At 71.4% G+C, this 57,671-nt stretch carries 50 protein-coding genes and 1 pseudogene (1 of these 51 cut by a window edge); 46 read left to right on the plus strand and 5 right to left on the minus strand.

Annotated features, from left to right (window positions below; all coding sequences use genetic code 11):
* Positions 1 to 287: 287 nt before the first annotated feature.
* On the minus strand, positions 288 to 2,774 hold the full coding sequence (locus tag ACIA8L_RS07140; protein WP_395901304.1) for an FAD-dependent oxidoreductase: 2,487 nt from the start codon (positions 2,772 to 2,774) through the stop codon (positions 288 to 290).
* Between the two features lie 212 nt (positions 2,775 to 2,986).
* Between ACIA8L_RS07140 and ACIA8L_RS07145 the strand changes: the two genes are divergently transcribed.
* The 10 genes from ACIA8L_RS07145 to ACIA8L_RS07190 all read left to right on the plus strand — a co-directional run bounded on the left by ACIA8L_RS07145 (position 2,987) and on the right by ACIA8L_RS07190 (position 13,078).
* Positions 2,987 to 3,943 (plus strand): choline/ethanolamine kinase family protein, encoded by a 957-nt coding sequence (locus ACIA8L_RS07145; protein ID WP_395901306.1) that lies wholly within the window; start codon positions 2,987 to 2,989, stop codon positions 3,941 to 3,943.
* A 21-nt stretch (positions 3,944 to 3,964) separates the two neighbouring features.
* A complete protein-coding gene (locus ACIA8L_RS07150) occupies positions 3,965 to 5,542 on the plus strand; it encodes an amino acid permease (RefSeq protein ID WP_395901308.1) in 1,578 nt (525 codons plus the stop codon).
* 70 nt (positions 5,543 to 5,612) lie between these two features.
* Entirely contained in the window at positions 5,613 to 6,356 is a 744-nt protein-coding gene (locus ACIA8L_RS07155) for a FadR/GntR family transcriptional regulator (protein WP_395901310.1), read from the plus strand.
* 96 nt (positions 6,357 to 6,452) lie between these two features.
* Positions 6,453 to 7,802: a glutamine synthetase family protein gene (locus ACIA8L_RS07160; RefSeq protein WP_395901312.1), complete on the plus strand. Its 1,350-nt coding sequence runs from the start codon at positions 6,453 to 6,455 to the stop codon at positions 7,800 to 7,802.
* 23 nt (positions 7,803 to 7,825) lie between these two features.
* Positions 7,826 to 9,181: an aldehyde dehydrogenase family protein gene (locus ACIA8L_RS07165; protein ID WP_395901314.1), complete on the plus strand. Its 1,356-nt coding sequence runs from the start codon at positions 7,826 to 7,828 to the stop codon at positions 9,179 to 9,181.
* Positions 9,182 to 9,949, plus strand: coding sequence for a 3-oxoacyl-ACP reductase (locus ACIA8L_RS07170; RefSeq protein ID WP_395901316.1), 768 nt, complete (start codon positions 9,182 to 9,184; stop codon positions 9,947 to 9,949).
* A gap of 64 nt (positions 9,950 to 10,013) precedes the next feature.
* Complete coding sequence (locus ACIA8L_RS07175; protein ID WP_395901318.1) at positions 10,014 to 10,739, plus strand: gamma-glutamyl-gamma-aminobutyrate hydrolase family protein; 726 nt, start codon at positions 10,014 to 10,016, stop codon at positions 10,737 to 10,739.
* 111 nt (positions 10,740 to 10,850) lie between these two features.
* Positions 10,851 to 11,753, plus strand: coding sequence for an LLM class flavin-dependent oxidoreductase (locus ACIA8L_RS07180; protein WP_395901320.1), 903 nt, complete (start codon positions 10,851 to 10,853; stop codon positions 11,751 to 11,753).
* Positions 11,754 to 11,757: 4 nt separating this feature from the next.
* The gene (locus tag ACIA8L_RS07185; RefSeq protein ID WP_395901322.1) at positions 11,758 to 12,477 is read left to right on the plus strand and encodes a gamma-glutamyl-gamma-aminobutyrate hydrolase family protein; all 720 of its coding nucleotides are present in this window, start codon (positions 11,758 to 11,760) and stop codon (positions 12,475 to 12,477) included.
* Between the two features lie 88 nt (positions 12,478 to 12,565).
* Entirely contained in the window at positions 12,566 to 13,078 is a 513-nt protein-coding gene (locus ACIA8L_RS07190) for a Uma2 family endonuclease (RefSeq protein WP_395901324.1), read from the plus strand.
* Here the strand turns inward: ACIA8L_RS07190 and ACIA8L_RS07195 are convergent.
* Entirely contained in the window at positions 13,075 to 13,263 is a 189-nt protein-coding gene (locus ACIA8L_RS07195; protein WP_395901325.1) for a hypothetical protein, read from the minus strand. The two genes, ACIA8L_RS07190 and ACIA8L_RS07195, sit on opposite strands and share 4 nt — an antisense overlap.
* A 53-nt stretch (positions 13,264 to 13,316) precedes the next feature.
* On the opposite strand from ACIA8L_RS07195, the gene map reads away from it, so the two are divergent.
* The gene (map, locus tag ACIA8L_RS07200; RefSeq protein ID WP_395901327.1) at positions 13,317 to 14,174 is read left to right on the plus strand and encodes a type I methionyl aminopeptidase; all 858 of its coding nucleotides are present in this window, start codon (positions 13,317 to 13,319) and stop codon (positions 14,172 to 14,174) included.
* A gap of 241 nt (positions 14,175 to 14,415) precedes the next feature.
* On the opposite strand, the gene ACIA8L_RS07205 is transcribed toward map, so the two are convergent.
* Together ACIA8L_RS07205 and ACIA8L_RS07210 are read right to left on the minus strand one after the other, a co-directional pair.
* Positions 14,416 to 14,847: a ferritin-like domain-containing protein gene (locus tag ACIA8L_RS07205; protein WP_395901329.1), complete on the minus strand. Its 432-nt coding sequence runs from the start codon at positions 14,845 to 14,847 to the stop codon at positions 14,416 to 14,418.
* Positions 14,844 to 15,335 (minus strand): hypothetical protein, encoded by a 492-nt coding sequence (locus ACIA8L_RS07210; RefSeq protein WP_395901331.1) that lies wholly within the window; start codon positions 15,333 to 15,335, stop codon positions 14,844 to 14,846. Before ACIA8L_RS07210 ends, ACIA8L_RS07205 begins: the two co-directional genes overlap by 4 nt.
* A gap of 208 nt (positions 15,336 to 15,543) precedes the next feature.
* Between ACIA8L_RS07210 and rimP the strand changes: the two genes are divergently transcribed.
* From rimP to dapB, 17 genes are all read left to right on the plus strand, one after another.
* Positions 15,544 to 16,086 (plus strand): ribosome maturation factor RimP, encoded by a 543-nt coding sequence (rimP, locus tag ACIA8L_RS07215; RefSeq protein WP_395901333.1) that lies wholly within the window; start codon positions 15,544 to 15,546, stop codon positions 16,084 to 16,086.
* Positions 16,083 to 17,117, plus strand: a complete 1,035-nt coding sequence (gene nusA / locus ACIA8L_RS07220) for a transcription termination factor NusA (protein WP_395901335.1) — start codon at positions 16,083 to 16,085, stop codon at positions 17,115 to 17,117. The genes rimP and nusA overlap by 4 nt, the downstream gene beginning before the upstream one ends.
* A gap of 35 nt (positions 17,118 to 17,152) precedes the next feature.
* Positions 17,153 to 17,458 (plus strand): YlxR family protein, encoded by a 306-nt coding sequence (locus tag ACIA8L_RS07225; protein WP_395901776.1) that lies wholly within the window; start codon positions 17,153 to 17,155, stop codon positions 17,456 to 17,458.
* 158 nt (positions 17,459 to 17,616) lie between these two features.
* Positions 17,617 to 20,703 (plus strand): translation initiation factor IF-2, encoded by a 3,087-nt coding sequence (gene infB, locus ACIA8L_RS07230; protein WP_395901337.1) that lies wholly within the window; start codon positions 17,617 to 17,619, stop codon positions 20,701 to 20,703.
* Between the two features lie 177 nt (positions 20,704 to 20,880).
* Positions 20,881 to 21,285: a hypothetical protein gene (locus ACIA8L_RS07235; RefSeq protein WP_395901339.1), complete on the plus strand. Its 405-nt coding sequence runs from the start codon at positions 20,881 to 20,883 to the stop codon at positions 21,283 to 21,285.
* Between the two features lie 776 nt (positions 21,286 to 22,061).
* Positions 22,062 to 22,358, plus strand: a complete 297-nt coding sequence (locus tag ACIA8L_RS07240; protein WP_395901341.1) for a DUF503 domain-containing protein — start codon at positions 22,062 to 22,064, stop codon at positions 22,356 to 22,358.
* Positions 22,359 to 22,540: 182 nt separating this feature from the next.
* Positions 22,541 to 23,026 carry a 30S ribosome-binding factor RbfA gene (rbfA, locus tag ACIA8L_RS07245; RefSeq protein ID WP_395901343.1) on the plus strand — a complete coding sequence of 162 codons (486 nt, stop codon included), beginning with the start codon at positions 22,541 to 22,543 and terminating at the stop codon, positions 23,024 to 23,026.
* Positions 23,023 to 24,093, plus strand: coding sequence for a bifunctional oligoribonuclease/PAP phosphatase NrnA (locus ACIA8L_RS07250; protein WP_395901345.1), 1,071 nt, complete (start codon positions 23,023 to 23,025; stop codon positions 24,091 to 24,093). Before rbfA ends, ACIA8L_RS07250 begins: the two co-directional genes overlap by 4 nt.
* A 40-nt stretch (positions 24,094 to 24,133) precedes the next feature.
* Positions 24,134 to 24,535: a hypothetical protein gene (locus tag ACIA8L_RS07255; protein ID WP_395901347.1), complete on the plus strand. Its 402-nt coding sequence runs from the start codon at positions 24,134 to 24,136 to the stop codon at positions 24,533 to 24,535.
* Positions 24,532 to 24,750, plus strand: a complete 219-nt coding sequence (locus tag ACIA8L_RS07260) for a DUF6186 family protein (protein ID WP_395901349.1) — start codon at positions 24,532 to 24,534, stop codon at positions 24,748 to 24,750. The genes ACIA8L_RS07255 and ACIA8L_RS07260 overlap by 4 nt, the downstream gene beginning before the upstream one ends.
* A gap of 968 nt (positions 24,751 to 25,718) precedes the next feature.
* Positions 25,719 to 27,005 (plus strand): MATE family efflux transporter, encoded by a 1,287-nt coding sequence (locus ACIA8L_RS07265; protein WP_395901778.1) that lies wholly within the window; start codon positions 25,719 to 25,721, stop codon positions 27,003 to 27,005.
* A 413-nt stretch (positions 27,006 to 27,418) separates the two neighbouring features.
* The gene (gene truB, locus ACIA8L_RS07270; RefSeq protein ID WP_395901351.1) at positions 27,419 to 28,309 is read left to right on the plus strand and encodes a tRNA pseudouridine(55) synthase TruB; all 891 of its coding nucleotides are present in this window, start codon (positions 27,419 to 27,421) and stop codon (positions 28,307 to 28,309) included.
* A gap of 325 nt (positions 28,310 to 28,634) precedes the next feature.
* Positions 28,635 to 29,567: a bifunctional riboflavin kinase/FAD synthetase gene (locus ACIA8L_RS07275; RefSeq protein ID WP_395901353.1), complete on the plus strand. Its 933-nt coding sequence runs from the start codon at positions 28,635 to 28,637 to the stop codon at positions 29,565 to 29,567.
* Positions 29,568 to 29,961: 394 nt separating this feature from the next.
* Positions 29,962 to 30,231: a 30S ribosomal protein S15 gene (gene rpsO, locus ACIA8L_RS07280; RefSeq protein ID WP_223101882.1), complete on the plus strand. Its 270-nt coding sequence runs from the start codon at positions 29,962 to 29,964 to the stop codon at positions 30,229 to 30,231.
* A 215-nt stretch (positions 30,232 to 30,446) separates the two neighbouring features.
* Positions 30,447 to 32,876, plus strand: coding sequence for a polyribonucleotide nucleotidyltransferase (locus tag ACIA8L_RS07285; protein WP_395901355.1), 2,430 nt, complete (start codon positions 30,447 to 30,449; stop codon positions 32,874 to 32,876).
* A gap of 3 nt (positions 32,877 to 32,879) precedes the next feature.
* Positions 32,880 to 34,199 (plus strand): M16 family metallopeptidase, encoded by a 1,320-nt coding sequence (locus tag ACIA8L_RS07290; RefSeq protein WP_395901357.1) that lies wholly within the window; start codon positions 32,880 to 32,882, stop codon positions 34,197 to 34,199.
* 113 nt (positions 34,200 to 34,312) lie between these two features.
* Entirely contained in the window at positions 34,313 to 35,059 is a 747-nt protein-coding gene (gene dapB / locus ACIA8L_RS07295; protein WP_395901359.1) for a 4-hydroxy-tetrahydrodipicolinate reductase, read from the plus strand.
* Positions 35,060 to 35,161: 102 nt separating this feature from the next.
* Here dapB and ACIA8L_RS07300 read toward each other — a convergent pair whose 3' ends face one another.
* Positions 35,162 to 35,773, minus strand: a complete 612-nt coding sequence (locus ACIA8L_RS07300) for a GNAT family N-acetyltransferase (protein WP_395901361.1) — start codon at positions 35,771 to 35,773, stop codon at positions 35,162 to 35,164.
* Between the two features lie 239 nt (positions 35,774 to 36,012).
* Between ACIA8L_RS07300 and ACIA8L_RS07305 the strand changes: the two genes are divergently transcribed.
* From ACIA8L_RS07305 to ACIA8L_RS07390, 18 genes and pseudogenes are all read left to right on the plus strand, one after another.
* Complete coding sequence (locus ACIA8L_RS07305) at positions 36,013 to 37,323, plus strand: glycosyltransferase 87 family protein (protein WP_395901363.1); 1,311 nt, start codon at positions 36,013 to 36,015, stop codon at positions 37,321 to 37,323.
* Positions 37,324 to 37,643: 320 nt separating this feature from the next.
* Positions 37,644 to 38,879, plus strand: a complete 1,236-nt coding sequence (locus ACIA8L_RS07310; protein ID WP_395901365.1) for a winged helix-turn-helix domain-containing protein — start codon at positions 37,644 to 37,646, stop codon at positions 38,877 to 38,879.
* A 486-nt stretch (positions 38,880 to 39,365) separates the two neighbouring features.
* A complete protein-coding gene (locus tag ACIA8L_RS07315; RefSeq protein ID WP_395901780.1) occupies positions 39,366 to 39,926 on the plus strand; it encodes a DUF2752 domain-containing protein in 561 nt (186 codons plus the stop codon).
* Between the two features lie 300 nt (positions 39,927 to 40,226).
* Positions 40,227 to 40,964 (plus strand): FAD-dependent thymidylate synthase, encoded by a 738-nt coding sequence (gene thyX / locus ACIA8L_RS07320; protein WP_395901367.1) that lies wholly within the window; start codon positions 40,227 to 40,229, stop codon positions 40,962 to 40,964.
* A 36-nt stretch (positions 40,965 to 41,000) separates the two neighbouring features.
* A complete protein-coding gene (gene dapA / locus ACIA8L_RS07325) occupies positions 41,001 to 41,954 on the plus strand; it encodes a 4-hydroxy-tetrahydrodipicolinate synthase (RefSeq protein ID WP_395901369.1) in 954 nt (317 codons plus the stop codon).
* A complete protein-coding gene (locus tag ACIA8L_RS07330) occupies positions 41,951 to 43,639 on the plus strand; it encodes a ribonuclease J (protein ID WP_395901371.1) in 1,689 nt (562 codons plus the stop codon). The genes dapA and ACIA8L_RS07330 overlap by 4 nt, the downstream gene beginning before the upstream one ends.
* Before the next feature lies 1 nt (position 43,640).
* Positions 43,641 to 44,012: a DUF2784 domain-containing protein gene (locus tag ACIA8L_RS07335; RefSeq protein WP_395901372.1), complete on the plus strand. Its 372-nt coding sequence runs from the start codon at positions 43,641 to 43,643 to the stop codon at positions 44,010 to 44,012.
* A gap of 122 nt (positions 44,013 to 44,134) precedes the next feature.
* Positions 44,135 to 46,765 (plus strand): DNA translocase FtsK 4TM domain-containing protein, encoded by a 2,631-nt coding sequence (locus ACIA8L_RS07340; protein WP_395901374.1) that lies wholly within the window; start codon positions 44,135 to 44,137, stop codon positions 46,763 to 46,765.
* A 7-nt stretch (positions 46,766 to 46,772) separates the two neighbouring features.
* The gene (locus ACIA8L_RS07345; protein WP_395901376.1) at positions 46,773 to 47,693 is read left to right on the plus strand and encodes an AEC family transporter; all 921 of its coding nucleotides are present in this window, start codon (positions 46,773 to 46,775) and stop codon (positions 47,691 to 47,693) included.
* Positions 47,694 to 47,854: 161 nt separating this feature from the next.
* Positions 47,855 to 48,706 (plus strand): helix-turn-helix transcriptional regulator, encoded by an 852-nt coding sequence (locus tag ACIA8L_RS07350; protein WP_395901378.1) that lies wholly within the window; start codon positions 47,855 to 47,857, stop codon positions 48,704 to 48,706.
* A 9-nt stretch (positions 48,707 to 48,715) separates the two neighbouring features.
* Entirely contained in the window at positions 48,716 to 49,159 is a 444-nt protein-coding gene (locus ACIA8L_RS07355) for a DUF3291 domain-containing protein (RefSeq protein WP_395901380.1), read from the plus strand.
* A gap of 50 nt (positions 49,160 to 49,209) precedes the next feature.
* Positions 49,210 to 50,643 (plus strand): annotated as a pseudogene (rimO, locus tag ACIA8L_RS07360) (30S ribosomal protein S12 methylthiotransferase RimO); the annotation flags it as partial.
* Between the two features lie 326 nt (positions 50,644 to 50,969).
* On the plus strand, positions 50,970 to 51,587 hold the full coding sequence (gene pgsA, locus ACIA8L_RS07365; RefSeq protein WP_395901782.1) for a CDP-diacylglycerol--glycerol-3-phosphate 3-phosphatidyltransferase: 618 nt from the start codon (positions 50,970 to 50,972) through the stop codon (positions 51,585 to 51,587).
* Positions 51,588 to 52,347: 760 nt separating this feature from the next.
* Positions 52,348 to 52,845 (plus strand): CinA family protein, encoded by a 498-nt coding sequence (locus ACIA8L_RS07370; RefSeq protein WP_395901382.1) that lies wholly within the window; start codon positions 52,348 to 52,350, stop codon positions 52,843 to 52,845.
* A 117-nt stretch (positions 52,846 to 52,962) separates the two neighbouring features.
* On the plus strand, positions 52,963 to 53,520 hold the full coding sequence (locus ACIA8L_RS07375) for a helix-turn-helix domain-containing protein (RefSeq protein ID WP_395901384.1): 558 nt from the start codon (positions 52,963 to 52,965) through the stop codon (positions 53,518 to 53,520).
* An 848-nt stretch (positions 53,521 to 54,368) separates the two neighbouring features.
* Positions 54,369 to 56,117 carry an extracellular solute-binding protein gene (locus ACIA8L_RS07380; protein WP_395901385.1) on the plus strand — a complete coding sequence of 583 codons (1,749 nt, stop codon included), beginning with the start codon at positions 54,369 to 54,371 and terminating at the stop codon, positions 56,115 to 56,117.
* Between the two features lie 30 nt (positions 56,118 to 56,147).
* Complete coding sequence (locus tag ACIA8L_RS07385) at positions 56,148 to 56,972, plus strand: hypothetical protein (RefSeq protein ID WP_395901387.1); 825 nt, start codon at positions 56,148 to 56,150, stop codon at positions 56,970 to 56,972.
* 143 nt (positions 56,973 to 57,115) lie between these two features.
* Positions 57,116 to 57,671, plus strand: partial view of a PspA/IM30 family protein gene (locus tag ACIA8L_RS07390; RefSeq protein ID WP_395901389.1) — the 5' portion only. It continues 305 nt past the right edge of the window; only the first 556 of its 861 coding nucleotides appear in the window; its start codon is at positions 57,116 to 57,118; its stop codon lies off the right edge, out of view.

Raw genomic sequence — 57,671 nt, forward strand, 5'->3', positions numbered from 1 at the left:
ACGGTTCCGTACGCGCCCGCGCGCCGGCGAATCAGTGCTGCGCGGGCGCGCCTGAGCTGGGTACCTGCCCATGAGGCGCCCAGGAGCGGCAGGTCATTGCCTCGCGTGGCCAAGCACGGCCGCGCTGGAGATACGCGCGGTCGCGTGCGGGGTCGCGGTGGCGCGACGCGTGGCCAGAACGTTGCGCGACCAGGCCTGGCTGCGTGACGCGGTGCGGTGGTGGTGCGCGCGGTCGCGGCCGTGTAGTAGGGGATCGGCGCGGAGGAGGTCGTCGGTGGGGTGGCGGGTTACGCGCGGACGCGGAGCATCTTCGGGTCGTACAGCGGATCTTGGCGGACCACCGCCGGTACCCAGCGGTCGAAGATGCCGACGTCCACCGGGGTGCCGGCGGGGACGTCGCCCGGGAGGTACGCGTAGGCGATCGAGGCGCCCACGCGGTAGCCGAAGCCGCCCGACGTGACGCGGCCGGCCGGTATGCCGTTGATGCGGACCGGCTCGCTGCCCAGGCACACCGTGCCCGGGTCGTCCAGGACCAGGCAGCGCAGCCGGCGCGGGAGCGGGCCGGCGTCGCGTTCGGCCAGCAGCGCCGCGCGACCCAGGAACGGCTTGTCCAAGCGGACGAACGGGGCCAGCCCGGCCGCGAGCGGGCTCGTGTCCGTGGTGAGGTCGCTGCCCCACACGCGGTACCCCTTCTCGAGGCGCATCGAGTCGATCGCGCGGTAGCCCGCCGGGCGCAGGTCGTGCGGGCGGCCGGCCTCCTGCAGCAGGTCCCAGAGCGTCAGGACGTACTCGGTCGGGGCGTACAGCTCCCAGCCCAGCTCCCCGACGAACGTCACCCGCTGCGCCAGCACCGGCACCGGGCCGACGAACAGGTTGACGGCGCGCATGAACTTGAAGTCGGAGGCCGCGAGTGACGTGTCGGTCAGCGGCTGCAGGATGTCGCGCGCGCGGGGGCCCCACAGGCATAGACAGCCGTACGCGCCGGTGACGTCGTCGACGATCACGTCGGCGTCCTGGGCGAGGGCGTGCTTGCGGATCCAGTCGGCGTCCCTGACCCCGCTGGCGGTGCTCGTGACCAGGCGGAAGTGCGATTCGCCGAGCCGCGTGACGGTCAGGTCGGCCTCGATGCCGCCGCGGCTGTTCAGCATCTGGGTGTACGTCAAACTGCCAGTCGGCCGCCCGACGTCATTGGCACACAGGTGCTGCAGCAGGTCCAGCGCGCCGCGCCCGCGTACGTCGAGCTTGGCGAACGAGGACTGGTCGAACAGGCCCGCCGCGCGCGCGGTCGCGGCGACCTCGCCGGCGATCGCGGGGGACCAGTGGCGCCCGGCCCAGCCCTTCGGCCGCTGGGCCTGCGGGGTGAGCTCGGCGTTGACGCCGAACCAGTTGACCCGCTCCCAGCCGGCCTTCTCGCCCAGCTCGGCGTCGAGCTCGGCCAGCCGCGGCCAGACGGCGGAGCGGCGCAGCGGCCGCGCGGTCGCCCACTCCTGGCCGGGGTAGACCACGTCGTAGTACCGGGAGTAGCCGTCCAGCGCGCGGGCGCCCGCCCACCGCCGGCTCCCCGCATACCGGCCGTACCGCCGCACGTCCATGGTGGACACGTCGTACTCGGGCGTGCCCTCGGCGATCCACTCGGCCATGACCTTGCCGACGCCCCCGGCCGCGGCCAGCCCGTGGACGCAGAACCCGGCCGCGACCCAGAATCCCGCGACCGGCGTCTCACCGAGCAGGAACTCGCCGTCGGGTGTGAACGCCTCCGGCCCGTGCACGACCCGGGCGATGTCCAGGGCCCGCAGCTCCGGCACGCGGTGGCGGGCGTTGGCCCACGATTCGGCGAACTTCGGCAGGTCGGGCGCGAACAGGGTCCGGGCCTCGTCCAGCGGGGCGCCAGCCGCCGGCTGCCAGGGGGAGGGGTCGCGCACGTACCCGCCGACGAGCAGCCCGGTCTCGTCGGCGCCGCGGAAGTACACGATGCGGTCCGGGTCGCGGACGGTCGGGATGTCCATCGTGGAGGCGTCGGAGAGCGGCGCGGACACGACGTACTGATGCTTGATCGGCACGATCGGCAGGTCGACGCCCGCGAGCCGGCCCACGTGGCCCGCGGCCGCGCCGGCCGCGTTGACCACCACGTCGGCCGCGACCGCGCCCGCGGTGGTGACGACGCCGTGCACCCGCCCGCCCGCGACGGTGACGCCCGTGACCCGGGTGCCGGTGACGATCCGTACGCCGAGCCGCTCGGCCCCGGCCGCGAGCGCGGTGCCCAGGCGGGCCGGCTCCAGCCACCCGTCGCCGGGCAGCCACCCGGCCAGGCGTACGTCGGCCACGTTGAGCAGCGGCAGCCGATCAACGGTCGCGGCCGGCCCGAGCAGCTCCATGTCGAGTCCGTAGGTGGCCGCCGAGCTGGCCTGGCGCCGCAGCTCCTCCACCCGCTCCGGCGAGGTGGCCAGCCGCAGCCCGCCGACTCCCCGCCACCCGGGGTCGAGCCCGGTGAGCTCCCGCAGCTCCGCGTACAGCCCCGACGAATACATGATCATGCGGGTCTGGCTGACCGTCGAGCGCAGCTGCCCGACGAAACCCGCCGAGTGCCACGTCGTGCCCTCGGTCAGCTCGTGCTGCTCGATCAGCAGCACGTCGCTCCATCCGAGGCGGGCGAGGTGATACGCGATCGAGCATCCGGCCACCCCACCCCCGATCACGACGGCGCGCGCCGTGGCGGGCAGGGCCGAGGGCGTGTCCGCGGGCGGCTCCGGCCGCGGGGTCGGCTCGATCGACATCGCATGATTGTGGCCCAATACCACATCGCGGAAAAGGTCTGAACATGTGCCACTTGTTTCCGGGGCGTAAACGTGAAGATCGCTCTTGACGTGCGGCTTACGGCGGCGTTAACTCGGTGCCACCATGACGCCGATCACAGAGGAACTGCCGGGTTAAAGGCCTGGCTTCGTCCCTATTCGGCCGGCGGATCGCGGCGAAGGGGCCCGGAGCCATGAGTGCGGTGCCGTCCATCGCGGACCTGCTGGAGCGGGTCCCGTCGTGGATGGGGCGCGCGGTCGAGTGGCAGCGGTTGCAGGGTGGGCTGTCCCATCACGTGTACCGCGTCGACGTCGACCGGGTGCCGTACGTGCTGCGGGTGCTGGAGCCGGCGGTCTCGGCGGCCGGGCTCGGCGTCGCGCCCGCGCGGGAGATCGCCAACACCGAGACGGCCGCGGAGACCGTCGGGGCGCAGGTGTACGCCACGCTGCCCGACGTGCCCGCGATCGTCCTGGAGTACCTGCCCGGGCGCACGCTCGGACCGGCCGAGGTGCGCCGGCCCGAGGTGATCCCGGCGCTGGCCGAGGCGTGCCGGCGGCTGCACTCGGGGCCCGCGTTCGGCAACGACTTCGACATCTTCGCCAAGCGGGCGGAGCTGCTGGAGATCTGCCGGCGCAACGACCTGCCGCTGCCGGACGGCTACCACGGCGGGGACTCCACAGTGGACGCGCTGCGGCAGGCGCTCCACGCGCGTCCACTCAGAGCCCTTCCCTGCCACAACGACCTGCTCGCGGAGAACTTCATCGCCACGCCGAGCGGCGTGCGGATCATCGACTACCAGCTCTCCGGCAACAACGACCCGGCGTTCGAACTCGGCGACATCGCCGCCGAGGCGGATTACGACCCGGACCTCACCGGCCTGCTCGCCGAGGCGTACTTCGGCGAGGAGTTCAGCCCGGCGCTGCTGGCGCGGGTCCGGCTGTTCCACATCGCGTCCAACGTGACCTGGGCCCTGTGGTTCACCGTCCACCATGGACTCCTCGCCGCCGCCCGCGGTGAGGACGTGGCGGGCTTCGACTACGCGGCGGAGGCGGCCGACAAGTGGGGACAGGCGCGGGCCGCGCTGGACGACCCCGCGCTCGGGCGCCTGCTGGGCACGGTGAGCGGAAGGAACACCACCACCACCCCCTAATTTCTCAACCGAGGAGGTGCCATGTCGGCATCGCCGACCCAGGCCGGCCTACCGACCCACGACGACGACGAGCAGCGGCTCGCCGAGCTGGGTTACAAGCAGGAGCTGCGGCGCAAGTGGAGCGGGTTCTCCAACTTCGCCATCTCGTTCTCCATCATCTCGATCCTCGCCGGCTGTTTCACCACCTTCGGCCAGGCCTGGATGAACGGCGGCCCGATCGCGATCTCGTGGGGCTGGCCGCTCATCTCGATCTTCATCCTCATCATCGGCTTCTGCATGTCGGAGCTGGTCTCGGCGTTCCCGACGGCGGGCGGCATCTACTGGTGGGCCGCCAAGATGGGCAAGCCGGTGCACGGCTGGTTCACGGGCTGGCTCAACCTGGTGGGGCTGGTCGCGGTCACCGCATCGGTCGACTACGGCTGCGCGACGTTCCTGAGCCTCGTCCTGGACGCCTACACCAGCTGGGACAGCCTCAACCTCAACCTGACGTTCCTGCTGTTCGTCGTGATCCTGGCCGCGCACGTCGCGATCAACATCTGGGGTCACAACATCATCGACGTGCTGCAGAACGTCTCGGTGTGGTGGCACGTGGCGGGCGCGGCCGCGGTCGTGCTGATCCTGATTTTCGTGCCGGAGAAGCACCAGAGCCTGTCATTCGTCTTCACGGAGCGATTCAACAACTCCGGCTACTCCGACAGCACCTACTGGTTCCTCGTGCTGCCGTTCGGTTTCCTGCTCACGCAGTACACCATCACGGGCTTCGATGCTTGTGCCCATGTCTCGGAGGAGACCATCGGCGCCTCGAAGGCGGCCGCGCGGGGTCTCTGGCAGTCGATCTTCTACTCGGCGATCGGCGGCTGGATTCTGCTGCTGGCGTTCCTCTTCGCGGCGACCGATGTGGACGCGATCACCAAGGCCAACGGGTTCTCGGGGGCCATCTTCGAGACCGCACTGAGCCCCGGCTTCTTCAAGGCCGTCATCCTGATCTCCACCATCGGGCAGTTCTTCTGCGGCATGAGCTGCGTGACGAGCATGTCCCGGATGACCTACGCGTTCAGCCGCGACCGCGCCGTGCCGGGCTGGCGGCTGTGGTCCAAAGTGGACCGCAACGGCACGCCGGTCAACGCGATCATCGGCGCGGCGGTCGCCGGCCTGGTGCTGACGCTGCCCGCGCTGTACAAGAGTCCGACCGGCACGCCGACCGCGTTCTACGCCGTCGTCTCCGTCGCCGTCATCGGGTTGTACGTCGCGTTCCTCATCCCGATCTACCTGCGGCTGCGCATGGGCGACCGGTTCGTCCCCGGGCCGTGGACGCTGGGCTCGAAGTACAAGGTGCTCGGCTGGATCGCGGTGGTGGAGATCATCGTGGTGTCGATCTACTTCATCATGCCGTTCACGCCGACCGCGATCCCGGGCAACGACGGGTTCACCTGGACGGCGGTCAACTACGCACCGCTGGCACTGCTCCTGGTGATCGGTGGCGCGGCGGTGTGGTGGGTGGCATCGGCCAAGCAGTGGTTCAAGGGCCCGATCCGGACCATCGACCAGGCCCTGGCCGAGGATACGGCCGCGGCGGCCGACGACACGGCCGCTCCGTAGGAGTACTGAGGGATGATGGTTTCCGGGCCGGTCCTTCCGGGCCGGCCCGGAGACCTATCGGGGAGGTCGGATGCCGGTGGCGACGGAGCCGCTTTCGGGCGTGCCGATGTGGCGCCCGGTCCGGGGCGGCAACGCGTTCGAGATCACCGTCGCCCGGCTGGCCCAGGCGATCCGGCTCGGCCTCGTGCCGGTCGGCGAGCGGCTCCCGCCCGAGCGGGAACTCGCCGAGCGGCTGCAGGTCAGCCGGGTCACGCTGCGGGAGGCGATCGCGGCGCTGCGCGAGGCCGGTTTCCTCGAGTCGCGCCGGGGCCGCTCCGGTGGCACGTTCGTGGTCCGGGCGACCGGCGAGGCGGGGGAGCCCGGTCAGGTCCAGGACGCCGCGGCGCTGGCCCGGGAGATGGGTGACGCGCTGCACGACGCGCTGGACTTCCGCCGGGTGCTGGAGCCGGGCGCGGCCGCGCTGGCCGCCACCCGGGCGCTCTCCGGGGCCGACCGGCAGCACCTGGTCGCGTGCCTGAGCGCCGCGCGGACGCGGGACCCGCTGACCCGCCGGGTCAACGACTCGCGGCTGCACCTGGCGATCGCCGCGGCCAGCGGGTCCACCTCGGTGGCGGCGTCGATCGCCGACGTGCAGCTGCGCCTGGACCGGCTGCTGGCCGCGATCCCGGTGCTGCGGCGCAACCTCGACCACTCCGACGCCCAGCACGAGCGGGTGGTCGAGGCGATCCTGGCGGGCGACCCGGGCGTGGCCCGCACGGAGATGGAAGAGCACTGCGACGCCACCGCGGCGTTGTTGCGCGGTCTGCTGGGCTGAGCGCGCGGCCGCGCGGCCGCGCGGTCGCGGCGCGCTGGTTGCGCGGCCCGCTGGATTGCGTTTATGGTTTCTTTCTAGACCTTTTAGGGGTACTGCATGTTGAGCGTCGAGCAGCTGCGTATCGCCGTGAACGATGGCGAGATCGACACCGTGGTCGTGGCGATCACCGACATGCAGGGCCGGTTGCAGGGCAAACGGTTCCACGCCGGGCACTTCCTCAACGACGTCGTCGCACACGGCACCGAGGGCTGCAACTATCTGCTCGCCGTCGACGTCGACATGAACACCGTCGACGGCTATGCCATGTCCTCCTGGTCCAGCGGCTACGGCGACTTCGCGATGATCCCCGACTTCAGCACGATGCGACGGGTCCCCTGGCTCCCGGGCACCGCACTCGTCCTCGCCGACCTGCAACTGCTCGACGGCCGCCCGGTCGCCGCGTCCCCGCGCCAGGTGCTGCAGGCCCAGCTGGACGGGCTGAGCGAGGCCGGATACGCGCCCTACACCGGCACCGAGCTGGAGTTCATCGCGTTCCGGGAGTCCTACGAGGACGCGTTCCGGCAGGGGTACCGCGACCTGACGCCCGTCACCCTGTTCAACTCCGACTACTCGCTGCTGCAGACGGCGCGCGTCGAACCGCTGCTGCGCCGCATCCGCAACGACATGGCGGCGGCCGGCCTCACACCCGAGAGCGCGAAGGGCGAGTGCAACCTCGGGCAGCTGGAGATCGCCTTCCGCTACGACGCCGCGCTGCCCAACGCCGACGGGCACGTGCTGTACAAGAACGGGGCCAAGGAGATCGCCGCCCAGGAGGGCGTGTCGATCACGTTCATGGCCAAGCCCAACGCGCGGGAGGGCAACTCCTGCCACATCCACTTCTCGCTGCGCGGGGCCGACGGGCGCAGCGCGGTCGCGGGCGACGGCGAGCACGGCGTGTCACCGATGTTCCGCAGCGCCATGGCCGGCATCCTCGCCACGCTGCGCGAGTTCACGCTCTTCTACGCGCCCAACATCAACTCGTACAAGCGCTTCCAGGCCGGCTCGTTCGCGCCGACCGCGGTGCGCTGGGGTCTGGACAACCGCACCTGCGCCCTGCGCCTCGTCGGGCACGGCCCCTCCATGCGGGTCGAGAACCGGGTGCCGGGCGCGGACGTGAACCCGTACCTCGCCATCGCCGCCCTGTGCGCGGGCGCGCTGCACGGCATCCGCAACTCCCTCGAGCTCGAGGACGTGTACACCGGCAACGCCTACGAGGACGCGGACGCGCCCCGGGTGCCGGCCACGCTGCGGGAGGCCCTCAAACTGTGGGAGGGCAGCGCGGCCGCGCGGGCGGCGTTCGGGGAGGACGTCGTGGCGCATTACGCCAACATGGCGCGCATCGAGCTGGCAGCGTTTGACGCGGCGGTCACGGACTGGGAGCTCGTGCGCGGCTTCGAGCGCCTTTAGCGGGTACTTCTGAAAGGGTTTCTATGCACGACGTCATCTCGCCGGTCGATGAGCGGGTCGTGGCGACCGTACCGTCGCTGACCGAAGCGGAGACCGACGCCGCGATCGAGCGCGCCCACGCCGCTTTCGCCAGCTGGCGGGCGGTGTCACCGGGCGACCGCGCGCGCCTGCTGCGCCGCTTCGCCGCCGTGGTCGACGCGCACAACGAGGAGCTCGCCCAGCTCGAGGTGCGCAACGCCGGGCACACCATCGGCAACGCCCGCTGGGAGGCCGGCAACGTCCGCGACGTCCTCGACTACTACGCGGGCGCGCCCGAGCGGCTCAGCGGCCGCCAGATCCCGGTCGCCGGCGGCCTCGACGTCACCTTCTACGAGCCGCTCGGCGTCGTCGGCGTCATCGTGCCGTGGAACTTCCCGATGCCGATCGCCGGCTGGGGCTTCGCGCCCGCGCTGGCCGCGGGCAACACCGTCGTGCTGAAACCGGCCGAGCTCACGCCGCTGACCGCGATCCGGCTCGGCGAGCTGGCCCTGGAAGCGGGCATTCCACAAGACGTTTTCACGGTACTGCCGGGAAAAGGGTCGATCGTCGGTCAGCGCTTCGTCACCAATCCGCTCGTGCGCAAGATCTGCTTCACCGGCTCCACCGAGGTCGGCAAGCGGATCATGGCCGGCTGCGCCGAGCAGGTGAAACGGGTGACGCTGGAGCTCGGCGGCAAGAGCTCCAACATCGTCTTCGCCGACGCCGACCTGGAGCGGGCGGCCGCGTCCGCGCCCGGCTCCGTGTTCGACAACGCGGGCCAGGACTGCTGCGCGCGGTCGCGGCTGCTCGTGCAGGCGAGCGTGTACGACCGGTTCATGGCCCTGCTGGAGCAGTCCGTGCGGTCCTTCCGCTGCGAGGACCCGGCCCTGGAGTCGGCGCAGATGGGCCCGCTGATCTCGGCCGGCCAGCGCGACAGCGTCCGCTCCTACGTCGACGAGGCCGCGGTCGCGTTCCGCGGCAGCGCCCCCGACGGGCCCGGCTACTGGATGGCGCCGACCGTGCTCACCGCCGCGTCCGCGCAGGACCGGCACTGGCGCGAGGAGATCTTCGGCCCGGTCCTGTCGGTGCTGCCCTTCGCCGACGAGGACGAGGCGGTGCGGCTGGCCAACGACACCGAATACGGCCTGTCCGGCTCGATCTGGACCCGCGACCTCGGCCGCGGCATCCGCGTCGCGCGGGGCGTGGAGACCGGCGCGCTCAGCGTCAACTCGCACTCCTCGGTGCGGTACTGGACCCCGTTCGGCGGGGTCAAGCAGAGCGGCCTCGGCCGCGAGCTCGGCCCGGACGCGGTCGCCGCGTTCTGTGAAGTCAAGAACGTCTTCTTCAGCACGGAGGTATAGGTGCAGCCACGTCTGCAGGACCGCGTCGCGGTCATCACCGGCGCCGGCAGCGGCATCGGCCTGGCGACCGCTCGCCGCTTCGCGTCCGAGGGCGCGAAGGTGGTCGCCGTCGACCTGAACGAGGCGGCCGGCAAGGCGGCCGCGCAGGAGGTGGGCGGCGAGTTCGTGGCCGTCGACGTCGCCGACGAGGCCGCGGTCAAGACCCTCTTCGACGGCGTCGTCGAGCGCCACGGCCGGCTCGACATCGCCTTCAACAACGCCGGCATCTCGCCCCCGGACGACGACTCCATCCTGGACACCGGCGTCGAGGCCTGGGAGCGCGTGCTGAAGGTGAACAGCACCAGCGTGTACTTCTGCTGCAAGTACGCCCTCCCGCACATGCTCGCGCAGGGCAAGGGCTCGATCATCAACACCGCCAGCTTCGTCGCGCTGCTCGGCGCGGCGACGTCGCAGATCGCCTACACCGCCTCCAAGGGTGCGGTGCTGTCGATGACCCGGGAGCTCGGTGTGCAGTTCGCGCGCCAGGGGGTACGCGTCAACGCCCTCTGCCCCGGGCCGATCGCGACACCGCTGCTGATGGAGCTGTTCGCGAAGGACCCCGAGCGGGCCCAGCGCCGGCTCGTGCACGTGCCGATGGGCCGGTTCGGCACGCCGGAGGAGATCGCGGGCGCGGTCGCGTTCCTGGCCAGCGACGACGCCTCCTTCATCACGGCGTCGACGTTCCTGGTCGATGGCGGCATCACGGGCGCGTACGTCACGCCGCTGTAGGCCCACGTGCGAAGTGGTCGATGCGCCGGTCCGCGGGCCAGGTGGGGAAGCGATGTGAACGAATATGTCTAGGCCGATCATCGGCATCACCGCATATGCGGAAACGGCGCGCTGGGGCGTCTGGGACACCCGGGCGGTGCTGGTCCCGGAGGCGTACGTGCGGATGGTGCGCGCCGCCGGCGCCCGCGCGGTCGTCATCCCGCCCGACTACCTCGGCGGCCCCGAGGACGCGGCCGCGCTCATCGAACGGCTCGACGGTCTGGTCCTGGCCGGGGGCGCCGACATCGACCCCGCGCGGTACGGCGCGGAGGCGCATCCGAGCACCGTCACCCGGCCCGAGCGGGACGCGGGGGAGCTGGCGGTGCTGCACGCCGCGCTCACGGCCGACCTGCCGGTGCTGGGCGTGTGCCGAGGCGCGGAGCTGCTGGCGGTCGCCTACGGCGGGTCGCTGATCCAGCACCTGCCCGACGTCCTCGGCAACGCGCGGCACCAGCCGGCGTCCGGGGTCTACGGGGTGCACCCGGCCCGGTTCGCGGCCGGGTCGTGCGCGGAGCGGATCTTCGGACCCGCGGACGAGGTCAACTCCTACCACCATCAGGCGATCGGGTCGCCCGGCGACCTCACCGTGACCGGCTGGGCCGACGACGAGGTGATCGAGGCCGTCGAGGACCCCGCGCACCGGTTCGTCCTCGGCGTCCAGTGGCACCCGGAGGAGATCGGCGACGTCCGACCTTTCGCCGCCCTCGTCCACGCGGCCGCGGGCCTGGATTCGCCGATCGCCGTCCACTGACCCGCCACCCACCCGCCGTTCACCCCCAGCCCGCACGGACGCGCGCGGGCGCGTGGGCATTTGGTGGCGGTGAGCGGTTCGGGAAGAGGGGTGGGTGGGTAGGTTTGGCGCATGCGGATCGGGTTCGGGCTGCCGGTGTCGGGGACTTGGGCTACGCCCGAGCGGGTGGGGCGGGTCGCGGTGGCGGCGGAGCGGGAAGGGTACGACTCGCTCTGGTCGTTTCAGCGGCTCTACGTCGGGGCTGAGCAGGAGATCGACCCGTTCTATCGCAGCGTGCTCGATCCGCTGGTCGCGCTCGGGTACACCGCGGCGCTGACCACGACGATTCGGCTCGGAGTGGCGGTCATCAACCTGCCGTTCCTGAGCCCGGCCTACCTGGCCAAGCAGGTGGCCAGCCTTGACGTGCTCAGTGGCGGGCGGGTGGATCTCGGGCTCGGGACCGGGTGGTCGGAGGCGGAGTTCACGGCGGCGGGGGCCAGTGGGGAGCGGCGGGCGGCGCGGACCCGGGAGTTCGTGGCGGTGCTGCGGTCGCTGTGGCGGGATGACGTCAGTGCGTTCGCCGGGGAGTTCTACACCGTGCCGCCCGGGCGGATGTTGCCCCGGCCCGTCCAGGAGGGCGGGGTGCCGATTCTGCTCGGCGGGTCCGTGCCGGCGGCGCTGCGACGGGCGGGCGAGATCGCCGACGGGTGGGTCAGCCGCAGCGCGCACGACCTGACGCAGATCGCCAAGGACATCGAGCTGGTGCGCGCGGGCGCGGAGAAGGCCGGCAGCGACCCGGACCTCCTGCGCATCGTGTGCCGGGGCGCGCTGTTCCGGCCCGGGCGCGAGATCCTCAACGGGTCCTGGGAGAAGATCCGCGAGGACGTCGCCTGGCTCGGCACCCAGGGGGTCACCGAGATCTTCTACGACCTCAACTTCGACCCGTCGATCGCGAGCCTCGACGCCGACCCGGACGCGGCCGAGGAGCGGGCCCTGGACATCCTGCACAACCTCACCCCGCGAGGGCTAAGTTGAGGGCATGTCGCGACCGGTCATCGGCCTGACCACGTACGCCGAGGAAACCCGCTTCGGGCTCAACGACACCTTCTCCGCGGTCCTGCCGCTCTCCTACGTGCACGCCGTGCACGCCTCGGGCGGCCGCGCCGTCCTCGTCACCCCGGACGACCCCGACGCCGACGTCCTCGACGGCCTGCACGGGATCATGTTCACCGGCGGCTCTGACGTGAACCCGGACCTCTACGGTGAGCCGCCGCACGCCACCACCAAGGTCAAGCCCGAGCGCGACGCCGCCGAGCTGCTGCTCATGCGGGCCGCCCTGGAGGCCGACCTCCCGCTGTTCGGCATCTGCCGCGGCATGCAGCTCATGTGCGTCGCCTACGGCGGCCGCCTCCATCAGCACCTCCCCGACGTCCTCGGCCACCACAACCACCGCCCGGTGAGCGGCCCGAAGTTCGGCGAGCACCCGGTCCGCCTCACGCCGGGCTCGCGCACGGCCGCGATCCTGGGCGAGGCGGTGATCGTCAACTCGTTCCACCACCAGGGCTGCGCCGACCCGGGGCGCCTCGCTCCGACCGGCTGGTGCCCCGAGGACAACCTCATCGAGGTCGTCGAGGACCCGTCGCGCAGCTTCGCCGTCGGCGTCCAGTGGCATCCGGAGGACACGACGGACTTCCGCCTGTTCGAGGCCTTCGTCGAGGCCGCGCGGGTGCGCCGGGACCAGGTGGCGGCCCAGCGCTGAACTTGTTCGAGCCAAGTGGCCACAAGGCCCTCATCACTGCTACTCTCTCCCGCGTGAGGACAACCCGCGTGGGGGTTCAGTGGACCCCTTGAGCCAGGCGCTGCTGCTCCGCCCTCCACCTTCGGGCTGCTGGACCATCGAGGACGTCGTGGCCCTCGACGAAGTCGAGGGGCTGCGGTTCGAATTGCACGAAGGTGTGCTGCTCGTCCTGCCGCTGTCCTGGGGCCATCATGCGGTTGCGGTGTCCGAGGTGCAGGGTCATTTCTTCGGGTCCGAGCGCGAAAGCTTTTTCGGCATCGGGATAGGGATCGGGGAGCGGAGTCTCTACCTGCCGGACATCACCGTGTTGCGGGAGGGTGCCGAACTTGAACCGGACCAGTGTGTCTTTTCGCCGGCGATCGTGGAGATCGTGGTCGAGGTGGTGCAGCAGACCTCGGAGGACATGGACCGGCTCGTGAAGCCGCTCGCCTACGCGCGGGCGGGGGTGCCCCACTTCTGGCGGGTGGAGCGCACCCCCGAGAGCCACGTCGTGTGGAAGCACGACCTGCGTGGTGGTGCCTATCAGCTCACCGGCGTGGTGCCGATCGAGGCGCTGAACTAGGACGCGGCCGCCTCGTCCGAGGTGCGGTGCTCGATGCGCAGGTCGGGCGCGGTTTCGCGGTACTGCTCGCGGTCGTCGGAGTCTTGCAGTACCGCCGCCGCCTGGGCTTCTGGATCGTCACTGCCGGCGGCGAGTTCCTCGGGCAGCAGGTCGGAGCGGTCGCGGATGCGGTCGTCGTCGATCATGCCTGGGTGGTTACCCGGACGGGCCCGTGTTGATGCGCGTTAGGCTTCTGGCCATGAAGGTTCGTGCTCCGCTCGCTCCCGGCACGCAGACTCCGTGGCGTCAGGTTCCCGCCGGCATCGCGCGGCCCGAGTATGTCGGCAAGCGCGCGCCCGCCAAGCACCGCGGGTCCGACGTGCAGACGCCCGAGATCATCGAGCGGATGCGGGTCGCGTCGAAGCTGGCCGCGCAGGCGACCGCGCTCGCCGGGGAGCACGCGCAGCCGGGGGTCACGACCGACGAGATCGACCGGGTGGTGCACGAGTTCCTCTGCGACAACGGGGCCTACCCGTCGACGCTGGGTTACAAAGGCTTCCCGAAGTCCTGCTGCACCTCGCTCAACGAGGTGATCTGCCACGGCATCCCCGACTCCACCGTGATCGAGGACGGCGACATCCTCAACGTCGACGTCACCGCGTTCATCGGCGGGGTGCACGGCGACACCAACGCGACGTTCTGCGTCGGCGCCGTCGCCGAGGACGACCGGCTGCTGGTCGAGCGGACCAAAGAGGCGATGATGCGCGGCATCCGCGCGGTCGCGCCCGGGCGGCCGCTCAACGCCGTCGGCCGGGTCATCGAGGCCTACGCCAAGCGCTTCCACTACGGCGTCGTGCGCGACTTCACCGGGCACGGCATCAACGAGGTGTTCCACACCGGGCTCTACGTGCCCCACTACGACAACCCGCGGCTCACCACCGTCATGGAGCCGGGGATGACGTTCACCATCGAGCCGATGATCACGCTGGGCACGCACGAATACGACATCTGGAAGGACGGCTGGACGGTCGTCACGAAGGACCGCAAATGGACGGCCCAGTTCGAGCACACGATCGTCGTCACCGAGGACGGGTACGAAATCCTGACGCTGCCGTAGTGGCCTGGCCCGTCCCGGGGCCCATGGCTTCCCCGGGACGGCAGGCTCACGAGACGGCGAATTAGTTGGTACGACCAGTCGCTTATCGCGGCTGCATCGTCGGACCGGCCCACGCGGTGCGGCGCATGTCTGGCCCTCCTCTCGTCTAGACGCTCGTGGCGTGATGCAACGATCGTCGCGGAGCGGACAGCCCGATGGGGTGACGCCGGCTTGCTGTGGCACAAGTTCGGGAGTATCGGCCTCAGACGTCTTTGCCGGGGAAGACGGGCACCAGTGGGGTCATACTGCCGGCCTTGCGGAACGCGACCGCGCGCGTGGTGCAGTCGATGAGGGCCTCGAGCACGATCTTGCGCAGGTCGCCGTCGGTGGCGGGCAGCGCCAGGCGCCACTGGGCCCCCGTGCGGTCCTCCAGCTGGACGGCGAGCTTCAGCGCGCCCGCGCGGTCGGTGACGGCGAACGGCAGCTGGTAGGACGGTGCGGTCGGGGGCGGCGTGACCCCGTCGCTGGTGAGGCGGACCAGCAGCGCGTCCCGGCGGGTGCGGTGCGCGTTGTCGGCGGCATGCGCCAGGGCGATCGTCGCGCTGTCGAGCTTGGGTCCCAGCACGCCGTACCCATAAATCGCAGCGTGTTCGGCTTGTAATGCCGCGACCAGGCGCTCGTCGGCGGCCGTCATGCCAGCACCTCCTGATGGCCGGCCCGGCAGGCGGCGATCGAGCCCAGGAGCGCGGCCCGGTAGGACGGGGCGGCCAGGCAGACACCCTCCGCGTCCTGGCGGGCGTCCTTCTCCTGCTGGGCCAGGTCCTTCAGCGCCGCCGCCTGGTCGGCCGGGACCGGCGCGGCCGAGCCCGTGACCTGCGGGGACCCGCTGGGGGCGGGGAAGGGGCCGCGCTCGGGCAGGCCGATCTCGCGGGCCAGCGCGACCACGTGCTGATCGTGATCGCTCTTAAGCGGGCCGAGCCGCTCCTGCAGGGCCGGGACGGCGGTCAGGACGGCGGCGTAGCGGTCGCGCAGCGCGACCGTGCGGGTCAGGAACGGCATCAGGGTGTCGCTCGCCGGGTCGTACTGCGGCGCGGGCGGGTCGCCGCCGAGATCACAGGCCGTCAGCGACCCGGTCGTGACCGCCGCGGCGGCGGCGAGCAGGGCGCGTCGGCGGAGAGGCACGCGCAACAGTGAACACCATCGGCCGCTCCGTGCGCGCACCCGCCCTCTGAAGGTGCTGGTGAATGGCCCTGCCGGGTGGCGTTGGGAGCGCCGCTGGGGCGTCCGCACGCACGCCGCGTTACGCTCTGCACGAGCCGCCCGCGCGACATGACGCAGGCGGCGTTGAGCCGTGCGCCCGTGCGGGTGCCAGAAGGAGGGGTGTCGATCTATGGCGCAGCAGCATCGACAGAGCCTCCTCGCCGTGGTCGAACCGGTGGTCACCGCCGGTGGCTTCGACCTCGAAGATCTGTCCGTCACCCGGGTCGGGCGGAAGCACCTGCTGCGCATCGCCGTCGACAGCGACGCCGGCGTCGACCTGGACAAGGTCGCCGAGCTGTCCCGGAGCATCTCCACGGCCCTGGACAAGGCCGAGGCCGAGGGTGACGAGCTGATCGCGGGGGAGTACGAGCTGGAGGTCGGCTCGCCGGGAGTCTCCCGGCCGCTGACCCTGCCGCGGCACTGGCGGCGCAACCGCAGCCGGCTGGTCAAGGTCAAGGTGGCCGGCCGCGAGGTGACCGGGCGGATCGCGACCGCCGACGACGACGGGGTGACCCTGGACGTCGACGGGGTACGCACGACGCACGCGTACGCCGACCTCGGGCCCGGAAAGGTCGAGGTCGAGCTGAAGCGGCTGGCCGACCTGCCCGACCCCGACGACGAAGAGACCGACGAAGACGAGGACGACGACGAGGAAGGGGAGGACGGGGCATGAACATCGACCTTGCGGCCCTCCGCGCACTGGAGCGCGAGCGCGAGATCCCGTTCGAGACCATCCTCGCGGCGATCGAGACGGCTCTGCTGACCGCCTACCGGCACACCGAGGGGGCCAATTCGCACGCCCGGGTCGAGATCGACCGGAAGACCGGCGCGGCCTCCGTGCTGGCCCAGGACGTCGACGAGGACGGGGCGATCGTGCGTGAGTACGACGACACCCCGCACGACTTCGGGCGCATCGCGGCGATGACGGCCAAGCAGGTGATTCTGCAGCGGCTGCGCGAGGCCACCGACGAGGCGCACTTCGGCGAATACGTCGGGCGCGACGGCGACCTGGTCACCGGCGTGATCCAGGCGCACGAGGCGCGGGCCGAGAAGGGCATCGTCACCATCGACCTCGGCAAGATCGAGGGGATGCTGCCGGCGGCCGAGCAGGTGCCCGGGGAGCGTTACGAGCACGGCCAGCGGATCAAGGCGATCGTCGTGCACGTGGCCAAGGGCTTCCGCGGCCCCCAGGTCACCCTGTCGCGCTCGCATCCCAACCTGGTGAAGCGGCTGTTCGCTCTGGAAGTGCCGGAGATCGCCGACGGTACTGTCGAGATTGCCGCGATCGCGCGAGAAGCCGGACACCGGACCAAGATCGCGGTGCGCTCCACCGTCACCGGGGTGAACGCGAAGGGGGCCTGCATCGGCCCGATGGGGCAGCGCGTCCGCGCGGTCATGAGCGAGCTGCACGGTGAGAAGATCGACATTATCGACTGGTCCGAGGACCCCGCGCAGTTCGTCGGAAATGCCCTTTCTCCCGCAAAAGCGCTCAACGTCGAGGTCGTCGACGCGGCCAACCGGGCCGCCCGGGTGACCGTCCCGGACTTCCAGCTTTCCCTGGCCATCGGCAGAGAGGGCCAGAACGCACGGCTCGCCGCGCGGCTCACCGGATGGCGGATCGATATCAGACCGGACAACGCTCCGGACGGCAACGTCGATCACGTCACCGGACCGGGCGCGGCGCGCGCCGAAAGTGCAGGGTAGACTTCTTGACGGTACGTCGCACGCCCCCGGCTGGCATGCCCGCGATTCCGGTTTCGCCGGTTCGCACCTGCATTGGATGCCGGAAGCGTGCGTCATCCTCCGAGTTGCTGCGATTTGTCGCGATCGAGAGCGGTCCTGACCAGTTCAGGACTGTCCCCGATCCGGCTCGCAGACGGCCGGGCCGGGGAGCACACCTGCATCCCGATCCGGCCTGCCTCGCGCTAGCGGAGCGTCGGCGCGCCTTCGGGCGGGCCTTGCGCGTCACCGGTGTCCTGGACACCGGTCCGCTGGCCGAAGCCGTCGCCCCGGCGACGGTGACGGAGCCGGAGCATACGCAGTGACCGGAACCGCCGGTGGTGGGAGCGCGACGCCCCACCCGGACACGCTAGGTAGGACGACGGACATGAGCACACGATGAAGTCCCTGAGATGACCAGGCTTCAAGTGCACGAGTGAGGTCGGAGCGGAACTTGCCGCCCGGCCTCGAGGTGAGGAGTGTAGTGGCAGGCAAGGCCCGCGTACACGAGCTAGCGAAAGAGCTCGGGGTCGAAAGCAAGACCGTACTCGCGAAGCTGCAAGAGCTCGGTGAGTACGTGAAGTCCGCATCCAGCACGGTCGAAGCGCCAGTGGCGCGCCGGCTGCGTGCGAGCTTCGAAAACGGTGGAGGGTCGTCCGCTTCGGCGCCCTCGGCACCCCCCGCGCCGTCCGCGTCGGCCCCTTCGTCGGCGCCGGCTCCCGCGGCACCCCGTCCGACGCCGTCTCCGACGGCGAAACCCTTCGCGCCCCCGAAGCGGCCCGCGCCGCCCGCGGGCGGCGGATCCGGTGGTCCCGGAGGCGGTGGCCGCGGCCCCGTACCCGGCCCGCCGCGTCCGGCGCCGCCGGCGGTCAAGCCCACGAGTGCGCACGACATCGAGGTGGCGGCCGCCGAGCAGCGGGCCGCCGCGCTGAAGGCTGAGCAGGAAGCGGCGATGAAGGCCGCCCAGCAGGCCCGTCAGCGGGAGAACACCCGGCGCGACGCGCCGCCGCCGCCCAGCGGTGGTGGCTCGGGTGCGCCGTCGCCCGGTCCCCGGCCCGGCCCCGCGCCGAGCTCGGACCGCGGTGCCCCGGCCGCCGGCGGTGCCCGCCCCGGTCAGGGTCCGCGCCCCGGCGGCGGCCAGCGTCCGCCGCGGTCTCCGGGCAACAACCCGTTCGGTGTGTCGGGTGGCGCCTCGCCGCGCCCGCCGACACCCGGTGGCATTCCCCGGCCCAACCCGTCGTCGATGCCGCCCCGGCCCAACCCGTCGCAGATGGGCGGGCCCCGGCCCAACCCGTCGCAGATGCCGAGCCAGCGGCCCGGTCGTCCCGGCGGTGGACCCGGCGGTGACCGTCCCGGTCGTCCCGGCGGCGGCGGTGGCGGCGGCGGTGGCTTCCGCGGCGGTCCCGGTGGCGGCGGCGGTGGCGCCGGTCGCCCCGGCGGTCCCGGTGGCGGCGGTGGCGGCTTCCGCGGCGGTCCCGGTGGGGGCGGCGGCGGTGGCGGCGGTGGCTTCCGGGGTGGTCCCGGTGGCGGCGGCGGTGCTCCCGGCGGTGGCGGCGGCTACCGCGGTGGTCCCGGCGGCGGCGGCGCTCCTGCGGGCGCCGGTGCCGGTCGTCCCGGCGGTGGCGCCGGCGGTCGCGGCCGTGGCGGCGGTGCCGCGGGTGCCTTCGGGCGTCCCGGTGGCCGGCCGACGCGTGGCCGCAAGTCGAAGAAGCAGCGCAGACAGGAGTTCGACAACCTCTCCGCGCCCACCATGGGCTCGGGCGCTCCGCGGGGCCAGGGTCAGGCGATCCGCCTCCCGCAGGGTGCGTCGCTGTCGGACTTCGCCGACCGCATCAACGCCAACCCGGGCTCGCTCGTCCAGGAGATGTTCAACCTGGGCGAGATGGTGACGGCTACCCAGTCGTGCACCAACGAGACGCTGCTGCTGCTCGGTGAGCACCTCGGCTTCGACGTGCAGATCGTCAGCCCCGAGGACGAGGACCGCGAGCTGCTGGCCCGCTTCGACATCGACCTCGACGCCGATGTCGACGAGGACCGCCTGGTCGTCCGGCCGCCCGTCGTGACCGTCATGGGTCACGTCGACCACGGTAAGACGAAGCTGCTGGACGCGATCCGCCAGACGAACGTCGCGGGCGGCGAGGCCGGTGGCATCACCCAGCACATCGGCGCCTACCAGGTCCACGTCCAGCACGAGGAAGAGGACCGCGCGGTCACCTTCATCGACACCCCGGGTCACGAGGCGTTCACCGCCATGCGTGCCCGTGGTGCCCAGGCCACGGACATCGTGGTCCTGGTGGTGGCGGCCGACGACGGCGTGATGCCGCAGACGATCGAGGCGCTCAACCACGCCCAGGCGGCCGAGGTGCCGATCGTGGTCGCGGTGAACAAGATCGACAAGCCCGAGGCCAACCCGGCCAAGGTGCGGCAGGAGCTCACGCAGTACGGGCTCGTCGCCGAGGAGTACGGCGGCGAGACCATGTTCGTCGACATCTCGGCGAAGAGCCGGATCAACATCGACGGACTGCTCGAGGCCATCCTGCTGACCGCCGATGCCGCGCTCGACCTGCGCGCGCCCACCGACGGCCCGGCCCAGGGCATCGCGATCGAGTCGCACCTCGACCGCGGCCGCGGCCCGGTCGCCACCGTCCTGGTGGAGAAGGGCACGCTCAACGTCGGTGACTCGATCGTCGCCGGCCGCGCCTACGGACGCGTCCGCGCGATGCTCGACGAAAACGGCAAGCCCGTGCCGCACGCGGGTCCGGCCCGTCCGGTCCTCGTGCTCGGCCTGACCTCGGTGCCCGGCGCCGGCGACACGTTCCTCGCCGCCGACGACGACCGCACCGCCCGTCAGATCGCCGAGCAGCGGCAGGCCCGCCGCCGCGCGGCCGAGATGGCGGCGCGCACCGGCCGGGTCACCCTCGAGACGCTGTTCGACCAGCTCAAGCAGGGCGAGAAGACCACGCTCAACCTCATCCTCAAGGGTGACGGCTCGGGCTCGGTCGAGGCGCTCGAGGACGCGCTGGTCAAGATCGTCGTCTCGGACGAGGTCCAGCTGCGGATCATCCACCGCGGTGTCGGTGCGGTCACGCAGGACGACGTCAACCTGGCCAGCGCCTCGGACGCGATCATCATCGGGTTCAACGTGCGGGCCGAGGGCCGCACGCGCGACCTGGCCGACCGCGAGGGCGTGGAGATCCGGTACTACACCGTCATCTACCAAGCCATCGAGGAGATCGAGTCCTCCCTCAAGGGCCTGCTCAAGCCGGTCTACGAGGAGGTCGAGCTCGGCTCGGCGGAGATCCGCGAGGTCTTCCGCTCGTCGCGCTTCGGCAACATCGCGGGCTGCATCGTCCGCAACGGCCTGATCCGGCGCAACACCAAGGCGCGCCTGATCCGGGACGGTGCGGTGGTGAACGACAACCTCACGATTGCCGGTCTGCGGCGCTTCAAGGACGACGCCACCGAGGTCCGCGAGGGCTTCGAGTGCGGTATCACGCTCGGGACGTACAACGACATCCAGATCGGTGACGTCATCGAGACGTGGGAGCTTCGGGAGAAGCCCCGCACCTGATCGACGCAGTAACCCCTGGGGCCGTGGCTTGTTTGCCACGGCCCCTTTGGTTTGGCTTGCTTCCAGCTCTCGCCGACTTGCCTGACCTTCTGCCGTGCCTCTTGCTTCCTCTGGCTCTGGCTCTGGCTCTGGCTTGCCTTGGGCTTCGCCGGCGGCCGGGGTAATGTGCATCACATTATGGAGCTGCAATGGTGGTCGATCGAGGTACGCGACGGGGAGTACCCGGCGCGGCTCTGGCGTGATGCGCACAGCGCGGCCCTCATCGAGGCCGCAGTGACCCACGGGGCCCGCGACTGGTCCTGGCGGTCCGAGAATTTCGGGGTCGTGTTCGAGATCGGGTTCGACGACGCCGGCGACTGGGCCCGCTTCCGCGAACTGCCGGTGGTGACGGCGGCGCTGGACGCGGTGGCGCCCGATTCGCTGTACGTGTACCGCGGGCGCGGAGGCAGCGCCGGGGCCGTCCACCCGCGCAGGAGGGGTCCACTGCCGGCCACCGGCGCCGCGGCGATCCCGATCGAACCGGAGCCGCCGATCGTGGCCCGCCCGCCGCTCGAGCCCATCGTGCCGGGGCTGGTGGCCTGAGCTTCGCTGGGACGCTTGCTTGGGCGCCCCGGCGTGTGCTCTTGCGCCGTTCGGCACTGTCGGACGGCTCGGTCCCGTGCCCGCGCTCCGCGCCCGCGCCCGCGTTCCGTGCCCGTGCTCCGAGCCCGCGCCCGCGCGGCCCCTACTGCTGCTCGCGCCCTCGCGTGTCACGCCTGGCCTCCGAGTGCCGCGTCCGCGCGCTACGCGAGGTTGACAGGGCGAGGTCAAGTCCGGGTGCGATCTCCCTGTTCCGCGTCCGCGCGCTGCTTCCGTGCGTTCCATGTCCGCGCTGCGTTCCGTCCCGCGTCCGCGCGCTGCGTCTGGGCGTTCCGCGTTTGCGCTGCTCTCGCGCCTGGTGCCGCGCGCCCGCGCGTTGCTGTGTGCTCCGCGTTGGCCTGCGCCCGCGCCCGCGCCCGTGCGCCCGCGCGTTGCTGTGTGCTCCGCGTTGGCCTGCGCCCGCGCCCGTGCCCGTGCGCCCGCCCGTTGCTGTGCGCTCCGTGCCGGCCCGCGCCCCCACGCCCGCGCTCCGCGCCCGCGCGACCGCGCGACTGCGCTCGTGCGGTCGTGCTCGTGCGTTTCGTGCTGTTCCCGTGCCCGCAGGGCGCGGGCTTTCTACCGTTCGCACCCCCGGACGTGGCAGGGAGGCCCGCCAGGGCCGAGCGGTGTCTGGTGGGAACTACGGTCGGCAAGGGCGGCGGGCCCGAGCCATAATGAGGTTTATCAGGCAGTTTTAACCAGGCGCGCGAAGCGCGGTTCACGGGATAGGATCTTGCGCCGTGTACACGGGAACCGCGGTGTTCGACCTGGTGCTGCCGGGGGATTCGCGATCGTTGAAGGCCAAGCGTGGGTATGTGCGGCCACTGATCGCGTTCTTGCGCAAGTTTGACGTGTCCGTCGCTGAGGTTGGGGCGCTTGACCTCACCGGGCGGGCTGAAGTGGGGATCGCGGTCGTGGCCGCGGAGGCCGGGCATGTGCGGGAGGTGCTCGACACGTGTGAGCGCGCGGTCGCGGGGCGGCCCGAGTTTGAGCTGCTGTCGGTGCGCCGGCGGCTGCACGGTGACCACGACGAGTGAACCGGCGGCGGCGCTGCGGCGAAACCAGTGGCGGCGCCGTGACCACGACGAGTAAATCTGCCTATCGGTACGCGGCCTCGCGGGCGGGGCGCGGGTACTGTCAAGGCGTTGGTCAGATCTTCAGGTCCCGCGGGTCGGCCTCAGGGTGGCCGGCGGGCCGTTTGGCTGCGGAGGTGTTCGAGATGACGGATCCGGCGAAGGTGCGGCGACACGCGGAGCGCGTGCGCGAACTGGTCGCATCAGTGGTGCGGACGCAGATCAAGGACCCCCGGCTCGGCATGATCACGATCACTGACGCTCGGATCACGGCCGATCTTCGTGAGGCGACCGTGTTCTACACGGTGCTCGGCGACGCGGCGGCGCAGGCCGGCACCGCGGCCGCCCTGGAGAGCGCCAAGGGGCTGCTGCGTTCGACCGTCGGCAAGGCGCTGGGGCTGCGGCACTCGCCGAGCCTCGCGTTCGTCCTGGACGACGTGTCGGAGCAGGTGAAGCACATCGACGAGCTGCTGGCCAGCGCGCGCTCCGCGGACGCCGAGGTCCAGCGGCTGGCGGCCGGTGCGCACTACGCGGGCGACCCGCAGCCCTACAAGCTCGAAGACGAGTCCGATGACGACCTCGAGGCCGACGTGGCCGACGACGAGGTCGCCGTGGGCCAGGACCGACGGTGAGCAGCGCGGCCGCCGCCCCGCTTCCCGCTGAGGCGGAGTGGGCGGCGGCCGTCGCCGCGTTGCGCGGGCTGCCGGCCGGGGCGCGGGTGCTGCTCGCCTGCCACGTGAACCCCGACGGTGACGCGCTCGGAAGCATGCTCGGGGTCGGCCTCGGGCTGCGCGCGGTCGCGGCCGAGCTCGGGATCGGGCACCTGGCCGCGACGTGCCCCGGGACGATGCGGCCGCCCGCGCCGTTCGACTCGCTGCCGGGCGCCGAACTGCTCGTCGCCGAGGAGGACGCCGACCCGGCCCCGGACGCGATGCTCGTGTTCGACGTGGCAAGCATCGAGCGGCTCGGGGGCCTGGCCGACCGGCTGCAGACCGCGCCCGTCGGCATCGTCCTGGACCACCACGCCTCCAACCCGGGCTTCGGCCGGATCAACCTCGTGGACCCCGCGGCCGCGGCGACGTCCGTGCTGTCCGACGGGCTGCTGCGGCGCCTGGGGGTACCGCTCACACCCGACATCGCCGAGTGCCTCTACGTCGCCCTGGCCACCGACACCGGCTCGTTCAAGTTCGCGTCCACGACCCCGGCCGTCCACGAGTTCGCGGCCCGGCTGATCGCGACCGGCATCCCGGTCGGCGAGATCTCCCGGCGCCTGTTCGACACGCGGCCGGTCGGGGCGCTGCGGCTCTTCGGTGTCGCGCTCGCCCGCGTCGTCCTGGAGCGCGCGGGCGCGGGCGGGCTCGGGTTCGCGTGGACGTACCTCACGCTCGACGAACTGGCCGCCCACGACCAGCCGCCGTCGGCCGTCGAGGCGCTCATCGACAGCGTGCGCAGCGTCGCCGAGGCCGACGTCGCGTGCCTCGTCAAGCCGGTGCGCCCGGGCGAGTGGTCGGTGTCGCTGCGCAGCAAGGGCGCGGTCGACGTGAGCGCGGTCGCGGTGGCGCTCGGGGGCGGCGGGCACCGGTTCGCGGCCGGGTTCAGCGCGACCGGGCCGGTCGAGGACGTCGTCGACGCGGTCCGTGCGCTGCTGCCGGCACCTGCGGACATCAGGGTTAACTCCGGGAGAATATCCGGGCCATAACTGCTGGCTCGGACACATCCATTGCGGTGACAATCGATGGATGGACCGACCCGAGCTCGTTGCGGAGGTCGACCGGGTCTGGGCCCGGCCGGTTGTGCTGACCCCTGTCTTCGCCCTCATCGCCCTGGTCGGCGGCGCCTCGCCGTCGTTCGGCCTGCGGGCCAACCTGCTGGTCCTGACCACCGGCGGCGCGCTGTTCTGGCTCGGGATGTCGGCCCACGTGCCGCGCCGGACGTCGCCCCCGCGCCTGGCCCGCGGCGCCGCCTGGTGGCTGGTGCCGCTGCTGCTCTTCGGCATCGTCGAGGGCGCGACGTTCCTCAATGGATCGCACGCGTACCCGACGCTGTCGCGCCTCGCCGACCCCGTCCTCGAGCACTACTGGGCCCGCGCGGGCGCGTACTTCGGCTGGCTCTGGGCGTTCTGGGCCATGGTGCGGCGATGACCGCCGGGCAGTTCCTCGTCACCGTCCTGTTCACGGCGGCCCTCGGACTCTTCGCGACGGTCGAGATCGCCTCCCGTCGCGAGGGCTCGCGCGTGCCGTCCCTGGGCGACGTGTGCGGCGTCGTCATGCGGTACCGCGTCGGCCCGCTTCCCGTCGGCCGGATCGCCATGTTCGGCTTCTGGTGGTGGCTCGGCTGGCATTTCCTGGCTCGCTGACGCCCGGTCCGAAAAGAACAAGTACAGATGCAGCGGATTCCGGGGCCGCTTCGCTCCCGCCCCGGGCAGGGGGCTGCGCCCCCTGCACCCCCCGACAACTCCTTCCGGCCCCGACGAGCCGTCCGCTTCCTGCGGTTTGGGCGCCTTGTACTCGGTCCCGCTGAGTGGCTGGCTCTCGCGGGTTTGCGCTTTGTGCCCGGCCTCGCTCAGTGGCTGGCTCTCGTGGGTCGCGCCTTGCGCTCGGCCTCGCTGAGTGGCCGCCTCCGGCGGGTCGCGCCTTGCGCTCGGCCTCGCTGAGTGGCCGCCTCCGGCGGGTCGCGCCTTGCGCTCGGTCCCGCTGAGTGGCTGGCTCTCGCGGGTCGCGCCTCGTGCCCGGCCTCGCTGGACGGCGGCCGCTCGCGGGTGCCATCTTGTGCCCTGGCCGCTGTTCGGCTACCCGCTCCTGGGCCACTGAGCTGCGCAATCGATCGCCCGATGGTGGAATCCGGTGTTCCAGATCGCGGGATAACGTCGCACATGGTGAAACTGAACGATAGCTTAGGCGTATGCGCACAGTACGAATTCTTCGCTGCCCGCCCCGGGTGAACCGCTAGGAAGCGGGTCCCGGCGGCGGGTGTCAACGGCCCGATCCATCACGCCGGAAGCGAGGAACCACGTGCGCCGCTCAACAGTGTCAACAGGCCGACACCACCCAGGTCGGTCTCCTTGGCGTGCTTTGTGCGTGTCTTCCGGTGACCCCGGCGCGACCGAGCAAGCACCGTCCACAGCACCATGCAACAGAGGAGACCAACGTCATGCCTGAGCAGCAGAAGCCCCAGCCCAAGCCGCAGGAGCCGGCCAACGACACCCGCGAGCGCGCCCGCGCCGCCCTGCAGATGTCGATGGACCGCCGCGGCTGACCTTTTGTAAGTGCCCGTAGACCGTCCCGCCCTTACTATGTGCGGGTGACGGTCGATCAGGCACCCACGATGCGCCGGGTGGCCGCACTGGCCCTCCCGGCGCTCGTCGTACTCGCCGCCGAACCCCTCTACGTCCTCGTCGACACCGCCGTCGTCGGCCACCTCGGCCGGACCCAGCTCGCCGGCCTCGCCATCGGCGGCTCCGTGATGTCGTTCGCCGTCTGGCTCGGCACCGTCCTGGCCTACGGCACCACCGGCCGCGCCGCCCGCCGCTTCGGCGCCGGCCAGCGCGCGGAAGCGGTCGAAGAGGGCGTCCAAGCCTCCTGGCTGGCCCTGGCCGGCGGCTTCACCATCTTGATCGTCCTCGAGGCCGCGGCCGGCCCCCTCACCCGCGCCCTGGCCGGCGGCGCGGGCACGGTCGCCACCAACGCCGAACACTGGCTGCGCATCGCCGCCCTGGGCGCCCCCGGCCTCATGCTCGGCACCGCCGGCAACGGCTGGATGCGCGGCGTCCAGGACACCAGGCGCCCGCTCTACTACGTCCTGGCCGCGAACGCGCTGTCCGCGGCGCTGTGCCCCCTGCTGGTGTACCCGGCGGGCCTCGGCCTCATCGGCTCCGCCGTAGCCAACGTGACCGCCCAGACCGTCGTCGGCCTGCTGTTCGTCCGCGCCCTGATGACCGAACGGGTACCGCTGCGCCCGCGCCCGGCCGTGATCCTGCACCAGCTCACGCTCGGACGCGACCTCCTGCTGCGCGGCGCCGCGTTCCAGGCCTGCTTCCTGTCCGCATCCGCGGTCGCAGCGAGGTTCGGCGACGCCGCCCTGGCCGCCCATCAGATCGCCATCCAGCTGTTCTTCTTCACCGCCCTGGCCCTGGACGCGCTGGCCATCGCCGCGCAGTCGCTGATCGGTGCCGCGCTCGGCGCCGAGCGCGTCCCGGAGGCACGAGCCCTGGCCCGCCAGATCACCCGAGCCGGCCTGGTCGCCGGCGGCGCGTTCGCCGGCCTCGTAGCGTTGGCCCTTCTGGCGGTGCAACCGTGGTTCGGCGCCGACCCGGAGGTGTACGCCCAGGCCCGGCACGCCTGGTGGTTCTTCGTCGCGATGATGCCGGCAGCGGGCGTGGTGTTCGCTCTGGACGGCGTATTCCTGGGGGCGGGCGACGCGCGCTACCTGCGAAACCTCACGCTGGTCAGCGCGCTCGGGGGCTTCCTGCCCGGCATCTGGCTGGCATACCTGCTGGACGCCGGCCTCCGCGGGGTATGGATAGCTCTGACCGTGTTCATCGCACTGCGGCTCGTAGGCCTGCTGTACCGCCTTTCGAGCGACCGCTGGGCAGTGGCCGGCGCAGTGCGCTGACACCCGCGCCAGCGTCCGCCCCCGCCCCGCTCGGCGCCCGCACGTCCCTGCCTCCTCGCGTCCGCGCGGCTCTGCCTTTCGTGCCCGTGCGGCTGTCTCCCCGCGTCCGCGCGACGGCTGGCGTGGGTGGACATTCCTGAGGAGTTTCGTTGGGCCGAGATATCGGCGTCGGCTTTTGCGCTGTGAACGGTCTGGGAAGTCGACTGTGGACGCGGTGGTGATGGGCGCGGGGGCGTGGGCGTGTGAGGGCGCGTGGGCGTGTGAGGGCGCGGGGGCGTGGGAACCGGAGGGCTGGGCGGGTCGGCGGGGTCGGGGAGTCGGCGGAGTCGGCGGAGTCGGCGGTTGTGCTGCTACTGCTGCAGTATCTGTGGCAGTGCCTCGTGCGGTTCGGCTGATTCGTTACTGTGTCGGCCATGGCGCAGAAGACGGCGACCGCGGGCGGCCTCGTCGTCGTCGACAAGGCCGGCGGTATGACCTCGCACGACGTGGTGTCGCGGATGCGGCGGATCGCGCGGACGCGGCGGGTCGGGCACGGTGGCACCCTCGACCCGATGGCCACCGGCGTGCTGATCATCGGGGTGGAGAAGGCCACGCGGCTGCTGACGTACGTGATCGGGAGCACGAAGCAGTACGCGGCCACCATCCGGCTCGGCGAGTCCACGATCACCGACGACGCCGAGGGGGAGGTCGTCGCGCGCGCGGACGCGTCCGCGGTCACTGACCTCGAGATCGAGACCGCGCTGGAGCCGCTGCGGGGTGACATTCTGCAGGTTCCCAGCTCCGTCTCGGCTATCAAGGTCAACGGGGTCCGGTCCTATCACCGGGTCCGCTCCGGCGAGGAGGTCGCGCTCGCGGCCCGGCCGGTCACCGTCTCCCGGCTCGACGTCCTGGCGCTGCGGCGCGCGGGCGCGTACGTCGACCTCGACGTGGATGTGGCCGTGTCGTCGGGGACGTACATCCGCGCCCTCGCGCGTGACCTGGGTGCTGCGCTGGGGGTCGGTGGGCACCTCACCGCGCTGCGGCGGACCGCGGTCGGCAACTTCACCCTGGCTGAGGCGGCCACCCTGGATGAGCTGGGAGAGCGCGAAGACCCGGTGACGATGCCGCTGCCCGCCGCCGCCGACCGCTGCTTTCCCCGCCGTGACGCGAGCCCGGACGAGGCGAAGGTGCTGTCGCACGGTGGGCCGCTGGTCGCGATCGGGATTGTGGAGCCCTACGCGGTATTCGCGCCCGACGGCACCGTCCTCGCGATCGTGCAGGAGCGCGACGGCAAGGCCCGCCCGGAGATCGTCCTCGTTCCCTGACCGCGTCCGCGCGACGGGTTGGCGGTCGCGTCCGCGCGGGGCTTGGGCAGATCGGCGTGACGGTTCCGTGCGGGGTGTGGACAGGGCGGTCGTCGTTCATTGACCGCGTCCGCACGACGGGTTGGCGGTCGCGTCCGCGCGGGGCGTCGGCAGAGTGGCGTGATGGTTTCGTGTGGGCTGTGGGCAGAGTGGCGTGACGGTTCCGTGCGGGGCGGGGGAGAGTGGCGTGCCGCGTCCGGGCGGGGTGTGGACAGAGCGGCGTGGCGGTTTCGGGCGGGGCTGGGGGCTGGAGGGTGGGGGCGCGGGAGGCAGTAGGCTCGTGAGCATGCAGCGTTGGCGGGGGACGCAGGCGGCGCCTGGGGGGTGGGGGCGCGCGGTCGCGACGATCGGGGTGTTCGACGGGGTTCACCGCGGGCATCAGCAGATCGTCGGGCATGCCGTGAAGCGGGCCCATGAGCTCGGCGTGCAGTCGGTTGTCGTGACGTTCGATCCGCATCCGGCCGAGGTCGTGCGGCCGGGGTCGCACCCGGCGGTGCTCACGGAGCCGGGGCGCAAGGCCGAGCTGCTCGAGGCGCTCGGTGTCGACGTGCTGTGCGTCATCCCGTTCACGGCGGAGTACTCGCGGCTCTCGCCCGAGCAGTTCGTCCACGACGCGCTGGTGGAGCGGCTGCACGCCGCGCTCATCGTCGTCGGGGAGAACTTCCGGTTCGGGCACAAGCAGGCCGGGGACGTCGCGCTGCTGACGAGGCTCGGGCGGACGTTCGGGTTCGCGGTCGAGGGGGCGCCGCTGGTGGCGGACGAGGGGACGGTGTTCTCCTCGACGTACATCCGCAGCTGTGTCGACGCCGGTGACGTCGTAGCCGCGGCGCGGGCGCTCGGGCGGCCGCACCGGCTGGAAGGCGTCGTCGTCCGCGGTGACCAGCGCGGACGTGAGCTGGGGTTCCCCACGGCCAACCTGCTCGTGCCGGCCAACGCGGCGGTGCCCGCGGACGGCATCTACGCCGCGTGGTTCGTGCGCGACCGCGACGGTGCGCGGCTGCCGTCGGCCGTGTCCATCGGCAGCAACCCGACGTTCTCGGGCACGGAGCGGCGCGTGGAAGCGTTCGTGCTGGACTTCGAGGGTGACCTGTATGGCGAGCGGGTCAGCCTCGACTTCGCCGACCGGCTCCGCGAGCAGCGCGTCTACCAGGGCATCGAGCCGCTGATCGCGCAGATCACCGAGGACGTCGCGCAGACCCGGCACGTGCTGAGCCCCTGACCGGCCCGAACCGGCCCGGCACGAATCGCCGCGGACTGGACCGGCCCGACTCGGCGCGGCGCGGCGCGGCGCGACCCGACCCGACCCGACTCGGCGCGGACTGGACCGGCCTGAACCGAACCACCGAACCGAACCAGCCCGAACCGAATCGAACCGGCGCGGACTGGACCGGCGCGAATCAGACCGGCCCGAACCACACAGGCTCGAACCAAACCCCGCAACGGTCTGGCGAAGGACGCCGCGTGCGGCGCCGTCATCGTCCTCGACGGCGCCGATGCGCGGGTGAATTCGCAAGTCTGTTAGCCTTGGGTCGACGCCGGGTGACCGGCGGGGGTCAGGCTGCCTGCACGACGCCGCGGGGCCCGACCGGACGAATCCACGGTAAAGGGAGAATATGGCGCTCGACTCTGCGCAGAAGACCGAGATCATGGGCAAGTACGCCACCGCCGAGGGCGACACCGGTTCGCCGGAGGTCCAGGTGGCGATGCTGACCAAGCGGATCGCGGACCTCACCGAACACCTCAAGCTGCACAAGCACGACCACCACAGCCGGCGCGGCCTGCTGCTGCTGGTCGGCCGTCGTCGTCGCCTGCTGAACTACCTGCAGAAGAACGACATCGCCCGCTACCGCTCGCTGATCGAGCGGCTCGGCCTGCGGCGCTAACGACACGCTCGTGAACGGGGGAGATGCCGCAAATCGGCTCTCCCCCGTCGAGTAGTGACACACTGGAATGGCAGCGCCCCGCCGAGTTGGTCGGCGCACCGGTCCTCGGTAGTGGCTCCCGGGTGAAGTACCACCCCGTGAGCTTCGATCGAAGACCGGCCGCGGACAGCTCCGCCGAGGGCGAACCAACGACCCAAAAGGGAGCAACACCACACATGACCGAGCAGAGCAATCTCGGTACACACACCAGTAAGGCCGTCATCGACAACGGCTCGTTCGGCACCCGGGAGATCACCTTCTCCACCGGGCGCCTGGCCCGTCAGGCGGCCGGCTCGGCCCTGGCCCAGCTCGGCGAGACCGTGGTCCTCTCGGCCACGACCGCCGGCAAGCAGCCCAAGGACCAGTTCGACTTCTTCCCGCTGACGGTCGACGTCGAGGAGCGCATGTACGCGGCCGGGCGCATCCCCGGCTCGTTCTTCCGCCGCGAGGGCCGGCCCAGCGAGGACGCGATCCTCACCTGCCGGCTCATCGACCGGCCGCTGCGCCCGAGCTTCGTCAAGGGCCTGCGCAACGAGGTCCAGGTCGTCGAGACCGTCCTCGCGCTCGACCCCGAGCACCCCTACGACGTGGTGGCCATCAACGCCGCCTCGCTCTCGACCAAGCTGTCGGGCCTGCCGTTCTCCGGCCCGATCGGCGCGACCCGGATGGCCCACATCGACGGCCAGTGGGTGGCGTTCCCGACCGTCGAGGAGCTCGGCCGGGCCACGTTCGACATGGTCGTCGCCGGGCGGACCCTGCCCGACGGTGACGTCGCGATCATGATGGTCGAGGCCGAGGCCACCGAGCACACCGTGGCGCTCGTCGCCGGCGGCGCGCCCGCGCCGACCGAGGAGGTCGTGGCCAGCGGCCTGGAGGCCTCGAAGCCCGCGATTCGCGAGCTGTGCCGGGCCCAGTCCGAGCTGGCCGAGGTCGCCGCGAAGCCGGTGCAGGAGTTCCCGGTCTTCCTCGACTACCAGCCCGACGCCTACGAGGTCGTCGCCGGCGCGGTGAAGGACGAGGTCACCGAGGCTCTGCGGATCGCCGGCAAGGCGGAGCGCGAGGAGGCCCTGGACCGGATCAAGGCCGCGCTCTTCGAGCGCGTCGGCGGGCAGCTCGAGGGCCGCGAGAAGGAGATCGGCGCCGCGCTGCGGTCGCTGACCAAGAACGAGGTCCGGGCCCGCGTCCTGCGCGAGCAGGTCCGCATGGACGGCCGCGGCCCGCGTGACATCCGGCCGCTGACCGCCGAGGTGCAGGTCCTGCCGCGAGTCCACGGCTCGGCGCTGTTCGAGCGCGGCGAGACCCAGATCATGGGCGTCACCACGCTGAACATGCTGCGCATGGAGCAGACGCTGGACACGCTCGCGCCGGAGAAGTCCAAGCGGTACATGCACAACTACAACTTCCCGCCGTACTCGACCGGTGAGACCGGCCGCGTCGGCGCCCCGAAGCGGCGCGAGATCGGCCACGGCGCGCTCGCCGAGCGGGCCCTGATCCCGGTCCTGCCGTCGCGCGAGGAGTTCCCCTACGCGATCCGGCAGGTCTCCGAGGCGCTGGGCTCCAACGGCTCCACATCGATGGGCTCGGTCTGCGCCTCCACGATGGCGCTGCTGTCGGCCGGTGTGCCGCTGAAGGCGCCGGTCGCGGGCATCGCGATGGGCCTGATCTCCGACGAGGTCGAGGGCAAGACGACGTACGTCACCCTGACCGACATCCTCGGCGCCGAGGACGCGTTCGGCGACATGGACTTCAAGGTCGCCGGCACCCGCGACTTCGTCACCGCGCTGCAGCTGGACACCAAGCTCGACGGCATCCCGTCGGACGTGCTGGCCAGCGCGCTGCAGCAGGCCCACGACGCGCGGCACGTCATCCTCGACGTGATGGCCGAGGCCATCGAGTCGCCGGCGGGCATGAGCGTGTACGCGCCGCGGGTCACCACGGTGCGCATCCCGGTCGACAAGATCGGCATGGTGATCGGGCCGAAGGGCCAGACCATCAACGCGATCCAGGACGAGACCGGCGCCGAGATCAGCATCGAGGACGACGGCACGATCTACGTCGGCGCGACCAACGGCCCGTCGGCCGAGGCCGCCGTCGAGCGGATCAACGCGATCGCCAACCCGACCATGCCCAAGGTCGGAGACAAATTCCTGGGTACTGTCGTGAAGACCGCCGCGTTCGGCGCGTTCATCTCGCTGCTGCCGGGCCGCGACGGCCTGCTGCACATCTCCAAGGTGGGCAACGGCAAGCGGGTCGACCGGGTCGAGGACTTCCTCAACGTCGGCGACAAGGTCGAGGTGCAGATCGCGGACATCGACAACCGCGGCAAGATCTACCTGGACAAGGTGCTGGCCGAGGGCGAGGTCGCCGTGGCGGCTCCGGCCGAGGGTGGCGAGCGTCCGCCGTCGCGTGACCGGGGCGACCGCGGTGGTGACCGTGGCCCGCGCCGGGACCGGGGCGAGCGCAGCGGCGACCGCGGTGACCGCGGTGGCGACCGGGGCCCGCGTCAGTCCGCGCCCGAGGGTGGCGCGGGCGGCGAGGCGCCGCCGGCCGGCGGCGAGGGCGACGAGGGCGGCGAGTTCCGCCGTCGGCGCAACCGGCGCGACTGACCTATGACGAGCCGAGCGCTGACCCAGACCCTGTCCGACGACCCGCTGGGTGGCACGGTGCGCCGCACCGTGCTGCCCAACGGGCTGCGGATCCTGACCGAGGCGATCCCCGCGATGCGGAGCGTCTCGTTCGGGGTCTGGGTCGGCATCGGCTCGCGGGACGAGACGCCCACGCTGTCGGGCGTCTCGCACTTCCTCGAGCACCTGCTGTTCAAAGGCACCAAGCGGCGCAGCGCGCTGGACATCTCCGCGCAGATCGAGGCGGTCGGCGGGGAGACCAACGCATTCACGGCCAAGGAGTACACGTGCTACTACGCGCGGGTGCTCGACGCCGACCTGCCGCTGGCCATCGACGTCGTGTGTGACCTGGTCACCGACTCCGTGCTCACCGAGGCGGACGTGGAGACCGAGCGGGGCGTGATCCTCGAGGAGATCGCCATGCACGACGACGAGCCCGGCGACGAGGTGCACGACGTCTTCACCGAGGCCGTCTACGGCACCCACCCGCTCGGCCGTCAGATCTCCGGCTCGGTGCCGACGATCTCGGCGCTGACCCGCAAACAGATCGACGGCTTCTACCGCCGCCGCTACCGCCCCGAGACGATGGTCATCGCCGCGGCCGGGAACCTGGACCACGCCAAGGTGGTCAAGGCCGTGCGGGCGGCGTTCGACCGGGCCGGCTGGTCCGACACGGCCGGGCCGACCGCCCGGCGCTCGCGTACCGCCAAGGTGCCGACCCGCTCCGGGCAGGTCGTGGTCCGCAACAAGGACACCGAGCAGGCGCACCTGGTGCTGGGCTGCACCGGCTACCCGCGCCAGCACGACGACCGCTTCGCCCTCGGCGCGCTCAACAACGTCCTCGGCGGCGGCATGTCGAGCCGGCTGTTCCAGCAGATCCGCGAACAGCGCGGCCTCGCCTACTCGGTGTACTCCTTCACCTCGCAGTACAGCGACTCCGGGCTCTTCGGCGTCTACGCCGGCTGCGCGCCCGGGAAGGTCGAGGAGGTCCTCGCGATCACCCGCGAGGAGCTGGCCAAGGTCGCCGCGGACGGGCTCACCGCCGAAGAGGTCGAACGCGGCAAGGGCATGCTCAAGGGCGCCGTCGTGCTCGGCCTGGAGGACACCGGGTCGCGGATGAGCCGGCTCGGCAAGGGTGAACTGCTCTACGACGAGCTGCTCAGCGTCGACGAGGTGCTGCGCCGGGTCGACGCCGTCACGCCGGAGCAGGTCCGCCGGGTCACGGAGGAGCTGCTGGCCCGGCCGATGTCGCTCGCGCTCATCGGTGACTTCGACGACGGGGCTTTTGCCGACGCTCTTCGCTGACTCCGGCGCGGCCGCGTACGTCGCAGGGGTGCAGGGGGCGGTGAGCCCCTTGCCCGGGGCGGGAGCGAAGCGGCCCCGGAAGCCGATGCATGGTCTTTGTGTATTTTGCTTTTGTGGATGACGCGAAGATCCGGGTCGGCGTGCTGGGCGCGCGCGGCCGCATGGGCACCGAGGTGTGCAAGGCCGTGACCGGGGCGGGCGACATGGAGCTCGTGGCCGCGATCGACGACGGTGACAGCTTCGAGCCGCTCGCGGCCGCGCAAGTGGTCGTCGACTTCACCAGGCCCGACTCGGTGTTCGGCAACATCGACTGGTGCCTCGAGCACGGCGTCAACGCCGTCATCGGCACGTCCGGGTTCACCGCCGAGCGTATCGAGCTGGTCCGGGACCGCCTCGCGACCCGGCCCGAGCTCGGGATCGTCATCGCGCCGAACTTCGCCGTTGGCGCAGTGCTGCTGATGGAGTTCGCGGCGAAGGCGGCCCGGCACTTCGAGTCCGTCGAGATCGTCGAGATGCACCACCCGAAGAAGATCGACGCCCCGAGCGGTACCGCGCTGCGCACGGCCCAGATCATCGCCGAGGCGCGCGCGGAGGCGGGGCTCGGCGCGGTGCCGGACGCGACCAAGGAAGAGCTGGCCGGCGCGCGCGGGAGCGACGTCGAGGGCGTGCGCATCCACGCGATCCGGGCCACCGGGCTCGTGGCGCACCAGGAGGTCCTCTTCGGCACGGCGGGGGAGACGCTGACCCTGCGGCACGACTCTTACGATCGAGCTTCATTCATGCCGGGGGTACTGCTCGCAGTGCGCTCCGTGTTGACTCGGCCCGGACTCACCGTAGGCCTCGGGTCACTGCTCGGCTGAGCCGGTGGTCACTGCTCAGCCGGGTCGTTGGTCACTGTTCGGCTGAGCCGGTTTTCGTCCCATATGGTGGGACTGTGAGGCCACCGTTGGGCCGCAACAGCATCACGCCCCGGTAACGGGATCCTGTTCCAGGGAGACGTGCCAACGCAGTTGCGGCACCAGCAGGTCATCGACGTCGAGTGATCGGCTGGCGCCGTCCGGTGCCCATCCGCCGCCCTCCAGAAATCGACGCGTAACAGTGTCGTCGGCGAATGTCCACGCAAGTGCTGTCGTGAATCCGTCAGAACGCCACAAATCCACACTGGCCGCCAGCAAACGGCTGCCGTGGCCGCGACGCCCCCAACGGGGCTCGACCAGCACGTCAGTGATGGCCGCGGCCGAGGCAAATGCCTTGTCAAGGGCCGTGTGATCTTCATCCGGGGCCAGCGCGCTGTCATCTGCCGGACCTGACGCGGCAAACCCCACGACGTATGCTGACTCTGGTTGCGAGCCGGGCGAATCGACCTGTTCGACCGCGACCAGCACACGGTGGGCCGGGCTCGGCGGGTCCGCGACGGCATCTCGCCACCGGCGGGTAATCCACTCCTCGTCCAGCCGGTCGAGGATGTGTTTGGGCAGCAGTCGCCGATATGCGACGCGCCACGTCGTGAGTTGGATGCGGGCGATCTCGACGACGTCGTCGAGCCGCGCCGGACGGACGAACCCGAGCGTCATGAAGCAGCAGCCTACGGATTTTGTGTGAAGTCAGACCCGGCGGGGTAGCGCCCGCACGTCACAGTTGCGCGGGTGCGAGCGTTAAGCCGTCTGTGACGCAACACTGAGGATTCGATGGCACGGTCAGGTAGCGGCGAGTGATCAGGAGGGCAGAACAGGTGGCGGAGCGAGGACGGGAGCTCGCGTCTACGGCCGTTCGGCCCAAGCTGCGGCCCGGATTCAGGAAGACGCTCATCGTCGTGGGCGTCTGGGCCGTCGTGTGGGCCTTCCTGATCGCGGTGGCGGCGCGCAACGGGTTCTTCGACCTCAAGGTCTACTACGGCGCGATGGACTACTGGGTCAACCGCGGCGGAGACATCTACGACTACCTGACGCCCGGCACGCCCTACGGGTTCACCTACCCGCCGTTCGCCGCCGCGCTCATGACGCCGATGTCGCTCATCAGCTGGAACGTCGCCCTGGTCATCAGCGTGACCATGAACGTCCTGGCCATGCTCGCGATCCTCACCATGCTGCTCGGCCCGATTTTCAAACGGCAGGGCTGGTCGTACTGGTATGCGATGGGCATCGCCATGGCGCTCGCCGCCGCCTTCGAGCCGATCCGCGAGACGGTGAACTTCGGGCAGGTCAACATCCTGCTCGTGTTCCTCATCGTCGCCGACGTGATGCTGCTGGTGAAGGGCGGGCACAAGCTCGGCGGCATCGGCATCGGCCTGGCCACCGCGATCAAGCTCACCCCCGGCGTCTTCATCATCTACCTGGTCATCACCCGCCGCTGGCGCGCGGCCGCCGTCTCAGCCGCGACCGCCACCGCCGCCACCTGGGCCGCGGCCACGTTCGCGCCAGACGCCTCCCGCGTGTTCTGGACCGACGCCGTGTGGAACACCGACCGGGTCGGCTCACCCACATTCGTGTCCAACCAGGCCCTCACCGGCCTCGTCGGGCGGATCTTCAACCCGGAGCCGATGAAGCCCCTGTGGCTGCTGCTCGTGCTCATCACCCTCGCCGTCTGGTACTGGCGGGCCCGTCGCGCCGTGCGCAACCGCGACGAGGTCGCCGGCCTGGCCCTCACCGGCCTCGTCGGCTGCATGGTGAGCCCGATCACCTGGATCCACCACCTCGTCTGGACCGTACCGGCGATCGTGATCCTGTTCGACTACGCGACCGACCGCTCCCTGGACCCGCGCCGGCGACGCAACCTGGCGATCGCGTTCGGGTTCTCGTTCGCCCTGCTGTGCAGCCGTACCCCCTGGGCCTTCCACGCCAAGTTCGACGGCCTCGGGCTCATCGGCTCCAACGCCTACATCCTGCTCATGATCGGCCTGCTGTTCGCCCTGCCGATCCGCGAACCGGCCGACACCGGCGCCGGTCAGCGGCCGGCCAGCAACCCCGGCGAGGCGGGCGGGCCGAACGTCGAGGACGTCCCCGACCTGGTCGACATCGACCGGCGGGTGACGGCCGCCTTCGACGCGAAGGACCCGGACGGGTCGGTTCGCTCGGACGCCGGCGGGCCGGGGCTGGAACCGCGCCGCCCGCTTGTGGGCGCATAGACATTACTGCTCAACCTGGCGGCGACCCCTGAGGCTTTGGGGCGCCGCCAGGGTCATTTCCGGCCGCTTGCCCTTGGCTTGCGTCTGGTGGTTCTGCGCTTGTTCGCCGTGCTTGCACGCGTGTTTCTCTGTTCTTTCTGTTTTCTCTGCGTTCTCTGCGTTCTCTGCTCTTCTGGCCGCGATGGTCGGGGGCACGATATGTCGGGCGCTTCGCTAGCCCGACATATCGGATTTATACCCCGACGGGGGATATGGCGGGTTTGTGGGGATCTGGCGGCGGTGGCGATTTTTTGTCGTACCCCCGGGTTAGCCTGCTGGCGATGAACGAGTACGTGACGCTGACGCAGGCCCGCCGGATCGCCCTGGCCGCACAGGGGTTCGCCGACCGGGCGCCCGGAGCCGTGCCCGAGCGCCGCCACCTGCGCCGGGTCCTCCAACGCACCGGCCTGCTGCAGATCGACTCCGTCAACATCGTCCAGCGGGCGCACTACCTGCCCGCCTACAGCCGCCTCGGGCCCTACGACCCGGCCCTCCTGGACCGGCTGGCCTACCGGCGGCCGCGGGAGCTGTTCGAGTACTGGGCGCACGAGGCCTCCCTCGTCCCCGTCCACCTGCACCCGCTGCTGCGGTGGCGGATGCGCTCGGGCAGTGCCTGGGGCAGCATGGTCCGCCTCGCCCGCGAGCAGCCCGACCTCATCCGCTGGGTGCTCGAGGAGGTCCGGGCCAAGGGCCCCATCAGCGCGGCCGAGGTGGAGGGTGACCTGGCCCAGCCGCGCCGCAAGGACAACTGGGGCTGGAACTGGTCCGACACCAAGATCGCGATCGAGTGGCTCTTCTACACCGGCGAGGTGACCGTCGCCCGTCGCAACTCGTCGTTCGCGCGGGTGTACGACATCCCGGAGCGCGTCCTCCCACCCGAGGTCGTCAACGCCCCCACCCCGCCCGACGAGGACGCCTACCGTGAGCTGATCCGAGTCGCCGCCCGCGGCCTCGGCGTGTCGGCCGAGCCGGAGCTGCGCGACTACTTCCGCCTGCCACTGGCCGGAGCCCGCCAGGCCATCGCGGAGCTGGTCGAGGCCGGCGAGCTCGTGCCGGTCGAGGTCGAGGGCTGGAAGCTTCGGGGGTACCTCCACGCCGAAGCCCGAATCCCACGCCGGATCACCGCGGCGACGCTGGTCAGCCCCTTCGACCCCCTGATGTGGGAACGCGGCCGCGTCCAACGCCTGTTCGGCTTCAACTACCGCATCGAGATCTACGTGCCGCCGGCGCAGCGCCTCTACGGCTACTACGTGCTGCCCTTCCTCCTCGGCGACCGCCTGGTTGCCCGCGTCGACCTCAAAGCCGACCGGAAGGCCGGCATCCTGCAGATCCCGGCCGCCTGGGTCGAGCCTCTGACCGGCCGCGGCGCCCCGACCGAGACCGAGATAGCGGACGCTCTGGCCGCGGAGCTGCTCCGCTTCGCCGGCTGGTTGGGCCTGGAGGAGGTGGACCTGCCGCAGCGGGGCGACTTCGCGATACCCCTGACCAAGGCGCTGACGTCAGCCGAGGTCGCCTGAGTCCGCGCTGAGCCTCAGTCCGTGCCGCGCCTCCGTTCGTGCCGCGCCTGAGTCCGTGCCGCGCCTCCGTTCGTGCCGCGCCTGAGTCCGCGCCGCACCTCCGTTCGTGCCGCGCCTGAGTCCGCGCCGCACCTCCGTTCGTGCCGCGCCCGTCCGCCCCCGTTGTGCCGCGCCCGGGCCTCGGTCCGCGCCCGAGTCCGTCCGCCCGCGTCGTGTCCGCCGTTCGACGCTCTCATCGCAAGCTCCGTTTCCCGCCGTGTCGCACCGCGTTGGTCGCCGCGCGCCCGCGCCCGTGCCGACCCGTGTCCGTGCCCACGCCGGTCCGTGCTGCTCCTGCCCGTGCCGGCCCGCGTTCGGGTTCCGAGGTGTGGGGTGGGCGGCCTGTGGTGGGACGAAGGGCGGGTCGGCTGTTTGATCGGTTGGGTGGGACTTGCGGTGGGGTTGGTGCTGGCTCGGGCGGTGTAGCTTGGGAGCGTGACGTCACCGATGTCGGCCCCTGCGGCTGGGTCACTCGAAGGAGTGCTTCCTGACGTGCCGCAGCTTGGCGCGCCCACCACGGCCTCGAGTGTGCAGCTGCCGCCGGTGTACCACTACGCGTTCCAGCCGCCCAAAGGGAAATTTCAGCGGTTCATCGACCGGCTTCCGGCCTGGGCGGGGCCGGCCGGGGTTGGGGCGCTGATCTCCGGCGGGATCGCCTACACCCTGCTCATGAAGCCTACCTCCGCCGGGGCGGCCGACCAGCCGACCTGCATCATGAAGCTGTTCACCGGGTTCGACTGCCCGGGGTGCGGGGGGACGCGGGCGGCCTGGTACATGCTGCACGGGGACATCCCCGCGGCCGCCCATCACCACGCTCCGCTCGTGTTCGCGGCGCCGTTCCTCGCGTACCTCTACGTCGCGTGGACCGTGAATCGGCTCAACCTGCCGTTCAAGCTGCCGATGCTGCGGATCTCCAACAAGGCGCTCGTCCTCTTCCTCGTCGCCTGGCTTGCGTTCGCGGTGGTGCGGAACCTTCCATGGGCGCCGTTCACCTACTTCTTCGTCTGACCGCTGAGACGGAAAACGCGGGACGGAAAACGCGGGACGGAAACGCCGAGACGGAAACGCTGAGACGGAAACGCTGAGACAGGGAACGCGGGCGGGGACAGTGGTCGCCGTGAGCGGGCCACGTCGCGCGGTGGGGTCCCCTCGGTCGTGAGTGGGTGGCCCCGGCACGCCGCACGGCCCGGCGCTGCGGGCGGAGACCTTGAGGGGGTGTGGGTGGAGCTCGCTCCCCCACCGCGAGCGCAGCGAGCTTGCCAACACAGCGCGGCGAGCTTGGCAAACAGCGTCTTGTAGGCTCTGCGAATGCTCTCCGTCAAAGCCATCGCCTGGACCCACTTCGAACCCCCGGCCGATGTGCCGTGGGAGACCGACGCGGACGGTGGCGAGGGGCTGGCCGAGTTTGCCGGGCGGGCGTGTTACCAGTCGTGGAGCAAGCCTAATCCGGCCACCGCGACCAACGCCGGATACCTCAAGCACATCCTCGAAGTCGGCCACCTCAGCGTCCTCGAGCACGGCACGGTGACGTTCTACCTCACCGGGGTGTCGCGGTCGTTCACGCATGAGCTGGTCCGGCACCGGCACTTCTCGTTCTCGCAGCTGTCGCAGCGCTACGTGCCCGGGCGTGAGCAGGCCATGGTCGAGCCGGCCGTGATCGCTGAGGACCCGGCGCTGCACAAGACGTTCGTCGAGGCGGGCGAGGCGGCGCTGCGGGCCTACAACGAGCTGCTGGAAGGGCTCGAGGCCAAGTTCTCCGACGTCGAGAACAAGACGTCGCGGCGCAAGCAGGCCCGGCAGGCGGCCCGGGCGGTGCTGCCCAACGCGGCCGAGACGCGGATCGTGGTGACCGGGAACTACCGGGCCTGGCGGCACTTCGTGACCATGCGGGCGAGCGAGGGCGCGGACGTCGAGATCCGCGAGGTCGCGGTCGCCTGCCTGCGGGAACTGCAGCGGATCGCGCCCAGCGTGTTCGGGGATTTCCAGATCACCGAGCTCGCTGATGGGACGGAAGTGGCGTCCCCGCAGTACACCTGGGAATCTTGAGAAATGCTCCGCGCAGGCTTCCGCTAGGTTGTCGGTATGACACGCACCGGTTCCGTCCCCGGCCGGCCGTTCGGCCGGCTGCTCAGCGCGATGGTCACGCCGTTTCGGCCTGACGGTTCGCTCGACGCCGACGGCGCCGCCCGGCTCGCCGCCCACCTGGTCGACGAGCAGGAGCACGACGGTCTGGTGATCAACGGTACGACCGGCGAGTCGGCGACCACGAGCGACGCGGAGAAGGACCAGGTCCTGCGCGCGGTCGTGGAGGCCGTGGGCGACCGGGCGACGGTGATCGCCGGGGTCGGCACCAACGACACCGCGCACTCGTCCGAGCTGGCCCGGGCCGCGGAGAAGGCCGGCGCCGACGGGCTGCTGGTCGTGACGCCGTATTACAACAAGCCGCCGCAGGCCGGGCTCGTCCACCACTTCCGCGCGGTCGCCGACGCGTCCGCGCTGCCGGTGATGGTCTACGACATCCCGGGGCGCACCGGCACGGCGATCGAGACCGACACGATGTGCCGGCTGGCCGAGCACGAGCGCATCGTCGCGGTGAAGGACGCCAAGGGCGACCTCGGCGAGACGGCCTGGGTGGTCAAGCGCACCGGGCTGGCGTATTACTCGGGCGAGGACAAGCTGACCCTGCCGCTGCTCTCCGTGGGGGCGGTCGGCGTGGTTGGAGTACCCACACATGTCTTTGGTCCCGAAACGAAGGCGATGATCACCGCGTATGAATCGGGCGACGTGGCCCGGGCGCGGGACCTGCATCTGCAACTGCTTCCGGCGTTCTGCGGCTTCTTCCGCACGCAGGGTGTCATCCTGACCAAGGCCGCCCTGACGCTGCTCGGCCTGCCCGCGGGCCCGGTCCGCCCGCCGCTGGTGGGCGCGAACGCGGCGGAACTGGGGCGGTTGCGCGAGGATTGCGCGGAGGCGGGCCGTACGATCGGGTCCGCCGAACAGATGGCGCACCACAACGAACTCGGAGTGGCCCTATGACGGTGGCGCACGTCGAGCTCGATCCGCCGCCCCCTCTGGGGTCCAACGCCCTGCGGGTGACCCCCCTGGGCGGGCTCGGCGCGATCGGCCGCAACATGACGCTGCTGGAGTACGACGGCAAGCTGCTGGTCATCGACTGCGGCGTGCTGTTCCCCGATGTCGAGCAGCCGGGTGTCGATCTCATCCTGCCCGACTTCTCCTCCATCCTCGACCGGCTCGACAAGGTTCAGGCCATCGTGCTCACGCACGGGCACGAGGACCACATCGGCGCGGTCCCATACCTGCTCGCGCACAAGCCCGACATCCCGCTCGTCGGCTCCAAGTTCACCCTCGCGCTGGTCGAGGCGAAGCTGGCCGAGCGGCGCATCGAGCCCTATTCGCTGACCGTCCGCGAGCGGCAGGTGGAGCGCCTCGGGCCGTTCGAGTGCGAGTTCTTCGCCGTCAACCACTCGATCCCGGACGCGCTCGCGGTCGCGGTCACCACCGGCGCCGGCACGGTGCTCCACACCGGCGACTTCAAGATGGACCAGCTGCCCCTCGACGGGCGGATCACCGACCTGGCCGGGTTCGCGCGGCTCGGCGCCGACGGCGTCGACCTGCTGCTGTCGGACTCGACCAACGCCGAGATCCCCGGCTTCGTCACCCCCGAGCGCGAGATCGGCCCGGTGCTGGAGCGGATCTTCGGCCGCGCGACCGGGCGCATCATCGTCGCCTCGTTCGCCTCCCACGTGCACCGCGTCCAGCAGGTCTTCGACGCCGCCGCCATGCACGGCCGCAAGGTCGCGCTGATCGGCCGTTCGATGGTGCGCAACATGGGCATAGCCCGCGACCTGGGCCTGCTGCGCATCCCGCACGGCCTGGTCGTCGCGATCGACGAGGCGATGAGCCTGCCGCCGGAGCGGGTCGTGCTCATGTCGACCGGTTCGCAGGGCGAGCCGATGAGCGCGCTCGGGCGCATGGCCAACGGTGATCACCGGCACATCGTGATCGGTGAGGGCGACACCATCGTGCTCGCGTCGTCGCTGGTCCCGGGCAACGAGACCGCGGTCTACCGGGTGATCAACCAGCTCTCCCGGGCCGGTGCGATCGTCGTGCACAAGGACGTCGCCAAGGTCCACGTCTCCGGGCACGCGCCCGCGGGTGAGCTGCTGTACCTGCTCAACGTGGTCAAGCCGCGCAACTTCATGCCGGTGCACGGCGAGTGGCGGCACCTGCGCGCCCACGCGCAGCTGGCCCGGGAGGCCGGGGTGCCGGCCGAGCGCGTCGTGCTCTGCGAGGACGGCGACGTGGTCGACCTCGTCGACGGCGAGGCGCGCCTGGTCGGGCACATCCGCTCGCGCTACGTGTACGTCGACGGCCTGGCCATCGGCGACGTCGGCGAGTCGCTGCTGACCGAGCGGCGCATACTGGGCGACGGCGGGTTCATCGCGGCGACCGTGGTCATCGACTCCGTCACCGGCAAGGTGGTGGCCGGGCCGACCGTCTCGGCGAAGGGGTTCTCCGACGACCCGGCGGTCTTCAACGCGGTACTGCCACTCGTCACCGATGCCCTGAACAAGGCGGCCGCCGAGGGCATCACCGACCCCCACCAGCTGCAGCAGATCGTCCGGCGCACGGTCGGGCGGTGGGTCAACGAGGCCTACCGCCGCCGCCCCATGATCGTGCCGACGGTGGTCGAGGTCTGACGTGTACGCGGCGCTGGCCACGACGGTACTGGTGCTGCACTTCTGCTACCTGGCGTACCTGATCCTGGGTGGGTTCCTCGTCTGGCGGTGGCCCAAGGCCTTCTGGCCCCATCTGGCCGCCGCCATCTGGGGCCTCCTGGTCGTGACCGTGCCGCTGACCTGCCCGCTCACCGTCGCCGAGCACTGGGCGCGGCGCAAGGCCGGGCAGTCGGTTCAGGACAAGGGCTTCATCGATGTGTACATCGAAAATGTGCTCTATCCCGAGCGGTACACGCACCTGTTGCAGGTCCTGGTCGGAATGATCGTGGTCTTCTCGTACGCGGTCGCCGTCGTTCGTCTGCGTCACCGGCGCGCCGCGCGGACGCTGCCCTGAGCTTTGTCCCGGCCGGCCGAGTCCCGGGCGTGCCGGGCTTTTTCTGGCGGCGTGTCTTGGGCGGGCCGGGTCATCGGCGTGCCGTGGGAAAAATGTCGTAGCCGACCGATACGGTGTGAGCCATGGCGGGCAGCACCTCCCAGGCCGGCCGCGGCGGGAAGACCTCCAACGCGCGCGGCGGTTCGAACACGCGTGCTACTCCGCGGTCCCGGGCCGCCACGCCCGTCAAGGCCACCACCGCGACCAAGACGGCTTCCCGCGCCCGGAAGGCGACCCCTCGAGTCACCCCCCGGGCAACGCCCGTCCGTCGGCGCCGCTCGGGCGCGGTGGTCGCCACGCCGCTCGGCTACGTCGGCAAGGGCATGATCGCGGTCTGGATGGGGCTCGCCCACAGCGTCGGCTGGGGCGCCCGCGCGATCGGCCGGCAGGCCGCGACCGCCCGTGACCTCGACCCCGAGCACCGGCGCGACGGTGCCGGCCTGACCATGATCGGGCTGGCCGTGCTGCTCACGGCGGCACTGTGGTTCCAGGCCGCGGGGCCGGTCGGACGGTGGCTGGCGAGCATCTGCCACACGTTCATAGGAGCCGCTTCGGGGGTACTGCCCGTGCTGCTCGTCATCGGCGGCGTCCGCATCATGCGGGCCGGCGGCGACTCCGAGGAGCACCGCGGACGCGGCCTGGTCGGCTGGGGTGCCCTGTTCCTCGGCGGCACCGGTCTGATGCACCTGGCGGCCGGCAGCCCGACCCTCCCGGCCAAGATGGACCGGGCCGGTGGCCTGCTCGGGCGGGGCGGCGGCGGCCTGCTGGAGATGGCCGTCACGTCCTGGGTGGCGGTACCGCTGCTGCTCCTGCTGTCCGCGTTCGGTCTGCTGGTCGTCACGTCGACGCCGATCAGCCGCCTCCCGCAGCGCTGGCGCCAGCTGCGCGACCTCGCCCTCGGCCGGGTCGAGGACCCGACGCTGGTCGACGACGAGGAGGAGTTCGAGGAGCTCTACGACGAGCCCGAGGAGCGCCCCGCCCGCCGCGCCCCGGCCCGCCGCCGCCAGGGTGCCCAGGCCGGCGGGCCCGAGCCGCTGCCGCACCCGCTGGGCCTCGACCCCGACGAGTTCGACGCGGCCGCGCCCGACCTCGACCCGGACCTCGTCCACGACACCGTCGTGCTGCAGCGGATGCCCGCACCCGCGCGCAAGAAGAAGGAGCCGAAGCCGGCCGCGGAGAAGGAGCCGCCGGAGCACTCGCCGCTGCCCACCCGGGCCGAGCAGCTCGCGCTCACCGACGCCGACTACAAGCTCCCGCCGCCGACCCTGCTCGGCACCGGCGACGCCCCGCGCGGGCGCACCCGGGCCAACGACGAGGTCATGAACGCGCTGCAGGGCGTGTTCGAGCAGTTCGGCGTCGACGCCTTGGTCACCGGCTTCACCCGCGGCCCGACGGTCACCCGCTACGAGGTCGAGATCGGCCACGGCGTGAAGGTCGAGCGGATCACGGCCCTGTCGAAGAACATCGCCTACGCGGTGAAGTCGGCCGACGTGCGGATCCAGAGCCCGATCCCGGGCAAGAGCGCCGTCGGCGTGGAGATCCCCAACTCCGACCGCGAGAACGTGGCCCTCGGCGACGTGCTGCGCTCCCGGGCCGCGACCTCCGACCACCACCCGCTGATCGTGGCGCTGGGCAAGGACATCGAGGGCGGCTTCGTCGTGGCCAACCTGGCCAAGATGCCGCACATCCTCATCGCCGGCGCCACCGGTGCGGGCAAGTCGTCGTGCCTCAACAGCCTGCTCGTGTCGATCCTGACCCGGTCCACGCCGGACGAGGTCCGGCTGCTGCTGGTCGACCCCAAGCGGGTGGAGATGACCAGCTACGAAGGTATCCCGCACCTGGTCACGCCGATCGTGACCAACCCGAAGAAGGCGGCCGACGCCCTCGACTGGGTCGTCGGCGAGATGGACATGCGCTACGACGACCTCGCCGCCAACGGGGTCCGCCACATCGACGACTTCAACCGCAAGGTCCGGGCCGGGCAGATCACCGCCCCGCCCGGGAGCGAGCGGGTGATCCGGCCGTATCCGTACCTGCTGGTCGTCGTCGACGAGCTGGCCGACCTCATGATGGTCGCCCCGCGCGACGTCGAGGACTCGGTCGTGCGGATCACCCAGCTGGCCCGAGCCGCCGGCATCCACCTGGTCCTGGCCACCCAGCGGCCCAGCGTCGACGTCGTCACCGGCCTGATCAAGGCCAACGTCCCGTCCCGCCTGGCCTTCGCCACCTCCAGCCTGGCCGACTCCCGGGTCATCCTCGACCAGCCCGGCGCCGAGAAGCTGATCGGCCGCGGCGACGGACTGTTCCTGCCGATGGGCGCCTCGAAGCCGGTCCGCATCCAGGGCGCCTGGGTCAGCGAGACCGAGATCGCCGACGTCGTCAAGTTCTGCAAGGACCAGCGCGAGCCCGAGTTCCGCGAGGGTGTCACCCAGAAGCGCGAAGAGGCCAAGAAGAAGGTCGACGAGGAGATCGGCGACGACCTGGAGCTCCTGGTCCAGGCCATCGAGCTGGTCGTGACCAGCCAGTTCGGCTCGACCAGCATGCTGCAGCGCAAACTGCGTGTCGGCTTCGCGAAGGCCGGCCGCCTCATGGACCTCATGGAGTCCCGCGGCATCGTCGGCCCGTCGGAGGGCTCCAAGGCCCGCGACGTGCTGATCAAGCCCGACTCCCTGGCCGAGGTCCTGGGCGCCCTGCAGGCCTCCGAGGACGACTGACCCGTTCGTGCTCGCCGCGTTCGTGCCCATCTGGGCGCTCACGGCCGTCGGGTTCGTGGCCGGGCGCACGGGGGTCCTCGGGCCCGCGGCGGTCGACGTGCTCGGCCGCTTCGTGTTCTACGTCGCGATGCCGGCCGCGCTGCTCAACACGCTCACGCGGCAGCCGATCGGCGGGCCGGCCGGGCGCGCGGTCGCGGCGTTCGCGCTGGCGACCGCGCTCATCGGGGCGGCCGGGTTCGCCGCCGCCCGGTGGATCTTCAAGCGCCCCCTGGCCGAGCAGACGATCGCGGCGATGGCCTCCGGCTACGTCAACGCCGGCAACCTCGGCATCCCCGTCGCCGTCCAGGTCCTCGGCGACGCCGGCTTCATCGCCGTTGTCCTGCTCATCCAGACGACCATCCTCACGCCGCTCATCCTCGGCACCCTGGACATCGCGCAGAGCGAGCACGCGGACGGTCGCTGGCGTCGCCTGCTGACGGTGCCGCTGCGCAGCCCGGTCATGCTCGCCTGCCTCACCGGGGTCATCCTCGGGGCCCTGCACGTCCACCTGCCCCGGCTGCTCGGGGACGCGGTGGCGCTGCTCGGGGCGGCGGCGGTACCGTCGGCGCTCGTTGCTTTGGGGCTTTCGCTCGTGCCGCGCGAACCTGGGGCCGGTGAGGCGCGGCGGCCGGCCGAGGTGACGCTGTCGGTGCTGCTCAAGTCGGTGGTGCAGCCGTTGCTGTGCTTCCTGCTGGCCCGGTTCGTCTTCGGGCTCACGGGGGCGGCGCTGCTGGCCGTCGTACTGTGCTCGGCCCTGCCCACGGCGCAGAACACGTTCGTCTTCGCGCGGGCGTATGGGGTGGATGGGACGTTCGCGCGGGACGTGATTGTGGCGTCGACCGCTTTGTCCATGGCGACGCTGACGGTCGCGGCGACGTTGCTGCAGTAGACCGTTGTTGGTCAGTGGTCAGTGGTCGTTGGCCAGCGGTAGTTGGCCAGCGGTCGTCGGTTGGCTGCGGGTGGCCGGCTGTCGGTGGTCGGTGGTCGGATCTGGACGGCGGCGGAGGTCTTGACACCTGGTTGACACCGTGGGGCTGGGACACTTGGGGTGTGGCGGATGAGGAGATGGACGCGTTGGCGGCGCTGGCCGATCCACGGCGGCGGGCCGTGTATGAGCTCGTGGCCGCGGCCGGTGAGGATGTCAGCCGGGACCAGGTGGCGGAGGCGCTCGGGATCGGACGGACGCTCGCCGCGCATCATCTCGACAAGCTGGCCGAGGCCGGGCTCCTCGATGTGGCGTTCGCGCGGCTCGGCGGGCGCAGCGGGCCCGGGGCCGGACGACCCTCGAAGTTGTACCGCCGGTCGGCCGCCGAGCACTCGGTGAGTCTGCCGCCCCGGGGTTATCGGGTGCTGGCCGAGGTGTTCGCGGAGGCGGTCTCGGAGGCTGGGGTGGAGCCTGCGCTCTATTCGGCCGCTCGGCGTGCTGGAGCTCGCATCGCCCGGGCCGCTTTGTCGTCGTCGTCGTCCTCGTCGGCTGTTTCGGGCTCGGCTGCCGTCTCGTCCTCGGCTGTTGTTTCGGGCTCATCTGCTGCCTTGGAGCCGGCTGTTGTCTCGGGGGCGGCTGCCGGCTCGGTCGGGGACGGCGTTGAGGCGATGCTTCGGGGGCTCGGGTATGAGCCCTATGCCGATGGGGAGGTGTGGCGGCTGCGGAACTGCCCGTTCGACTCGGTGGCGCGGACGCATCCCGGGGTGGTCTGCGGGGCGAATCTGGCGCTGTTGCAGGGGGCGCTGGGGGAGGGGGTGCGGATCGATCCGGGGCCGAGCGGGTGCTGTGTTGTCGTGGATCGGACACGACCGGGGGCGGGCGCGGCGGGCTTGGAGTCGGCCCCGGGTGCCGGCCTGGACGCGGAGCTCATGTCCGGCTCGGGATCGGGTACTAAAAACAATGATGATTTGTTTTAGACTGCGGTCATGAGTCTCCAACTTGCTCAGCTCAACGTCGGCGTGCCCGTGGGGCCGCGCGACGACCCGCGCATGGCCGGCTTCTACGCCGACATCGACCGGATCAACGGGGTGGCGGACGGGTGGCCCGGCTTCGTCTGGCGGCTTGTTGACGATTCGGGGTCGGATGCCACGTCGCTGCGGCCGTTCGGCGGTGACCTCGTGGTCAACATGTCGGTCTGGGTGTCGCTCGACGCGTTGCGGCAGTACACCTTCCGTAGTGGTCATCTGGACGTTCTGCGACGGCGGCGGGAGTGGTTCGTCCCGCTCGGCGAGCCGCATCACGTCATGTGGTGGGTGCCGGAGGGGCATCACCCGACCCTCGGTGAGGCCCGGGAAAGGCTTGACCTGCTGCGCAGCGTGGGGCCGACGGAGAAGGCGTTCACGTTCCGGGACCCGCATCCGGCCCTCTGAGGCCGGATCCGCTCCGCAAAATGTCAGCCCTGGTCGGTACCCTCAACAGCATGTCCACCAACGCTGACCGTCGCGTAGCCCTGCTCACCCTGGGCTGTGCCCGCAATGAGGTGGACTCCGAGGAGCTCGCCGCCCGGCTGGCCGAGGGAGGCTGGGCGGTGACCACCGACGGCACCGACGCCGACGTGGTGCTCGTCAACACGTGCGGGTTCGTGGCCAAGGCGAAGCAGGACTCGATCGACACCCTGCTGGCCGCGTCCGACACCGGGGCGAAGGTGGTCGCCACCGGCTGCCTGGCCGAGCGCTACGGCGACCAGCTCGCGGGGGAGCTGCCCGAGGCCGACGCGGTGCTCGGGTTCGACCACTACCCGGACATGGCGGCCCGGCTCGACGCGATCCTGGCCGGCGAGAAGATCGCCTCCCACGCCCCGCGCGACCGGCGCACGCTGCTCCCGCTCACCCCGGTCGCCCGCCGCGAGGCCACCGTGGTCACCCCCGGTCACCTGCCCGCCCACCTGCGCGGGGTCATGCGCCAGCGGCTCGAGCACGGGCCCGTCGCACCGCTCAAGCTGGCCAGCGGGTGCGACCGGCGCTGCGCGTTCTGCGCGATCCCGTCGTTCCGCGGCGCGTTCGTGTCGCGCACGCCCGACGAGATCCTGGCCGAGGCCGAGTGGCTCGGCCAGCAGGGCGTGCGTGAGCTGGTGCTCGTGAGCGAAAACTCGACCTCCTACGGCAAGGACCTCGGCGACCCGCGCCTCCTGGAGAAGCTCCTGCCGCAGCTCGCCGCGACGGCCGGGATCGTGCGAGTGCGCGTGTCCTACCTGCAGCCGGCCGAGACGCGGCCCGGGCTGATCGAGGCGATCGCCACCACGCCGGGGGTCGCGCCCTACTTCGACCTGTCGTTCCAGCACTCCAGCGAGCCGGTGCTGCGGCGGATGCGCCGGTTCGGGTCGACCGAGCGGTTCCTGGAGCTGCTGGCGACGGTACGCAAGCTGGACCCTGAAGCGGGCGCGCGCAGCAACGTCATCGTCGGCTTCCCCGGCGAGACCCGCGAGGACGTCGACGAGCTCGCCCGGTTCCTGACCGAGGCGCGGCTCGACGCGATCGGCGTCTTCGACTACAGCGACGAGGACGGCACCGAGGCGGCCGGCCTGCCGGACAAGGTTTCGACGGGGACGGTCAAGAAGCGGTACGACTGGATGAGCGCCCTCGCCGAGGAGCTCTGCGCCCAGCGTGCCGGCGACCGCATCGGCTCCATCGTCGAGGTCCTCGTCGACACCGTCGAGCGCCACCCCGACGGCGTCGACGTCGAGGGCCGCGGCGCCCACCAGGCCCCCGAGGTCGACGGCTCCACGACCCTGGTCGGCGGCGGCGCCCTCGAACCGGCCGCCCTGCGCCCCGGCGACCTGGTCCGCGCCAAGGTCACCGAGAGCATGGGCGTCGACCTGATCGCCACGCCCATCGAGCTGATCAGTCCGGCGCCGCACAGCTCCGCACCGCACGTTTCGGCCTCGCACGTTTCGGCCTCGCACAGTTCGGCCTCGCACGTTTCGGCCTCGCACGTTTCGGCCTCGCACAGTTCGGCCTCGCACGGTTCCGCGTCGCACGGGCCTGCGCCACTGAGTCCGGCGGCGCCATGACCGGCCCGGAGCGCGGTGGAGGGGCCGCGACGGGTTCGGAGCGGAGCGGTGGGGCCGCGGCCGGGTCGGCGCGAAGCGGAGGGCCCGCGACCGGCTCGGCGCGAAGCGGAGGGCCTGGACATCACGGGCTCGGCGCGGAGGTCGTCGGGGCCGGTCCGACACAGGCGCGTCTGGTCAACCCCGCGAACGCGCTGACCGTGCTGCGCATGGTCCTCGTGCCCGTCTTCGTCCTCTGCGTCGTAGCCAGCCGCATGACCCACGACACCTGGCAGCTCGCCGCCGGCCTGACCTTCATCGTCGCCTCCGCCACCGACTACGTCGACGGCTGGATCGCCCGCGCCCACAACCTCGTCACCTCGTTCGGCAAGGTCGCCGATCCGATCGCCGACAAAGCCCTGACCGGCGCCGCCCTGGTCCTGCTGTCCTTCTACGACCGCCTGCCGTGGTGGGTGACAGCGGTCATCCTGATCCGCGAGTGGGGCGTGACCGCGCTGCGCTTCTGGATCCTCCGCCACGGCGTCATGCCCGCGAGCCGAGGCGGCAAGGCGAAGACGGCACTGCAGATTTTGGCGATCGGCTGGTACCTCACCCCGCTGCCCCACGCCTTAGCGCTGATCGGCCCCTGGCTGATGGCCGCCGCCGTCATCGTCACCGTGGTGACGGGCGCCGACTACGTACTCCGAGCGATCCGAATCCGCCGCGACTCCCTGGCCCGAGGCGGCGCCATGCCCCCGATCCCGACCAGCGCCCCAGCCGTCGCCCCGCAGGCCGACGAACCGGTCGCCTGAAGCCCAGGTCCACGCCGCCCGCCGCCCGCCGCCCGCCGTCAGCCGTCCGCTTCAGCCGTCCGCTTCAGCCGTCCCCAGGCTCGGCAATCAGACGAACCGCCCACCTCAACGTCGACCACTCCCGCCCGCGCCGCCCGCCTCCACCGCGCCCGTGCGTATCTGCCTGCACCTTTGTGTCCACTCCGCGCAGCTCGTTGCGTTTCCGCGCGCTTCTGCGTTCGTGTTTGCGGTCGTGTCCGCCCGTCGGTGCGTGCGTTCGGCGTCCGTCCGCGCGTGCATGTGGCGTCCGTGCGTCCGTGCGTCCGTGCGTCCGTGCGTTCGCGTCCGTGCGTCCGTCCGTCCGTGCGTGCGTGCGTGCGTCCGTGCGTTCGTGCGTTCGCGTCCGTGCGTCCGTGCGTTCGCGTCCGTGCGTGCGTGCGTTCTTGTTCGCGCGTTCGTGCGCCCGTCGGTGCGTGCGTCCGTGCGTCCGTGCGTCCGTGTGCGTGCGTGCGACTAGGGGGTCTCGGCGGTCGCTGCGTCGGTGCTCTGAGAGCTGCGGGGAGCGTTCGCGGTTGTCGTTCGGGCCGATGGTTTCGCGGGAAGTGTTCACTGATGCGCGACTTGTCGGGCGGTGCGCACTGTGGCATGTCGGATTTTTCGCCCGACGGGGGATCAGTCGAATTCGCGGCGGAGATGAAAGTGCGACCCGCCCGTGACGAATCTGGCTTTTCGCGATGAGTGCGGCCACAGTGTGGCAGGGGTAGCGATTGGAGGGGGCGCGGTGAGTACGGATCGGACCGGTGCGATTCTGGCGGCGCTCAGGGAGCGGGGGGAGACCCTCGCCGTGGCCGAGTCGCTGACCGGGGGGCTGCTCGCGGCGGCGTTTGTCGAAGTGCCAGGCGCCAGCCGAGTGTTCCGCGGCGGCATCGTGGCGTATGCGACAGAATTAAAAGCCAGGCTTCTGGGGGTACCCCCACCGCTTCTTTCATCCCATGGGCCCGTCGATCCCGCGGTGGCCGCAGCGCTCGCGGCCGGCGCGCGGGAGCGTTGTGGGGCCGACTGGGCCGCGGCCACGACCGGGGTCGCCGGACCGGACCCGCAGGCTGGTCAGCCGGTCGGGCGGGTGTACGTCGCAGTCGTCGGGCCGCCGGCCGCGCACGGCGAGCCGGACCGGGTCGAGGTGCGTGAACTCACCCTTTCGGGCGACCGCGCGGCCATCCGGGGCGGTGCCGTGGAGGCCGCGGTGGGGCTGCTGGCCGAGACCCTCGCCGTCGGCTGAAGCCGTCGCAGGGTCCCCGGAACGGCGGGGCAGGGTGTCGATCGGCTTTGCACCAGGTACCGTGACGAGTACCAGTTTTTTCGCGGTCTTGCCAGCTGCGTCAGAGGGGGTGCCACCGTGCTGCTTCGTCGGGTGATCGGTGACGCGCTGCGCGCGCGACGGCAGGCCCAGCATCGGACCCTCCGCGAGGTGTCGACCGCGGCGAACGTGAGCCTCGGCTACCTGTCGGAGATCGAGCGCGGCCAGAAAGAGGCGTCCAGCGAGCTCCTGGCCGCGATCTGTGAGGCCCTGGGCGCGGCCCTGTCCGAGGTGCTGCGCGACGTGAGCAACACGCTCGCCCTGAATGAGGACCTGCCGCCGGTGCTCGTGCCCGTCGGCGCTCCCGAGCCCACCCCCGACGACGCCTCCAGCGCCGCCGCCCCGGCCTCCGCGCCGGCAGTGACCCCGGCCGCCGCTCCGGCAACGGCTGCCCCCGCCGCCGAGCCGGTCCCGGCGACCGCCAGCGCCTCCGCGGACGCGTCCCAGGGCCGCCTGGTGCGCGGCAGGCCCAAGGCCAAGCTCTCGACCGACGCGAAGATCTCGGTCGCCGTCCACCACGACGGCCCCCTCAAGACCACGCTGCGCGCCACCCGCGGCCCGTCCGACCGCGAACGCGACGTCGTCTACGCCGCCTGACGCCCCGGCCGACTCCTACGAGCACGGTGCGCTGACAAGCCGCAGCTGAATCGCAGCGCGCCCGCGTCCGCGCCTGCTCGCGTTCAGATCGACGTCCGCACTGTCCAACCCCTGTGCGCACCGAGCCCGCCTGCACCGACGGTTGCCCGCGTCCGTCCGCGCCCGTGCCGCCGACCTGTCGCCCGCATTGAGCCCGTCGACGCCGCCTATGCGATGTCTGCCGCGCGACAGCCGTCCGTCTGTCGTATCCGTGCTGTCCGCGTCCGCGCGTCTCGTGTGGGTGTCCGTGCCTGTCCGTGGTGTGCGCGTCCGCGCGTCTCGTGTGCGTGTCCGTGCTGTACCTGTCCGCGTCTGCCCGTGTGCGCTTCCGTGCTGTCCGCGTCCGCGCGTCGCGTCCGCGCGTCTGTGCCTGTCCGTGCTGTGCGCGTCCACGCCTCCGCGCGTGTGCGCGTCTGTGCCTGTCCGTTCTGTGCACGTCCACGCGTCCACGCGTCCACGCGTCCACGCGTCCACGCGTCCGCGCGTCCGCGGGTGCTCGTGGGCGTGAACGTGCCTTGGGGTGCGCGGACGTGCGTCGTCGTTCGCACGACGGGGTGCGGGCCGCGTTGGGCGGGGCGGCGGGTGTGGGTGGACTCGGCGGGCTGGGGTGGCGGGTGGGCGTTGTGGGTCACGAATGGGTGTGGGGGCGGGAAGATCCAGCGGGCTCGACGTGACCTGCCACACTGGGAGCGCGTCCGCGGGGGCGCGAGGGTTGGACGGCGGCGCGGAGGCGAGTGACCGTGGGCTATCCGGGGCAGTATCAGCGGCGGCGTAGTGCGCTTCCTATCGTCATCGCTGCGGTTATCGGCGTGTTGGCGATCTGCGGTGTGTACCTCTTTCTCGCCAATCGGGGCGGTGACGACCAGAAGGCGGACAACCCCCGTCGCGAAGGGTGCATCGCGCTCAACGTCACCGCGTCCAGTGAGAAGGCCGCGCTGCTGACGGAGTTCGCCAAGGCGTACATCAAGGCCGACCGGCGTTTTGACGGCAAGTGCGCAGATCCGCAAGTACAGACGAAGGCTTCCGGGGCTGCTCTTGACGCGCTCGCCAAGGGCTGGGACGTCGGCAAGGACGGGCCGCTGCCGGCGGTCTGGACGCCCGCTGCCTCGTCGTGGGTTTCGCTGCTCAAGCAGCGGCTGGCGGCCGGGGACAAGGGCGGGCTCGTCCCGGACGGCAAGCTGCCGATGATCGCGCAGTCGCCGCTGGTGCTCGCCCTGCCGAAGCCCATGGCCGAAGCGCTCGGGTGGCCGGACGCGCAGATCGGCTGGGGCGACGTGTTCGGGCTGATCAACGATCCGAACGGGTGGGGCTCGAAGGGGCACCCCGAGTGGGGGAAGTTCCGGCTCGGCAAGACCAACCCGCACTTCTCCACGTCGGGGCTCAACGCGACGGTGGGCGCGTACTTCGCCGCGACCGGGCGTTCGACCGACCTCACCGACAAGGATCTCGCCGACCCGAAGGTGCTGCAGTACGTCAAGTCCGTCGAGTCCAGCGTCGTGCACTACGGCGACACGACGCTGACGTTCCTGTCCAACCAGGCGGCGGCGGACCAGGCCGGGCGCGGGCTCAACTACGTCAGCGCGGTCGCGGTCGAGGAGAAGTCGGTGTTCGACTTCAACAGCGGCAACCCGACGGGTGATCCGGCGCTGGCCGGCAAGGGCGCGAAGCCGCGGGTGCCGCTGGTCGCGGTGTACCCGAAGGAGGGCACGCTGGTCAGCGACCACCCGTACGTCGTGCTCACGAACGCCAGCGACGAGCAGAAGGCCGCGGCCGCCGACTTCCTCAACTACGTGCGCGACGCGCCGCAGCAGAAGCGCTTCACCGACCTGGCCTTCCGCACCTACGACGGCAAGGCGGGGGCGGGCGCGACGAAGGACAACGGGCTGCTGCCGGACGCCAAGTTCACCACGATCGACCCGCCCTCGCCGCAGGTGCTCGAGAAGGCCCTGGCCACGTGGGACGTGCAGCGCAAGCGGGCCAAGGTCCTGCTGGTCATGGACGTCTCCGGATCGATGAACAACGACGCCGGCAACGGGCAGACCCGCATGGAGCTGGCGAAGCAGGCCGCACTGCAGTCGCTCGGACTGCTCGCCGCGGACGACGAGGTCGGCCTGTGGACGTTCTCGACGGAGGTGGAGGGCGCGACCACGCCGTACACCGATCGGGTCCCGGTGGGAACGCTCGCCGACAACAAGGCGAAGCTGGAGCAGGTGATCAAGTCGCTGAGCGCCGAGGGCGGCACCGCCCTGTACGCGACCACGCGGGCCGCGCAGCGCAAGATGGTCGAGCTCAGCAACCCGGACCGGATCAACGCGGTCGTGGTGCTCACGGACGGCAAGAACGAGTATCCGAAGGACGCCGATCTGGACGCGCTCGTGCGCGATGTGGACACCTCGGACAAGGAGATTCCGGTCCGCGTGTTCACGATCGCCTACGGCGAGCAGGCGGATGTCGGCGTGTTGCAGAAGATCTCGTCGGCTTCGCGCGCGGCCGCGTACAACGCGAGCGATCCCACGACGATCAGCAACGTGATGGTGAACGTGCTCTCCAACTTCTGATCCCGCTTTCCACAGGGCACACTTACGAGGGTGGGCGTCAAGGAGCACCTGACCGAGCCGTGGGGGCTCGTGGCCGCCGGCGTGCTCGGGGGCATGGGCGGCGCGGTCGCGGCCGCGCTGGCCCCGGCCGGGCTGCTCGTCGGCGTGCCGATCGGGCTCGCGGTCGCGGGCGCCGTCTACGGCATCCGGGTCGGGCTCGGCGTGCTCACCGACCGCGACGGTGCGCCGGACCTGGCGATCCGGGCCGCGCCGCCGGCGACCCTGCCGACGCCTCCGCGCGGAAGCGACGCCGAGCGGTTCCTGCGGCGGGCCGAGGTGGCGGTGCGCACCCTGCGCCGGCAGTCCGAAGGCACCGGCGACCCGGTCCTGCGCGGCCAGATCTCCGAGGTCGACGACTCGGCCGCGGGCGCCCTGGCCGATCTGGCCCGCTTCGCCGGGCAGGTGACGCTCATCGAGCAGACCGCGTCCGGGATCAACACGCAGCGGCTGCGCCAGGAGTACAACCAGCTCCAGCGCGGCCTGTCCGGGCTGGAGCCGGGGCCGCTGCGCGACGAGCGGGAGCGGGCCCGCCGCGCGCTGTCCGACCAGCTCGACGTCGGGCAGCGGCTGCGCGACGCCAAGGAGATGCTGCTGGCCCGCATGCAGTCCGCGGTGCTGGGCCTGGAGGGCCTGGTCGCGCGGATGGCCGAGCTGGTCGCGCTGCACGCGACCACGGTCGGCGGCGCGCCGCTGACCGCCGCCAAGGTGGCGGAGCTCACCAACGATCTGGAGGGCCTGCGCGCGGGCCTGGCCGAGGCCGAGCAGCTGTCCCGCTCGGCGCTATCCGGTGGGGATGTTCCCGGGCCGCAGCCCTGACTTCCCCCTGACTTGTGTCCGACTTGTTGGTTTTCGCGCGAATTTTCGAGGGGTACTGCTCCATCTGGGCGTGACGCTCTAGCGCGAGCCTGACACGATAGAAGCCGCACGTCTCCCCGTGCTGGCCGAGAGAGGACCGCGACATGGCGAATCCGTTCGCTAAGGGCTGGAAGTACCTGATGGCGCTGTTCGGCGCCAAGATCGACGAGTACGCCGATCCGAAGGTGCAGATCCAGCAGGCGATCGAGGACGCGCAGCGTCAGCACCAGGCGCTCGTTCAGCAGGCCGCGGCCGTGATCGGCAACCAGCGGCAGCTCGAGATGCGGCTCTCCCGCAATATCGCCGAGGTCGAGAAGCTGCAGGGCTCGGCGCGGCAGGCGCTGGTGCTGGCCGACAAGACCCGGGCCGAGGGGGACGAGGCCAAGGCCCAGCAGTACGAGCAGACGGCGCAGGTGTTCGCCACCCAGCTCGTCGCGGCCGAGCAGGGCATGGAGGACCTCAAGACCCTCCACGACCAGTCGCTCAACGCGGCCGCCCAGGCGCGCAAGGCCGTCGAGAACAACGCCATGATGCTGCAGCAGAAGCTCGCCGAGCGCACCAAGCTGCTCAGCCAGCTGGAGCAGGCGAAGATGCAGGAGACCGTGGCCCGGTCCCTCGAGTCGATGAGCGGCCTCGCCGCCCCCGGCAACACCCCGTCGC

It is taken from the genome of Dactylosporangium sp. NPDC051541, from assembly GCF_044454505.1.
Classification (GTDB): domain Bacteria; phylum Actinomycetota; class Actinomycetes; order Mycobacteriales; family Micromonosporaceae; genus Dactylosporangium.

Coding starts and splice junctions, on each gene's coding strand:
- ACIA8L_RS07140 (WP_395901304.1), bottom strand. CDS start 2,774: ATGTCGATCGAGCCGACCCCGCGGCCGGAGCCGCCCGCGGACACGCCC.
- ACIA8L_RS07145 (WP_395901306.1), top strand. CDS start 2,987: ATGAGTGCGGTGCCGTCCATCGCGGACCTGCTGGAGCGGGTCCCGTCG.
- ACIA8L_RS07150 (WP_395901308.1), top strand. CDS start 3,965: ATGTCGGCATCGCCGACCCAGGCCGGCCTACCGACCCACGACGACGAC.
- ACIA8L_RS07155 (WP_395901310.1), top strand. CDS start 5,613: ATGCCGGTGGCGACGGAGCCGCTTTCGGGCGTGCCGATGTGGCGCCCG.
- ACIA8L_RS07160 (WP_395901312.1), top strand. CDS start 6,453: ATGTTGAGCGTCGAGCAGCTGCGTATCGCCGTGAACGATGGCGAGATC.
- ACIA8L_RS07165 (WP_395901314.1), top strand. CDS start 7,826: ATGCACGACGTCATCTCGCCGGTCGATGAGCGGGTCGTGGCGACCGTA.
- ACIA8L_RS07175 (WP_395901318.1), top strand. CDS start 10,014: ATGTCTAGGCCGATCATCGGCATCACCGCATATGCGGAAACGGCGCGC.
- ACIA8L_RS07180 (WP_395901320.1), top strand. CDS start 10,851: ATGCGGATCGGGTTCGGGCTGCCGGTGTCGGGGACTTGGGCTACGCCC.
- ACIA8L_RS07185 (WP_395901322.1), top strand. CDS start 11,758: ATGTCGCGACCGGTCATCGGCCTGACCACGTACGCCGAGGAAACCCGC.
- ACIA8L_RS07195 (WP_395901325.1), bottom strand. CDS start 13,263: ATGATCGACGACGACCGCATCCGCGACCGCTCCGACCTGCTGCCCGAG.
- map (WP_395901327.1), top strand. CDS start 13,317: ATGAAGGTTCGTGCTCCGCTCGCTCCCGGCACGCAGACTCCGTGGCGT.
- ACIA8L_RS07205 (WP_395901329.1), bottom strand. CDS start 14,847: ATGACGGCCGCCGACGAGCGCCTGGTCGCGGCATTACAAGCCGAACAC.
- rimP (WP_395901333.1), top strand. CDS start 15,544: ATGGCGCAGCAGCATCGACAGAGCCTCCTCGCCGTGGTCGAACCGGTG.
- nusA (WP_395901335.1), top strand. CDS start 16,083: ATGAACATCGACCTTGCGGCCCTCCGCGCACTGGAGCGCGAGCGCGAG.
- ACIA8L_RS07225 (WP_395901776.1), top strand. CDS start 17,153: ATGCCCGCGATTCCGGTTTCGCCGGTTCGCACCTGCATTGGATGCCGG.
- ACIA8L_RS07235 (WP_395901339.1), top strand. CDS start 20,881: ATGGAGCTGCAATGGTGGTCGATCGAGGTACGCGACGGGGAGTACCCG.
- rbfA (WP_395901343.1), top strand. CDS start 22,541: ATGACGGATCCGGCGAAGGTGCGGCGACACGCGGAGCGCGTGCGCGAA.
- ACIA8L_RS07255 (WP_395901347.1), top strand. CDS start 24,134: ATGGACCGACCCGAGCTCGTTGCGGAGGTCGACCGGGTCTGGGCCCGG.
- ACIA8L_RS07260 (WP_395901349.1), top strand. CDS start 24,532: ATGACCGCCGGGCAGTTCCTCGTCACCGTCCTGTTCACGGCGGCCCTC.
- ACIA8L_RS07265 (WP_395901778.1), top strand. CDS start 25,719: ATGCGCCGGGTGGCCGCACTGGCCCTCCCGGCGCTCGTCGTACTCGCC.
- truB (WP_395901351.1), top strand. CDS start 27,419: ATGGCGCAGAAGACGGCGACCGCGGGCGGCCTCGTCGTCGTCGACAAG.
- ACIA8L_RS07275 (WP_395901353.1), top strand. CDS start 28,635: ATGCAGCGTTGGCGGGGGACGCAGGCGGCGCCTGGGGGGTGGGGGCGC.
- rpsO (WP_223101882.1), top strand. CDS start 29,962: ATGGCGCTCGACTCTGCGCAGAAGACCGAGATCATGGGCAAGTACGCC.
- ACIA8L_RS07285 (WP_395901355.1), top strand. CDS start 30,447: ATGACCGAGCAGAGCAATCTCGGTACACACACCAGTAAGGCCGTCATC.
- ACIA8L_RS07290 (WP_395901357.1), top strand. CDS start 32,880: ATGACGAGCCGAGCGCTGACCCAGACCCTGTCCGACGACCCGCTGGGT.
- ACIA8L_RS07300 (WP_395901361.1), bottom strand. CDS start 35,773: ATGACGCTCGGGTTCGTCCGTCCGGCGCGGCTCGACGACGTCGTCGAG.
- ACIA8L_RS07310 (WP_395901365.1), top strand. CDS start 37,644: ATGAACGAGTACGTGACGCTGACGCAGGCCCGCCGGATCGCCCTGGCC.
- ACIA8L_RS07315 (WP_395901780.1), top strand. CDS start 39,366: ATGTCGGCCCCTGCGGCTGGGTCACTCGAAGGAGTGCTTCCTGACGTG.
- thyX (WP_395901367.1), top strand. CDS start 40,227: ATGCTCTCCGTCAAAGCCATCGCCTGGACCCACTTCGAACCCCCGGCC.
- dapA (WP_395901369.1), top strand. CDS start 41,001: ATGACACGCACCGGTTCCGTCCCCGGCCGGCCGTTCGGCCGGCTGCTC.
- ACIA8L_RS07330 (WP_395901371.1), top strand. CDS start 41,951: ATGACGGTGGCGCACGTCGAGCTCGATCCGCCGCCCCCTCTGGGGTCC.
- ACIA8L_RS07340 (WP_395901374.1), top strand. CDS start 44,135: ATGGCGGGCAGCACCTCCCAGGCCGGCCGCGGCGGGAAGACCTCCAAC.
- ACIA8L_RS07355 (WP_395901380.1), top strand. CDS start 48,716: ATGAGTCTCCAACTTGCTCAGCTCAACGTCGGCGTGCCCGTGGGGCCG.